Below are 56496 nucleotides of genomic sequence, written 5' to 3'. Positions count from 1 at the left end.
GAAGATCAGCCCGAACGGGGACAGGATACCGGCCACCGTGAGCAGCACCACCAGGCCGGCGGTGCCCGCCGCCACGGCCCGACCGACCCAACCGGCGGCCTCGGTGCCGACGTGGCGGTCCCTGGTCACCGCCCAGACCGCGGCACGCAGCGCGCGCCCGCCGTCGAGGGGCAGCCCCGGCAACGCGTTGAACACCGCCACCAGCAGGTTCGCCGCCGCCAACTGGAACGCCAACTGGTCGATCAACGTACGGTCCGGCAGCAGCACGGTGGCCACCACCGCGACCAGGCCCAGGACCAGCGACACCGCCGGACCGGCCAGCGACACCAGCAGATCGACCTTGGGGGTCGGGGCGTCCCGGTCCATCTCGGTGTAGCCGCCGAGCATCTCCAGGGTGATCCCGCGAACGCCGATGCCGTAGCGGCGGGCGGTCAACGCGTGCCCCAGCTCGTGCAGCAGCACCGAGCCGAGCAGGCAGACCACGAAGCCCAGACCGACCGCGTAGCGGGCCGGCTGCGGCACGTCCAACTGGGTGCGGACGAACTCGCCGTACAGCACGGTGACCAGGATCGCCAGGAACAGCACCGAGGTGTGGAGGTGCACCGGGAAGCCGAGCACCCGGCCGAGGCTGATCCCCGGCCGCCGGTCGGGGCGTTTCGCGGTGTCCTCCATCGGGTTGATGCTACGGAACACCGCACCGGCCGACGCGCACGGTTGACGCCGAGCCGCCGGCCGGGTTGTCACAGCGGTGCCATACCCTGCGTGCCATGACGGCGGAAACGGTGCACGGCACGACGATCGGTCCGGACGGCGCACCCGAGGTCGAACCACCCCGGCTGGCCACGTTGTCGCCGTCGCGGGCGGCCGATTTCAAGACCTGCCCGCTGCTGTACCGGTTCCGCAGCATCGACCGGCTACCCGAACGGACCACCGTCGACCAGGCCCGGGGCACCCTGGTCCACGCCGTCCTGGAACGGTTGTTCGACCTGCCGGCCGACCAGCGCACCCCGGCAGCGGCCGCCGCCCTGGTCGCCCCGCAGTGGCAACGGCTGCTGGACACCGACCCGACGCTGGCCGACGTCGTCACCACCGGGCCGGCGGAGCCGGCGCCCGACGAGCCGGCGCCCCGCCCGGAGCTGGACGAGTTCCTGACCGCCGCCCGGCACCTCCTCGACGGCTACTTCACCGTCGAGGATCCCCGCCGGCTGGAGCCGGCCGAGCGGGAGAGCCTGGTCAACGCGGTGGTCGACGGACAGCTGCTGATCCGCGGCTACATCGACCGGCTGGACGTCTCCCCCGGCGGGGACCTGCGGGTGGTCGACTACAAGACCGGTGGTGCCCCGCGTGAGGCGTTCGAGTCCCGGGCACTGTTCCAGCTGAAGTTCTACGCCCTGGTGCTGTGGCGGACCCGCGGCGTCGTCCCCCGGGTGCTCCGGCTGCTGTACCTGCGCGACGCCGAGATCTGCGACTACACGCCGGACGCCGAGGAGCTGCAGCGGTTCGAACGCACCGTCCTGGCACTGTGGCGGGCGATCCTGCAGGCCACCGAGAACCGGGACTTCCGCCCCAAACAGAGCCGACTCTGCGACTGGTGCAGCTACCAGACGTACTGCCCGGTGTACGGCGGGACCCCGCCGCCCTTTCCCGACCTGACGCAGGACCTGGCCTCCTCCTGAGGGAGGAGACCAGGTTCGCACCGTGGCGGGCGCGACGCCACCGCCATACCAGATACCGTCGCCGCATGGAGCCCACCGAGCCGGACCGGTCCACCGGACCGCACGGGTCACGACGGTGGTGGCGGTGGTGGTGGCGTAGGGCCCGGAGCGCCGGCCCGACCGGGCCGGTACCGTCGGTGCTGGCCCGCGACGGTCTGCTCGCCGCCGCGGTCATCCTGGTCGATCTGGCCCTGCACGGACTCGGCCAGCCCGGTCAGTCGAGGCCCGGGCCGGGCCTCGACTGGCCGGCCGTCGTCGGCTGGAGTCTGCTCGCGGCAGCGCCGATCGCGCTACGCCGGGTCGTCGTCTGGCCGGCCGTGCTGGCCAGCGCCGCGATGGTGGCCGTCCCGCTACTGACCGGCCACGAACCGGTGAGCATGGCGCTCGCGCTGGTGATCCTGACCTACACCGCAGCCTGCTGGCTGGCGCTGCGCCCGGCGGTCGTCGCCGCCGCCGTACTGTGGCTGCCGGTGCTGACCGTCAACGCGGTGCTGCCCCAGGGCACCGAACTGCCGGGGATCTCCCGGACGTACCTGCTGTTCGTCAACGGGCTGACCATGCTGGTCGCCTTCTTCATCGGGCGGACCGTGCACGCCCGCCGGTCGGCAACGCGGACGCTCGCCGAACGCGCCCGGGTGGCCGAGGAAAACCAGCGGGCCGCAGCGGACCAGGCAGTCGCCGACGAACGGCGGCGGATCGCCCGGGAGCTGCACGACGTCGTCGCCCACCACGTGAGCGTGATGGGGGTGCTGGCCACCGGTGCCCGACGGGTACTGCACCGCGACCCGGCCGCCGCCGACGAGGCGCTCGGCACCATCGCCGACACCAGCCGCAGCACGTTACGGGAGATGCGTCGGCTACTCGACGTCCTGCGCACCGACGCCGAACCGGCCGACGCCGAGCTCACTCCGCAGCCAGGGCTCGGCGGCATCGAATCCCTGGTCGAGCAGATCCGCGAGGCCGGTCTGCCGGTGACCCTGCGGATCGACGGGGTACCCGGGGAACTGGATCCCGGTGTGACGCTGACCCTCTACCGGATCGTCCAGGAGGCGCTCACCAACGCGCTCAAGCACGCCGGGGCGGCAACCGCCGAGGTGCGGCTCAGCTTCGGCGTCTACTGGCTGATCGTCGAGGTCTTCGACACCGGCCGCGGTCCCGGTCCGGACCGCGGCCGGGTCGGGCACGGTCTGGTCGGAATGCGGGAGCGGGTAGCCCTGTACGGTGGCACGCTGCGGACCGGCCCGCGCCCGGGCGGTGGCTTCCGCATCTACGCCAAGCTGCCGATGGAGCAGCTCGGGGCGGCTACCCGACAAGGAGCACCGTGAGCGAACCCGGCATCGCCACGCCGTCCACCACCCGTCCGGTCCGGATCCTGCTCGCCGACGACCAGCCGCTGCTGCGCACCGGATTCCGGATGGTCCTCGGCGCCGAGGACGACCTGGACATCGTCGGCGAGGCGGCGGACGGAGCGGAAGCCGTCGACCTGGCCCGCCGGCTCCTGCCCGACGTCGTGCTGATGGACATTCGCATGCCCCGGATGGACGGGGTGGCGGCGACCCGGGCGATCGTCGACGCCCGGCTGCCGGTCCGGGTCCTCATCCTCACCACTTTCGACCTCGACGAGTACGTGGTGGGGGCGCTACGCGCCGGTGCCAGCGGCTTCCTGGCCAAGGACGTGCCCGCCGAGGACCTGGTGGCCGCCATCCGGACAGTAGCGGTCGGTGAGTCCGTGGTGGCCCCCCGGATCCTGCGCCGGCTGTTGGACAAGTTCGCGCTCACCCTGCCCGATCCGGACGCGGCACCGCCGAAGGCGCTGGACGTGCTCACCGAACGGGAACGTGAAGTGCTCATCCAGATCGCCCGAGGCCTGTCCAACGCCGAGATCGCCACCGCCCTGTCGGTCAGCGAAACCACCATCAAGACCCACGTCGGACACGTACTGACCAAACTCAGGCTGCGGGACCGGGTCCAAGCCGTGGTGCTGGCCTACGAATCGGGCCTGGTCCGCCCTGGCGGATGAGTCGGGCCTGAGCCTGCCCTGGCGGATGAGTCGGGCCTGAGCCTGCCCTGGCGGATGAGTCGGGCACGCCGGGGTCATTCTCAGGTCGGACAAGCGCACCCGTCGTGGGCGGAGCGGTGAACCGTTCCCGGGCAGGACCCAGTCAGGGCGACCGGAACATACCGTTGGCGGCAGACAACAACGGTAGGAGTCTCCGACGTGACAACGACGACAGCGACCGGACCGGCTGCCCGGGCAGCCGACGTGTGGAAGGTGTACGGCACCGGCGAAGCCCAGGTGATCGCCCTGCACGGCGTCACCCTCGACCTGGAACCCGCCCGGTTCACCGCCATCATGGGGCCGTCCGGCTCCGGCAAGTCCACCCTGATGCACTGCCTCGCCGGGCTCGACACCGTCACCCGCGGCACCATCACCATCGGCGACACCACAGTCACCGGGCTAAACGACACCGGGCTGACCAGACTCCGCCGGGACAAACTCGGCTTCATCTTCCAGCAGTTCAACCTCCTGCCCACGCTCACCGCGGAGGAGAACATTCTGCTGCCCATGGCGATCGCCGGCCGCAAACCCGACCCGGCCTGGTTCGACACCGTCATCGACACCGTCGGCCTGCGTGACCGCCTGCACCACCGACCCACCCAGCTGTCCGGCGGCCAGCAGCAGCGGGTCGCCTGCGCCCGCGCTCTCGTCGCCCGCCCGGACGTTGTCTTCGCCGACGAGCCGACCGGCAACCTCGACTCCCGCGCCGGCGCCGACGTCCTCGGCTTCCTGCGCAACTCGGTACGCGACCACCAGCAGACCATCGTCATGGTCACCCACGACCCGGTCGCCGCCTCCTACTCCGACCGCGTCGTCTTCCTCGCCGACGGCCGGATCGTCGACGAGTTGCAGCAGCCCACCGCCGAGGCGGTCCTCGACCGGCTGAAGGGCCTCGACGTCGCGGCGATCGAGCAGGAGCAAGCCTGATGCTGCGCGCCACGTTGAAGAGTCTGCTCTCCCGCAAGCTGCGGCTGGTGCTGTCCGGGGTGGCGATCATCCTCGGGGTGCTGTTCGTTTCCAGCGCCACGGTGCTCACCGACAGTTTGAGTAGCCGCTTCGAACGGCTCTTCCAGACCGTCAACGCGGACGTCGCCGTACAGGTGCAGGCGGCCGATGCGGCTGGTCAGCAGGTGGAGCCGCCGCTGCTGACCGACGCTGACCTGGATCGCATCGCCGCCATCGACGGGGTGGCGTCGGTGACCGGTGACGCCAGTTCGACCGGGGTGATCCCGTTCCGGGCCCCCGACGGCAAGGCGGTGCCGAGCCAGGCACCGCAGCTGGGCATCGGCCTGACCGCCGCCGGCGGCGACGCGCTGCTCCAGGTCGCGCAGGGACGGACGCCCAGCGCCGACGACGAGGTCGCGGTGACCCGGTTGACCGCCGAGCAGGCCGGCGTCACGGTCGGCGACCGCCTCCGGGTGTACGTCTCCAGCGCCTACCAGGCGAGCGAGTACGACGTGGTGGGCCTGCTGGAGTACAGCGGGGGCAGGTCCACCCTCGGCGGCGAGACATTGGTCGCATTCACCGTGCCACAGGCACAGCAGTTGTTCTACGGCGAGACCGGGGTGTTCGGCGCAGCGCAGTTGACCGCCGACTCCGGCGTCACCGACGACGAGCTCAAGCGGCTGGTGGCCGACGGGCTGCCAGCCGGGTTCGAGGCGGTGACCGGCGCGGAGCTCGCCGACGAGCAGGCGTCTCAATTCACCCAACTGCTGACCTTCGTCAACTGGTTCTTCCTCGGGTTCGCGCTGATCGCACTGCTGGTCGGCATGTTCCTGATCTTCAACACGTTCAACATCCTGGTTGCGCAGCGGTCCCGCGAGCTGGCCCTGCTCCGGGCGCTGGGCGCCAGTTGGGCCCAGGTCACCTCGGCGGTTCTGATCGAGGCGCTGGTCGTCGGGGTGATCGCGGCCACCCTCGGCCTGGCCGCCGGCATCGGCGTCGCCGCCGGCCTGCAGTTCCTGGCCGTCGACGCGCTGTCGCTGCCCGCTGGCGGGCTGATCGTCTCACCGGTCGCGATCCTGGCGTCCTACCTGGTCGGTGTACTGATGACCATGGTCGCGGCGTTGATTCCGGCGATCCGCGCCTCGGCGGTCCCACCGGTGGCCGCGATGCGCGACGTGGTCCGCCCGGACCGGCCACTGACCGGGCTCACCATCACCGGCGGGGTGGTCACCGCGCTCGGCGCAGGACTGCTGGCCGTGGGTCTGATCGGTGTGTCCGGGCTGACCCCCGTCGCGCTCGGCGGTGGGGTGCTGCTGTCGATCATCGGCGTGGCGCTACTGTCGCCCGCCCTCACCCGTCCGGTGGCCGGCACCGTCGGTCGCCTGGTCAGCTGGGGTACGGCGACCGGTCTCGGCCGACGCAACACGCTGCGCAACCCGCGGCGTACCGCTGTCACCGCCGCTGCCCTGATGATCGGGGTGACCCTGGTCAGCACCATCGCGGTGATCGGGTCGTCGTTGAAGGCGACCACCACCGACCTGGTGGAGAACGGCCTCGGGGCCGAGATCATCATCTTGACCAACGGCCAGCAACTGCCGACCGGGCGGGAGGGTTTCGATCCCGCACGCCTCGACCAGGTAGCCGAGATCGACGGTGTGACCGGCACCGTCGCGTACCACATCGCGATACTGACCGCCGACGGCCGCCCCAACCAGCTCGTCTCCGCCACCGACCTGTCACAGGCCGGCCCGATGTTCGCTTTCGAGACCGTACAGGGCCGTCTCGACGCTGGCGACGGCGAGGCGGTGGTGGACGTGAACACCGCGGAATCCAACGGGTGGACGGTCGGCGACGACGTTGTCATCGACCTGCCCCGTGGCGGCGAACGGACCTACGAACTCGTCGGCGTCTACCGCACCGCGCTCACCGCCGGACTGATCCTGCCCGAGTCCCAGGTGCAGTACCTCGCCGGGCCACTGGCCTACCAGGGGTTCGTCGCCACCACTCCGGACGCCGACGTGCAGCGAATCGTCGCCGAGACCGAGGCGCTGATGGCCGACTACCCGCTGGTGACCGTCGGCGACCGCAGCAGCTTCGTCGAGCAGCAGAACCAGCTGGTCGACATCCTGCTCAGCATCTTCTACGTACTGCTGGCCCTCGCCGTGCTGGTGGCCTTCATCGGGATCGTCAACACGCTGGTACTGAGCATCTACGAACGCACCCGGGAACTCGGGCTGCTACGGGCGGTAGGGATGAGCCGACGCCAGGTCCGCCGGATGGTCCGCGTCGAGTCACTGCTGATGGCGGTCTTCGGATGTCTGCTCGGCGTGGCCCTGGGCGTGGCGCTCGGACTGGCCGCGTCGTTCGCGATGCGCAGCCAGGACGTGCTGTCTGTGGTCAGTGTGCCGGTCGGCCAACTCGTCGGGTTCGTCGTCGCCGCCGCGCTGGCCGGCGTGGTCGCCGCCTGGTGGCCGGCCTGGCGGGCGTCCCGGCTGAACGTCCTGCAGGCGATCTCGCACGAGTGACCGGCCAGGCCGGTTGACGGGCAGCCCGAACGGGGCTGCCCGTCAACCGGCCGCCACGGGCGAATCGGCCCGGTACGCGGCGAGCAGCGCGGTCAGATCGGCCACGGTCACGTCGCACAGACTCGCCCGTACCTGGACCCGGTCCGGCACCGGGAACGGCGCCTCGGCCGGCACCGCGAGCACCGCCGCCCCGGCAGCGTGCGCGCTAGCCACCCCGGCCGGGGAATCCTCGACCGCCACACAGTCCACCGCCGACACCCCGAGGGCGGCCGCAGCGGCCAGATACGGGGCCGGATCGGGTTTGGTCGCCGGCACCTCGTCCCCGCAGCACACCACGTCGAAGTTGCGCCGCCCGATGGTGTGCAGCGCCACGTCCGCCAGGGCGCGTTCGGTCGAGGTGACCAGCGCGGTGCGAATGCCGGCCGTCCGGACGGCCCGGACCAGCTCGAACGCTCCCGGCCGGGCCGGAACGCCGGCGCTGAACAGGGCGGTGACCCGACGGGTCAGCCAGGCAGCGCCGGTCGCCGGGTCCCGCCACGGCTGACCCAGGTCCTCATGCAGCAGCCCCATCGTGGTGGCCATGTCCGAACCCACCATCGCCATTCGCGCCTCGGCGGACAGTTGCCCGCCGTAGTGCACGGCCAGCTCCCGCAGGGCCACGTCCCAGAGCTTCTCGCTGTCGATCAACGTTCCGTCCATGTCGAACAGGACGGCGGCGGGTGGCGGGGTATTCAGCGGAACCTCCCTGGTCCGGGCACGACGGGTTGTCCCACGATCCTGCCTGATCACAGCGCTGTCGCCCAGCCGGCGACCGCGACGGCGCAGGTCGCCGGCCGGCGTGAGTCAGGTCAGGTCACACCCGGCCAGCGACCGGTCGTACCCGTTGAAGAAGGCTGCGATCCGCTGGTCGGCGGTGCCGTGCGAGCCCTCCTCGAACCAGGGCTGGTCGGGATCGTCCGCCACGCTCGCCAGACCGCGTTGGAACTCCTCCAGGTCACCGTCGTCGAGCTGCAGCGTGCCGTCGCGTACCGAGTCACCGAGATAGGCCCCGGCCAGACAGTCGGCGGCCAGCTCCCGCTGGATGCTGAACCGGTACTCCAGATCGAGCCGCACCTGGATGCCGTGCGCGTATTCATGGCCGATGAGGTAGAACAGGAACGAGTCGCCGACCGTCTGGAACACGTCGAATGCCCAGTTCGCGTCGTAGGCGATGAACTCGGACCCGCTGGTCAGGCAGTAGACCGCGTTGTTGCGCGGAATGAGCTGGTCGCCGCAGCTCAGTTCGCCGTCGCGTTGGTAGGCGATCGCCTGCCCGATCGGCTCGAACGCCGCACCGAACCCGGCGAACCGCTGCGACCAGTACTGGTCGACGAGAGCTTCGGCCCCCGCGATGTCCTGCTCGAACTCCTCGACCGTGTCGGTGCCGTCGAGTGACCCGTCGGCCGCCCCGGTGGCACCGCCCCCGGGCACCGCCGGCTGGTTGGGTTCACCCGGCCCGGCGTCGGGCAGCGGCACCGCGGCGCAGGCCGCCGCCGCGACGACGGCGGCACACAACGCCACCAGCTGAAACCGGCTGCGGACACGGTCGCCGGGCTGACGCATACCGGCCTCCTCGCTCAGTTGTCGGACGGCGACGCGTGGCCGTCTGCGGTCCATGCTGCCCCAGTTGCGCAATACGTACGGCGTCGGTATGCGGATCAGGCCGCGGGTGGAGCCGGCGCGGCCACCGGGCCGGGTCGTCGGCCGGCACGTAGGCTGACAGGGTGAGGCACGACAACTACCCCGCACCCAGACGTCGACGAGTAGTCGCAACGACCGCGCGCACGCTGCCAGGTCGCAATGACGGCAAGGAGGCCCGGTGACCGAGTTCGACGGTCTTCCGGTGCTGCGGTCACCGGTGGCAATCGCCGCGTTCGAAGGCTGGAACGACGCCGCGGACGCCTCCACCGCGGCCGTCGAGCACCTGCAGGAGGTCTGGCAGGCCCGGGAGATCGCCGCGCTGGACCCGGAGGACTTCTACGACTTCCAGGTCAGCCGGCCGACCATTACCGGCTCCAGCGGCGACGCGCGCCGTATCGAGTGGCCGACGACCCGGTTCATGGTGGCCAGCCCGGAAGGCACCGACCGGGACGTGGTGCTGATCCACGGGATCGAACCGAGCATGCGGTGGCGTACCTTCTGCGAACAGGTCCTGGAGCTGTGCCACAGCCTCGAGGTCAACCGGGTGGTGCTGCTCGGCGCTCTGCTCGCCGACGTGCCCTACACCCGGCCGTTGCCGATCAGCGGGACCGCGTCGGAGAAGGAGGCGGCGCAGCGGCTCCAGCTCGTCCCCACCCGGTACGACGGTCCCACCGGGATCGTCGGAGTGCTGCAGGACGCCTGCGCCCGCGCGGAGGTGGACGCGGTCTCGTTCTGGGTGCACGTGCCGCACTACGCCAACAACCCGCCCTGCCCGAAGGCGACACTGGCGCTGCTGCACCGGGTGGAGGACGTGCTCGACCTGCCGGTTCCGATGGCCGACATGGCCGAGGAGGCGGCCAAGTGGGAGGCCCGGGTACGGACCACCGCCGAGCAGGACGCCGAGCTGGGCGAGTACGTCCGCGAGTTGGAGGAACGGGTCGGCGACGCTGGTATCCAGCCGCTGACCGGTGACGAGATCGCTCAGGAGTTCGAGAAGTACCTGCGCCGCAGGGGCGGGTCGGCCGGCCCGACAGCCGGTTCGTGGTGACCGGCCGGACGGATACCCGACCCGGATCTATCGGCTAACTGACAGCTCCGTCAGTCGGGCGGCCCTTTACCGGAAAATGTCCGGATGCTAACCCCCACCCCTCTTATGCGTCTGGTGACCGGTTTCTGGAGCTTCAAGACCCTGGCCGCCGCCGTCGAGCTGAACCTGTTCACCAGGCTCGCCGGCGGCCGGACCATCACCGTCGGGCAACTGTGCGACGAGTACGGGTTGGCTGAGCGCCCGGCGGATACCCTGCTCGCCGCCTGCGCCTCGCTCGGACTGCTCACCAAGCAACCCGGCTCCAACAGCTACCGCAACGCGCCGATCGCCGAGGAGTTCCTGGTAGCCGACCGTCCCTACTACTTCGGCGGTCAGATTCGCTACTGCGACGAACGCACCTACCTACCGTGGCACCGCATCGGTGAGGCGTTGCGTACCGACCGGCCACTGACCTGGGATCCGGACACCCAGGAGTCGCTCTTCGCCGACGTGGACCCGCGGATCCGGAACTTGTTCCTGGAGGCGATGTACGCCGCGTCGATCTTCACGGCCCGCGCACTGGGCGACGCCTACGACTTCAGCGTCCATCACCGGCTACTCGACCTGGGCGGCGGGTCGGGCGCGTATCCCATCGAGTTGTGCCGGCGCTACCCGCATCTGCGGGCGAGTGTCTACGACCTGCCACACGTCGTGCCGGTCGCCGCGGAGAAGGCGGCCGCCGCCGGTCTGGCCGACCGGATCGACACCGTCGCCGGTGACTTCTTCGCCGACGAGAAGCTCCCGCAGGGACATGACACCATCCTGCTCAGCATGATCCTGCACGACTGGGACGAAGCAACCAACCGGGCGCTGCTGGCCCGCTGCCACGACGTGCTGCCGTCCGGCGGCACGATCGTCGTCTGCGAGTTGCTGCTCAACCCCGAACGCACCGGTCCACCCGAGGCCGCCCTGATGGGGATGAACATGCTGGTAGAGACGGAGGGCGGGCGCAACTACTCGGAGACCGAGTACGCCGACTGGCTGGCCGATGCCGGCTTCGGCTCCATCCGTACCGTCGTCTTCGACGCCCCCGGTGCGAACGGTGCGCTGATCGCCCGCAAGCGGTGACCGCCGCCGGGCGGTGACCCGGCGCGGGACGGCCGGGTCACCTGGCCTGTCACTGACAGTTCCAATGGTGCGGTTGTGCCGGTAGTCGGGCTGGACACGCCTTGTTTGTTGTCCTAGGATGCTAGGTATCTTTCATCGGGAGGGGCGGTCGGTTCGCAGATGCAGGTCAATCCTGGAGCCGCCGAGGTTCCACACCGCCAGATCGCCGACTTGATCCGGGAACGGATCCGGCGCGGTGAGTGGGCACCCGGCGAACGGTTACCCGCCATCCCCGCGCTCGCCGAGATGTACGGCGTGGCCAAGCAGACCGCGCAGCGTACCGTTGATCAGCTCCGCGTCGAAGGACTGCTGATCACCAAGCCGGGCTCCGGCACGTTCGTACGGGGCACGAGACGCCGGCTCAACCGACTCGCCCGCGGCCGGTACGGCGGACACCGTGGATACCACGCCGACCTGGCAGCGCGCTACCGCCAGCAACTGACCGAGGTCGGCCGGGCTCCGGCGGTGCCCGAGGTGGCCGACGCGTTCGGCGTCACCGACGGTACCGAGCTGATCGTCCGCCGCCACCTGGTCCGCACCGAGGACTCACCGGTCGAGGTGGGAGCATCCTGGTTCCGCGTGGCCGACGCCGCCGGCACCAGTCTGGAGCGGGCCGAGCCGTTCGGCCGGCCCACCTACCAGGAGGCCGAGGAGGTGACCGGTCGGCGGTACGTCTGGGCGCGCGACGTACTCAGCGCCCGCCAGCCCAGCCGGCAGGAGGCGCAGCTGCTCCGGATCCGTCCGGACACCCCGGTGCTGCATCTGCTGCACGTGGCCTACGACGGCGACCGGCGACCGATCGAGGTGGCTCAGGCGACCTGGCCCGGCCCGGTGACCACCTTGACCGAGGAGTACCGGGTCCCGGAACCCGTGCCTGATCCGGACCCGGATCCCGGTCTCGTACTCGGCTGACCGGGTGTTTCTTTCGCCTTACTTTGTTTTCCATTCAAACTATTGACATGGGAAATCGAGGCATGTGAATCTCTGGACGGGACTGTCGCGAGGGTCGCGCGGCATGGCGGGACCGGGCTACCCGCCATCCGATCCGGCGGGAACGCCTGTCCCGGCGAATCCGCCACCGCCGTCCAACCTCTGTCCGGGAGCAGACATGCCTTCCCTCACCGCCTCTTCATGGGCACCGCTGCGCCGGGTGCTCACCGTCGCGGCAGCCGCCGCACTGCTGTGCACCACCGCGCTCGCCGACGTGGCCACCGCACACGGATCGTCGATCGATCCGCCGTCGCGCAACTACGGGTGCTACGAGCGCTGGGCCAATGACTTCCAGAACCCCGCGATGGCCACCGAGGACCCGATGTGCTGGCGGGCCTGGCAGGCGGACTCCACCGCCATGTGGAACTGGAACAGCCTCTACATCGACGGGGTCAACGGCCAGCATCAGGCCCACATCCCCGACGGCCAACTGTGCAGCGCTGGCAACACCGGCGGGGTCCGGTACGCCGCACTGGACGAACCCGGCAACTGGCGAGCCGCCGACGTCGGCACGAATTTCACCGTCACCTACCACGACCAGGCGCTGCACGGCGCCGACTACCACCTGGTGTACGTGACCCGGCAGGGATTCAACCCGCTCACCCAGCGGCTGCGCTGGAGCGACCTGGAGCTGGTCCGGACCACCGACGGCGCGGACCCCGGTGAGGGCACCCGGACCAGCAACCCCAACCTCAACGGCGTGTCGGTCGACATCCCGGTCAGCGCACCCGGCCGGACCGGACGGCACCTCGTCTACCTGATCTGGAAGGCCAGCCACGCCGACCAGACCTACTACTTCTGCAGCGACGTGAACTTCGGCGGCACCGGCGCGACCCCGACGCCCATCACGCCGGCCCCGACCACCGCACCGCCCACGACCGCACCACCGACCACCGCACCACCGCCCACCCCGGCGCCGGGCGGCTGCACCGCGACCTTCTCCGTCGTCGCCAGCTGGCAGGGCGGCTTCCAGGCCGAGGTGCGGGTGACTGCCGGCGGAACGCCGATCAGCCGCTGGACGGTGAGCTGGACGAACCCCAGCGGGCAGCAGGTGACCCAGGCCTGGAACGCCACGATCAACAGCAACGGTTCGACCGTCACCGCCACCAACGTCGGCTACAACGGCAGCATCGGATCCGGGGCATCCACCAGCTTCGGTCTGATCGGTTCGGCCACCGGAACCCCTGTCGCACCGACCCTGACCTGCACACCGAACTAACCCGAGCACTGGTCGGGTCCGACGACGGCGCCGGACCCGACCAGTGCTCCGGCGCGGATGCGGTCGGCCGGGTCAGTCGCGCAGGCGCACCCCGAGCAGGGCATCGCAGGTCTCGGCCATCAACGCCGGGGCCTGCGGGTCCACCCCGGTACCGGCGAGCGCGTGGTCGGCCCACTCGTCGATCAGGGCCAACGCACCCGGGGTGTCGAGATCGTGGGCCAGCCGGCCCCGGACTCCGGCGAGCAGCTGCGCGCCGGACGGCCCGGCAGCGGACCGGGCGGCCTCGCGCCACCGGTGCCACCGTTGCTGACCGGTTTTGAGCGTGTCGTCGGTCCACTGGCGATCAGCCCGGTAGTGCCCGGAGATCAGCGCCAGCCGCAGAGCCATCGGCGGCACCCCGTCGCCCCGCAGCCGGGAGACGAAGACCAGGTTGCCCCGGGACTTGGACATCTTCTCCCCGTTGAGGCCGATCATGCCGGCGTGCGCGTAGTGGGCGGCGAACGGGCCGGTGCCGGTCAGCACCTCCGCGTGCGCGGCGGAACACTCGTGATGGGGGAACAGCAGGTCGTTGCCGCCGCCCTGGACGTCGATCCGGTCACCCAGCAGACCCAGTGCGATCACCGCGCACTCGATGTGCCAGCCCGGTCGGCCGGGGCCCAGCGCACCGCCGTCCCAGGCCGGTTCACCGTCGCGGGCGCCGCGCCACAGCAGCGGATCCAGCGGGTCACGTTTACCCGGACGCTGCGGATCACCACCCCGCTCGGCGGCGAAGACCAGCATCTGCTCCCGGGACAGGTTCGACTCGTAGCCGAACCGCGGCGCGGCGGCCACGTCGAAGTACACGTCTCCGGTGCCATCGGCAAGCCGATAGCCGGCGCCGCGGTCGAGCAGGACGCCGACCCGCTCGGCGATGGCCGGAATCGACTCCACCGCACCCACGTAGTGGTCCGGCGGGATGATGCGCAACGCCTCCATGTCCTCCCGGAACAACGCGGTCTCCCGCATCGCGAGTACCACCCAGTCCTCCCCGTCGCGGGCCGCCCGCTCCAGCAGCGGATCATCGACATCGGTGACGTTCTGCACGTACCGCACCCGGTGCCCCGCGTCCCGCCACATCCGCTGCACCAGATCGAACGCCAGCATGGTCGCGGCGTGCCCGAGATGGGTGGCGTCATACGGGGTGATCCCGCAGACGTACATCGTCGCCGGGTCGACCGGCCTGGTCGGTGCCACCGCCCGCCGAGCGGAGTCGAACAACGCCAACGGCACACCGGCACCGGGCAGCCGGGGCACCTCGTGACCGGTCCAGGAGTCCATGACGCCACCCTATCCAGCGATCTCGGCGGCACCGGGAAGTGGCAGCCGAATCACATCGGCGGCCAGGGGATCGCGCTACGTGTCGCCGGCGGCGGCGGAAAGCACCCGGCCTCGATCAGGGCGTCGACCCGCCCGGCCAACTGGGTGATCTCGGCCTGGGTGAGCAGCGACGCCAGCTGCCCGCCCAGCGTCGCGTCGACTGCCGCACGCAGCTGACGCAACGCCGAACCGGCCTCCGGCGGCAACGGGCGCCCGGACCAGCCCCACAAGACCGTACGCAGCTTGTCGTCGACGTGGAAGCACAGCCCGTGGTCGACGCCGTACACCTGGTTGTCCGGTCCGGCCAGCACGTGCCCGCCCTTGCGGTCGGCGTTGTTGACCACGATGTCGAACACCGCGAGCCGGGCCAGCCGCGCATCGTCGGCATGCGCCAGGGCGTACGGCTTGCCGTCGGTGTCCCGGGCCGCCGCCACCGGCAGCCAGTCGGTCGGCACCTGGTCGGCCGCGACGAAGTCGACCAGCGGCACCGACCCGTCCGGCTCGTCGATCCACAGCTGGCAGGCGCCCGGACCGATCGGGCCGTCACGCAACACCGTCGGCGGCACCAACGGCCACCCGAGCGCCTGCGCCACCAGATGGGCGGCGACCTCCCGGCCGGCCAAGGTGCCGTCCGGGAAGTCCCACAGTGGGCGTTCCCCGCGGACTGGTTTGTACACGCACCGGATCGCTGTCCCGTCGGCCTCGATGACGGCCCGCAACGTCGTGTTCGATGCGTCGATCAACTGGCCTTCGAGCCGCATCGCGCTGGTACGCAGCAGTCGCAGCACGGTGGCGTCCCGGTCCACCGCCGGCTGCCGGCCGGTTTCCGTCACCTCAGCGGTGGTAGCCGTTGTGCCGCGGGCAGAGGTGGCCGCGCGGGTCCAGCGGTTGACCACAGAGCGGACAGGGTGGACGGCCGGCGGCCACCACCCGGCGTGCCCGGTCGATGAAGCCGCGGGCCGCCGCCGGGGTCAGCCGGACCCGGAGCCGGTCCAGGCTGGCGTCGACCTCGTCGTCGGTGTCGTCGTCATCGTCGTCGAGCAGTCCGTCGTCGTCGCCGGCTTCGAGCCCGGCTTCCGGCTCGCCGGCGGCGATGGCCTCGATGACGACGGTGGTGGTGTCCACGTCGAAGGCCAGACCGAGCGTGCCGACCCGGAACTCCTCGTCGACCGGGGTTTCCAGCGGTTCGTTGTCCGACTGCCCGGTCGGTAGTTCCGGCACATCGACACCGAACCGCCGCTGCGCCTCGGCCAGCAACTCCTCGAGCTTCTCGGCCAGCAGCGACACCTGAACCTTCTCCAGGGCCACGCTGACCACGCGACCGCCACCCCGGGCCTGCAGGAAGAACATCCGCTCCCCCGGCGGCCCGACGGTCCCCGCGACGAACCGCTCCGGCGGCTCGAAGGCATGCACCTGGTGGGTCATGTCATCGACCCTATCGGGCGGCCGGGTCGATCCGGTAACGCACCGACCCGATTGGCCGGTACGCTCACTGCCGGTCACGTCCGCCGGCACCGGCGCCGCCACCGACGGCGGCGTCGGAATCGGCCGACCCACCCCGTCGCCTCGGCCGACGCCGCTTCGCCGGCACCAGCCCGGCCAAGTCACCGCCGGTGTCGTTGAGCCGCACCAGGAACGGCCGGGTCGTCGTGTACCGGATCACCGTCAACGAGGCCGGATCGGCCACGATCCGCTGGAACAGGTCCAGATGCAGGCCGAGCGCATCGGCCACGATGGCCTTGATCACATCGCCGTGGGTGCAGGCCAGCCAGAGAGCGTCGGGCCCGCGTTCGGTGTCGACCACGCCGTTCCAGTGCCGCACCGCGGCCACCGCGCGGGCCGCCACCGCCGCCAGCGCCTCCCCGCCGGGAAACACGGCAGCGCTCGGATGCTCCTGCACGACCCGCCACAGCGGCTGTTTCACCAGTGACCGCAGCGACTGGCCCTCCCACTCGCCGTACCCGCACTCGACCAACCTGTCGTCGATCGCCGGGGTCGCCCCGGGGACGGCCAGCTCCAGGGTCTGCCGGCATCGGACCAGCGGGCTGCTGACCACCTGGGCCCACGGCACCCCGGCCAGCCGGGCACCGACCGCCCGGGCCTGCGCCTGGCCGGTTTCGTCGAGCTCGACCGGCTGCCGGCCGGCCAGGCCGCCCTCAGCGTTGGCCGTCGTCCGACCATGTCGCAGGAGTACCAACGTCGCCACCGGACCAGCCTACGGGGGGCGGCCGCGTGCCGGCCGGAGACCCGACCCGGTCACAGCGGTCGGGTCGGGTCTCCGGTCCGGTCAGGTGGCCGAGATGGTTCCGGTGACCAGCAGCGCCATCACCAGGGAACCGAGCGCCACCCGGTAGAGCACGAAGGCGTACAGGGTGTGATGCGCGACATAGCGCAGCAACCAGGCGATCGCCGCGTAACCGACCACGAACGCGATGGCGGTCGCCACCACCATCTGGGCCGCCGTGGGCGCTCGGCCCTGCGGGTCGAACACGTCGGGCAGGCTGAACAGCCCGGACATCACCACCGCGGGGATGGCCAGCAGGAAGGAGAACCGCGCGGCCGCCTCCCGGGTGAGGTTCAGCAACAGTCCGGCGGTCAGCGTGCCACCGGACCGGGAAACGCCCGGAATGAGCGCCATCGCCTGGGCGAAACCCATGATCACGCCGTCGCGCAGGGTCAACCGCTCAAGGGTACGGGTCTGCCGGCCGAGGTACTCCGCGACGGCGAGGATCAGCGCGAACACGATCAGCACGGTCGCGGTGATCCACAGGTTACGCAGACCGTCACGGATCTGATCCTTGAACAGCAGGCCGATCACCCCGATCGGGATCGACCCGACGATGACGTACCAGCCCATCCGGTAGTCCGGCTCGCCGCGTACCGAGGGATTCCAGATGCCGACGACCCAGGTCCGGGTGATTCGCCAGATGTCCTTGGCGAAGTAGAGCAGCACCGCGGCCTCGGTGCCCAACTGGGTCACGGCGGTGAACGAGGCACCGGCGTCCGCCTCGAAGAACAGCGCCGAGGTGATCCGCAGATGTGCCGACGAGCTGATCGGCAGGAACTCGGTGAGCCCCTGCACCACGCCGAGCACGATGACCTCGATCCAGCTCACCGCCCCACCCCGGCCACGTCGAGCGCCCGCGCCACGGTCCGCAGCGTCGCCAACCGCGCCTCGGTGTCGGCGTCGAACAGGCTGACCGACAGGGTGGTCACCCCCGCGGCGGCGTACTCGCCGATTCGCTGCGCGATCCGGTCCGGTGGGCCCAGCAGCGCGGTCTGGTCGATGAACTCCAGCGGTACGGCCGCGGCGGCCTCCCGCAGCCGGCCGGCCAGGTAGTGGTCCTGCACCTCGTCGGCGGCGGCACCGAAGCCCATCCGGGTGGCCAGCCGGTGGTAGAAGTTCTGCGTCCGGCTGCCCATCCCGCCGACGTACAGCGCGGCGTACCCGCGCAGCAGGTCGGCGCAGGCGGCGACGTCGTCGCCAACCACCACCGGCACGGCCGGCACCACGTCGAAGCCGGCGAGGTCCTGACCGGTGCGGGCCCGGCCGGCAGCGATCAACGCCAGTTGGTCGGCGGCGGTGCGGGGCGAGAAGAAGACCGCCAGCCAGCCGTCGGCGATCTCGCCGGCCAGTTCGAGGTTGCGTGGGCCGACCGCGGCCAGGTACACGGGAATCCGCGGCCGGGGCGGGCGGAAGTTGAGCTTCAACGCCTTGCCCGGGCCGGCGGGCAGCGGCAAGGTGTAGTGCGTGCCCGGGTACTCGACCCGCTGGCGTCCGACCGCGAGCCGGACGATCTCCACGTACTCGCGGGTCCTGGCCAACGGCTGACCGAACCGTACGCCGTGCCAGCCCTCGGAGACCTGCGGACCGGAGACCCCCAGGCCGAGCCGGAACCGGCCACCGGACAACGTGTCGATGGTGGCGGCGGTCATCGCGGTCGCCGCCGGGGTGCGGGCCGGGATCTGCATCACCGCCGAACCCACGTCGATCCGGCTGGTCTGGCCGGCCAGCCAGGCGAGCAGACTCGGCGAGTCGGACCCGTACGCCTCGGCGGCCCAGACCACCGTGTAGCCGAGCCGCTCCGCCTCCTGGACGAGCGCCAGTTGGTCGGCGGGTGAGCCGGCGCCCGTGAGGTAGCCGAGATTGAGTCCGAGTCGCACTCCCAGTCATCCCCCATCCCCCGCCAGGCGGGGCGTCGACGGCGCTGCCGGGCAGCGGCCGTGGCCAAGCCGCACCAGGGTACGCAATCGTCCGCCACCATTGGACGACCGGCCGGGTGACTCGCCGACCGGCCGGTCGTCGGTCGGCGGCGGACGCCAGCGGGAGTGAGGATGTCCGTACCGCCAGGATCTGCTTAAGGTGCATCCATGCAGCAGCGACCGCTCGGCCGCAGCGGGCTGGCGGTCTCCCGGCTCGCGCTCGGCACCATGACCTGGGGCCGGGACACCGACGCCGACGACGCCGCGGCGCAATTGAAGAGTTACCTGGATGCCGGGGGTAATCTGATCGACACCGCCGACGTGTACGGCGACGGCGACGCCGAGGCGGTCATCGGTTCGCTGCTGGACAGCATGGTGCCCCGCGAGGATCTGGTCATCGCGACCAAGGCCGGGCTGCGGCCGGGCGGACCACGGCGGCGGGACACGTCCCGTTGGCATCTGCTGCGTACCCTCGACGCCTCGCTGCGGCGGCTCGGCACCGACTACATCGACCTGTGGCAGGTACACGGGTACGACCCGGACACCCCGATGGAGGAGACCCTCGGCGCGTTGGACACGGCGGTGACCAGCGGGCGGGTCCGGTATGTCGGGGTGTCGAATTTCAGCGGCTGGCAGACCGCCCGGGCAGCGGCCTGGCAGGCCGCGGTGCCCGGCCGGGCCGCCGTGGTCGCCGCGCAGGTCGAGTACTCGTTGCTGCAACGTGGAATCGAACGGGAGGTGCTGCCCGCCTGCGCCGCGCTGGGGCTGGGCGTACTGCCCTGGTCACCGCTCGGCCGCGGGGTGCTCACCGGCAAGTACCGGCACGGCCGCCCGGTCGACTCCCGGGCCGCGTCACCGCATCTGGAACTGTTCGTCGCGACCTACCTGGAGCCGCGCTGCTCCAGCATCGTCGAGGCGGTCTCGACGGCCGCCGCCGGCCTGGGGGTGGCACCGCTGGAGGTCGCGCTGGCCTGGGTCCGCGACCGTCCCGGCGTCACCGCGCCGATCCTCGGGGCACGCACCGCCGGGCAGCTGGTCGGGGCGCTGCAGGTCGAACGGATGACGCTGCCCACGGAGATCACCCGGGCGCTCGACGACGTATCGGCACCGGCGGTCGGCTACCCGGAACGCGACGGGTGACACGGCCCCCGGAGGTGGCCGGCGGGTGACACGGCCTGGGGGCCGACGGCAGGATGGTGGTCATGGACTACGAATACGCGCCGTTGCGGTTGCCGCCGAACGTCGATCGGTTGACCGCGGCCGCGCAGTTGGCGATCCAGGCCGAGTTCTCCGGCTGGGAACTTGCCCGGGTGCGGCTGTTCCGTGACGGGACACGCCAGGTGATGCTCCGGCGCAGGATCGCCCGGCAGCCGCAGCCCGGGCTCAGCACGTAGACGGTGCGCTCAGCGCGGGGTGCCGCTGGCCGGTGAGTCGTCGCCGTCGTCGTCCGGCAGGTAGGCGTGCTCGTCGAGTCGGCCGACGATCTCGTCGCCGGGAACCGACCGGAACGGTCCGTCGACATCGCCGTCGCTGAACGCCTCCGGGTCGAGCGGGGTGGTGACCTCGTGCACCATGACCACGCCGTCGAGCGGTTCCAGCTCCGGGATGTCCAGCGCGCCGAGTGAGCCGTCGCCGGCCTGCAGCAGCTCGAGCACCGCCTCTCCGACGCCACCGATTGGCTCGGCCTCCTCGGCGGACGGGCTGCCCTGGCGGCGGGCCGCGTCGGCGATGCGCACCAGCGCGGCGACCGACGGCACCCGGTAGTCACGACGCTGGCGTACCGAGACGACCTGCGGGTGCGGGTCCGCCGGCTCGTCGCCGTCGACGCCGCCGGCACCGACGCCGAACCGTTCGTCCGCCTCCTGCGGATCGATCGACTCGACGTCCCAGGGTGTCACCTCACCGAAAGCGTCCAGCAACTGCTCGTCGTAGGCGTACGACGCGTTGTTGAGCGTCACGTACGCCTGCCAGACGGCGTCGTCGTCGATCCGGCCGTCGGCGGCCTTGACCGTGGCCAGATGTGCCCGGGCAGCCTGGAACACCTGCTCCAGCGCGGCGTCGAGGTCGGTGTGCTGGTCGGTCATGCGGATGGGATTCCCTTCACCGTCGGTGGGGCTCAGGCGGTCAGCTCTGGCGCAGGAAGCGGTCGAGCACATGCACGCCGAACTGTAGCCCCTCGACCGGGACCCGCTCGTCGATGCCATGGAACAGCGCAGAGAAGTTCAACTCCGCCGGCAGCCGCAGTGGGGTAAACCCGAAGCATCGGATGCCGAGTTGGCGGAACGCCTTGGCGTCGGTGCCGCCGGAGAGCATGTACGGCACGGTCCGGGCACCCGGGTCAGCGTGGCGCAGCGCGGCGGCCATCGCGTCGACCAGCGCACCGTCGAAGGTCGTCTCGATCGCCGGCTGCCGCTCGACGTGTTCGATCTCCACGTCCGGGCCGATCAGCTGGCGGAGCTCGGCCAGAAACTGGGTCTCCTGGCCGGGCAGCACCCGGCAGTCGATGGTGGCACTGGCTCGACCGGGGATGACGTTCTCCTTGTATCCGGCGTCCAGCCGGGTCGGATTGGCGGTGTTACGGACCGTGGCACCGATGATGTTCGCGATCGGCCCCAGCTTGGCGATCGTCGACTCCGGGTCGTCCGGGTCGAACTCGATGCCGAGCAGGTCGGAGACCTCGGCCAGGAAGTCCCGCACGGTCGGGGTGACGACGATCGGGAAACGGTGTCGGCCAAGCCTCGCCACCGCCTCGCACAACGCCGTCACCGCGTTGTCGTCGTGCATCATCGAGCCGTGTCCGGGACGGCCCCGGGTGTGCAGCCGCAGCCAGTTGATGCCCTTCTCCGCCGTCTCGATCAGATACAGCCGCAGGTCGTCACTCACCGTGTAGGAGAAGCCGCCGACCTCGCCGATCGCCTCGGTGCAACCGTCGAACAGCCCGGGGTGCCGCTGCACCAGGTGGTGGGCGCCGTACCGGCCGCCGGCCTCCTCGTCGGCGGTGAAGGCCAGCACGATGTCGCGCGGTGGCCGGGTCCCGCTGCGCTGCCAGTCACGGACCACGGCGAGCACCATCGCGTCGAAGTCCTTCATGTCAATCGCCCCACGACCCCACAGGTAGCCGTCGCGCAACTCGCCGGCGAACGGCGGGACCGACCATTCGGAGGCGTCGGCCGGGACCACGTCGAGGTGGCCGTGCACGAGCAGCGCCCCGCGGGACGGGTCGGTACCGGAGATGCGGGCAACCAGGCTGGCCCGGCCGGGTGCGGACTCGACGATGGTGCTGGTGACGCCGACCTCGGCGAGCTGGTCGGCGACGTACTCCGCGGCGACCCGTTCACCGACGCTGGTCAGCGGGTCACCGGTGTTGGTGGTGTCGATCCGCAGCAGGTCGCGGCAGATCCGCACGACCTCTTCGGTCGGCGCCGGCGGCGGGGAGGGTGCAGTCATGCGGTTCTTCTTACCAGCCGTCCGGCCGCTGCCCCAGCCCTGCCGCGACACGCCCCACGGTTTCGGACGACGGCGTGGTGGGTACCGCCGCGTTCGCCGGGCCGGAACCCGCACGGTTGCCGGCCACCGCGGCCGGGTGACGACGTCTGCGGCCCGCCACCGAAGGAGACGATCGTGTCGGTAGGCCTTCCCCCCATCCCCGAACTCGGCGACGACCACCTGCCGCACGACCCGGGTGGACCACGGCTCACCACGCTGCTCGTCGAGGAGCACCGCCGCGTCGAGCAGCTCTGCGAGCAGCTCGACGCGGCGGCCGACCCGGACCGACGGCGCCAGATCGCGGACGTGCTGGTCGCCGTGGTGAGCCGGCATCTGTCGGCCGAGGAGCAGTACCTGTACCCGGCCGTCCGGGCCGCCCTGCCCGACGGAGGCGCGCTGGCCGACCGGGGCATCGCGACGGACCGCCCGCTGCGGGACGTGCTCAGCTCATCCGACGCGGCGGTGGTCGGGACACCGGCCAGGATCGCCGCCGCCTGGCGGCGCCACCGTACGGTCGTCGAGCAGGAGCTGCTGCCGGGGCTACGGGCGGCGGCGACCGACGAGGAGCTCGTCCGGCTGGGCAACCGCGCGGAGACAGCCGAGGAGGCCGCCCCGACCCGGCCGCATCCCGACGCCCCACTGCGGCCGCCGTGGAACCGGGTGGTGGACCCGGCGCTGGGGGTGCTGGACAAGACCTGGGATCTGCTGTCCGGCCGTACTACCTATCCCGAGGATCTGACGGCGACGCCGGTCGATCGCGACGGCTAGTCCGGAATATCCGTTCAGTTCTGTTTCATATTGATGTCGGAGAACGTTTCCCGCATCGAAGGTCTTCCCGTCGATCCCGTTCTGGTCCTACCGTCACGTTATGAACCTGGAGCTGCGGCACCTGCGGGTGGTCTGCGCCATCGCGGAGACGGGAAGCGTCACCAAAGCGGCCTCCATGTTGGGGTTGGCGCAGCCCGCGCTCACCGCGCAACTGCAACGGATCGAACGGACCCTCGGTGGGCCGCTGTTCGAGCGCGACCGGCGGGGCGCCCGGCCGACCGCGCTGGGCGAACTGGTCCTGGCCCGGGCCCGGGTGCTGCTGCCGGCGATGAAAGGGCTGCAGGACGAAGCGGCCCGGCTGGCCGGCACGGGCAGCGTGATGAGCAGGTTCCGGCTCGGCGGGGTCAACAGCCCGATCCTGGGTGGCCTGGTGCACCGGCTCGCCGCCGACCAGCCGCAGGCGCAGATCAGCACCTACGCCTCCTGGTACGTCGACGAGCTCGCCCAGATGGTGCTCAGCGGCCGACTCGACTACGCACTCACCGGGGTGTGCGGCGACGCCACCCCGTCGGCTGAGTTCGGACTGGCGTGGCGGGCGGTCGCCGTCGATGCGATCTTCGTCCTGTTGCCGGAGTCCCACCCGCTGGCGCACCGCCAGGAGATCGAGCTCGGCATGCTCGCCGACGAGCAGTGGGTCGCCGCGCCCGGCGACGGATGCTTCGGCGACTGCTTCGCCGCCGCCTGCGCCCGGTCCGGGTTCACTCCCCGCAAGATGTACGAGACCGACATCCGCGGCTGCGTCGATCTGGTCGAGTCCGGCGAGGCGATCGCCCTGTGCCAGGCGACGTTCCGGCCGATCAGTGGGCTGGTGACCCGACCGCTGGCCGGCGCGCCGCTGCGGTGGCGGCTGCTGCTGGGCTGGCACCCGGACGCGACCGCCGCTGCCCTCGCCGACCGGGTTTTCACCCACGCCACCACGGCGTACACCGACTCGCTGGCACGCAACCCGCAGTATCTCGGTTGGCTCGCCGACAACCCCGGCTTCGGGGCGCAGAGCCTGGCCGGGATCCCGGTCGCGGACGGCTGACCGGGCTGACCGGCACCCGCCTCGACCGGCCCCGCTCCGCCCCGACCGATCGCTGTGACGGTATGAGCCAGCTGGTATCTGCCTACTGACATAGACCGCCATTAAATTGACGGCAACTCGACGTCACTTCGAACACCGACATCCGGGTCCCGACGGCACACCACGACCGGCGGACCGTGCGGGCCTCGATCCGTCGGCATCGGAAACGTCGGGGTGCCACGTGCCTCCGGCCGGCTCCGCCAGGCGATCCCTGGCCGCCCACCGGAGTCACTTCCCGTTCAATCGTCAGGGGAGCAGATGAGACGAGTACTGATCGCGGCCACCGCGGCCGCTGTACTGCCACTGGGCGCGGCCGGTCTGGCCGCGATGCCCGCCATGGCAGCACCCAGCGCCGGTCCGGCCACCGGTCCGGCCGCCGACGCGGCCGCACCCGAGATGCTTGCCGCAATGCAGCGCGACCTGGGCCTGACCGCGGACCAGGCGCGGACCCGGATCGCCAAGGAGGCCAGCGCCAACAAGAAGGAAGCGATGCTGCGCGCCACGCTTGGCACCGACTTCGGTGGGGCGTGGCTGTCCCCCGACGGCGGCACGCTGACCGTGGCGGTCACCGACCCGGCCCAGGCCGCCGCGGTGACCGCAGCCGGCGCGAAGGCCAAGCTGGTCGACCGCAGCGCGGCCGAACTCGACCGGGTCAAGGCCAAGCTCGACCGCACTGCGGCGAAGGCGCCGGCGACCGCCGTCGCGGGATGGTACGTCGACGTGGCCACCAACACCGTGGTGGTGCTGGCCCGCGGCGATGCCTCGGTCGCCGAGAGCTTCGTCGCCGGCAGCGGTGCCGCAGCGGACGCGGTACGGGTCGTGCCTACCGATGAGACCCCGACCACCCTGTACGACGTCCGGGGCGGCGACGCCTACTACATGGGCGGCCGCTGCTCGGTCGGCTTCTCGGTGACCGGCGGGTTCGTCACCGCCGGGCACTGCGGCAGTGTGGGCACCGCCACCCAGGGCTACAACCAGGTGTCCCAGGGCACCTTCCGCGGGTCGTCGTTCCCCGGCAACGACTACGCCTGGGTGCAGACCAATTCGAACTGGACGCCGCAGCCGTGGGTGAACAACTACAGCGGCGGCAACGTCACGGTCGCCGGCTCGGCCGAGGCCGCGGTCGGCGCGTCGGTCTGCCGGTCCGGATCCACCACCGGCTGGCGCTGCGGCACCATCCAGGCCAAGAACTCGACGGTGAACTACCCGCAGGGTCGGGTGTCCGGCCTGACCCGGACCAGCGCCTGCGCCGAGCCCGGTGACTCCGGTGGGTCGTGGCTCTCCGGCCAGCAGGCCCAGGGTGTCACCTCCGGCGGTTCGGGCAACTGCTCCGTCGGCGGCACCACCTACTTCCAGCCGGTCAACGAGATCCTCTCGGTGTACGGCCTGACGCTGCGCACCAGCGGTGGTGGCAACCCGCCGCCGACCACCCCGCCGCCGGGCGGCGGTACCTGCAGCGGGTACCAGAACACCTACACCGGGTCGCTCTCCTCCGGCGGCACCCAGATCCAGCCCAACGGCAGCTACTTCACCGCCGGCTCCGGCACCCACCGGGCCTGCCTGGACGGCCCGACCAGCCGTGACTTCGACGTCTACCTGCAGCGGTGGATCGGCAGCGGGTGGGTGAGCGTGGCCAGCGGCACCAGCCCTGGCCCGGACGAGACGCTGACCTACAGCGGCTCCGCCGGCTACTACCGGTACGTGGTCCACGCGTACAGCGGTTCGGGCAGCTACTCGCTCGGCATCACCCGACCGTAGCCGTTCGGCTCCCGGCCGGGCCGGTCGGGCAGGGAGACCGAACCGGCAGCACCACGCCCCGACGGCGGGTACCGTTCCCGGTACCCGCCGTCGGACGTGTCGTGTCGTCCTCCGGCGGTGCAGGTGGTGACCGGTCAGCCGGCCGTGTCCGCGTCGACCCGCAGCGGATCGTGCCCCAGGTCCAGCAGCGCCCGCCGCCACCGGTCGTCCGCCGCGCCCGCCGGCGGGCGGCGGGCGAGCAGGTCCCGGATCTCCTCGACGACCCGTGCCATCACCTGCCGGTCCGGTTCGGTCAGATCCACCCGCCGTTTGCCCAGCACCGCGAGCACGGCACCACCGGGCTGCGGCAGGTCGACGCCGGAGCCGACGAACGCCCGTTCGCCGGACGCCTCGGTCAGCAGCCAGTCACGCAGCTGTTCCGAGCTGACGTTCACGTACGCGTGGAACTCGTTCCACAACTGGTCAGTGCCGGTGTCGGTACGACGGTGCGCCGCCATCGACAACCTCCTCACTACGACGGTCAGTCGGGGGGCTCGGTGCTGCTCACCGGATCGTCGGAGTCGGCCCGGGTCTGCGTGCCGGCCGGTTCCGGGCGCACATCGGTGTCCGCCAGGACGGCGCCGGGTCCGGTCCCGGTGTCGAGCGGGCTGTTGCGGGCCAGCACCTCGTCGGTCTTCGCGGACTTCTCACGCTGTTCCTCAGGTTGACTCATCGTCGTCTCCTCCGTTCGTCCGCCGGGCGGCTGGTGACCCGGCCTCGGTCGGATCGGCACCCGCCCGGCGGGTTCACCAGCCGGTGCCGGCCGGCGCCGGATCACGGTCGGCCGCGCTGTCGACGTCGAACCGCAGACCACCGTCGCGCGCGTCGACGGTGACCCGTTGCCCCGCCGACAACGTGCCGTCGAGCAGCAACCGGGACAGTTGGTTGTCGACCTCCCGCTGGATCGTGCGACGCATCGGCCGCGCGCCGAACTCCGGCTGGTATCCGGCTTCGGCTATCCAGTCGGCCGCCGCGTCGGTGACCTCCACCGCGATGTCCTGGGCGTGCAGCCGTCGGCGGGTCTCCTCCAGCAGCAGGTCGGTGATCTGGCGCAGCTGCTGCGGGGCCAGTTGCCGGAAGATGATGATCTCGTCGATCCGGTTGAGGAACTCCGGACGGAAGTCCTCCTGTAGCCGGCGCAGCAGGCGCTCGCGCAGGTCGTCGTCAGGGCTGTCGCCGTCCGCCCCACCGAAGCCGACACTGCGGCCGCCGCCGGTGATCAGCTCCGAGCCGAGGTTGCTCGTCATGATCAGAACCACGTTGCGGAAGTTGACCGTCCGGCCCTGACTGTCGGTGAGCCGGCCGTCGTCGATCAGCTGCAGCAGGACGTTGAACACGTCGGCGTGCGCCTTCTCGATCTCATCGAGCAGCACCACCGCGTACGGTCGTCGGCGAATTGCCTCGGTCAGCTGGCCCGCCTCCTCGTAGCCGACGTACCCGGGCGGTGCCCCGACCAGCCGACTGACCGTGTGCCGTTCCTGGAATTCGCTCATGTCGAGTCGGACCATCCGGTCGGCGTCACCGAACAGGGCCGCCGCGAGGGCCCGGGCCAGCTCCGTCTTGCCGACGCCGGTGGGTCCGAGGAACAGGAAACTGCCGACCGGCCGGTCCGGATCCCCCAGCCCGGCCCGCGAGCGCCGGACCGCCTCGGCGACCGCGGTGACCGCGTCGTCCTGGCCGACCACCCGTTGGTGCAGTTCGCCCTCCAGCCGTAGCAGCCGGTCCCGTTCCTCCTCGGTGAGCTGACTGACCGGGATGCCGGTGGCCCGGGAGACCACCTCGGCGATCTCTTCGATGCTGACCTGGGGCACCCCGGCGTTGTCCGGGCTACGGGCCGTCTCGATCCGCTGTTGCACCTGCGTCAGCTGGTCCCGCAGACCGGACGCCCGTTCGTACTGTTCGTCGGCGACCGCCTGGGCCTTGTCGCGGAGCAACTGCTCGAGCTGGCGTTCCAGGTCGCGCACGTCGGCGGCCGGCGTGCGGGTGCGCAGCCGGACCCGGGCCCCTGCCTGGTCGATCAGGTCGATCGCCTTGTCCGGCAGGAACCGGTCGCTGATGTAGCGGTCGGCGAGTTCCGCCGCCGACAGCAACGCGTCGTCGGTGAACCGCACCTGGTGATGCGCCTCGTAGCGGTCCCGCAGACCGTGCAGGATCGCGATGGTGTCCGCCACGGTCGGCTCGGGCACCAGGATCGGCTGGAACCGCCGGGCCAACGCGGCATCCTTCTCGATGTTGCGCCGGTACTCGTCCAAAGTAGTCGCGCCGACCACCCGCAGCTGGCCTCGGGACAACGCAGGTTTCAGCATGTTGCTGGCGTCCATCGACCCTTCGGTGCCGCCGCCGCCCGCCCCGACCAGGGTGTGCAGCTCGTCAAGGAAGACGACGAGGTCGTCGCCGTGGCTACGGATCTCGTCGATGACCTTCTTCAGCCGTTCCTCGAAGTCGCCGCGGTACCGGGTACCGGCGACCAGCCCGGCGAGGTCCAGCTGCACCACCCGCTTGCCGATCAGCGTCTGTGGTACGTCCCCGTCGACGATGCGCTGCGCCAGTCCTTCCACGATCGCGGTCTTGCCGACCCCGGCCTCCCCGATCAGCACCGGGTTGTTCTTGGTCCGCCGGGACAGGATCTCCACCGCCTGCTCGATCTCCTCGCCCCGGCCGACGACCGGGTCGATCGCGCCCTGGGCGGCGAGCTCGGTCAGGTCCTGCCCGTACTGGTCGAGGGTCGGGGTCCCGCGGGACGTCCGCGGCTTGGCCGCACCGCCGCGCTCCGCGCTGGCGTTCTGCAGCGACCTGGGTTCGACGTGGCCGGCCGCGAGCATCCGCCCGGCGGCCGACTCCGGATTGACCGCCAGCGCCATCAGCACGTGCTCGGGTCCGATGTAGGTCGCGCCGGTGGCCCGGGAGAGCTGGTGCGCGTCCAGCAGGGCACGTTTCGCCGCCGGGGTAAGCGAGAGGTTGGCCGGCACCTCGCCCCGGCCGGCCGCCGGTCCGCCCAGCTCGGCGAGCAGCCCGTTCGGGTCGGCCCCGGCCCGGCGGACCAGCTCCCGCAGCGGTTGACGCTGCAACGCCGCCCAGAGCAGGTGATCGGTGTCCAGGTCGCTGGTGCCGGCCTGGGCCGCCCGGCGGGCGGCGGCGGTGAGCAGGTCACGGGCGTCGCCGCTCATCAGCCGGGTGATGTCGACCCGGTGCACCGGCAACCGGGGCTCGCCGCCGGTGAGGAACCGGGCCAGCAGGTCCTCCCAGGGATCGGTGCCGAGCCCTCCCGGGCCGTACGGTCCGTCACTCATCTGCGCGCCCCCTCGCCGTTTCGCCCCGCCGGCTGAATGAACCGGACTGCGGCTACCCGGGCCGCCCCGGGCCAAACGTCCCGGTCGACGAGCGACGTCCGGAACCACCCCGCACGCCGTCGAGGTACCGGCGCGTGGGTCGGGACAGTCGCGGTCGGCCGGGTCCACGGCCGCGCATGCTGGCAGGCTTGGCCGGATGCGGACCCTGCTGATCGTGGACGGCGCGAACGTGGTCGGCTCCCGACCCGACGGCTGGTGGCGCGACCGGATGGCGGCAGCCGCCCGGCTGCGCGATCAACTGGTCGGCGTCGCCGACCGGGGACTGCCCGAGCTGACCGGCCCGCTGGAGATGGTCCTGGTGGTCGAGGGGGCGGCCCGCGGCCTGCCGCCGGCCGAGGGGGTACGGATCGGCGCGGCTCCCGGGTCGGGAGACGATCTGATCGTCGAGATCGCCGCCGAGGGCGGACCGGACCGGCGAGTGGTGGTCGTCACGGCCGACCGCCGGTTGCGGGACCGGGTCACCGAAGTGGGCGCGCAGATCCACGGGCCCCGATGGCTGACCAGACAGCTGACCGATCCGGTGTCCGACTTCTGACCGGTATTCAGTCTGAATACCTGATCCGCCACCGGCAATCGCCCAGCTCACACCAGGTGAACGCCGGCGGCTGGACGGTCGTTGGGGACCAGCCCAGCTACGGGACCGGACAGCCGGGCAGCAATCACCCACCAGCGGTAAGCTCTAATAGAGCCTTCCAGCCCCTTGAGGAGGTTTCGCCCGTGGCGAGTGTCGCCGAGGTCAAGTCCGCCATCGAAGCCGCGATCATGCAGGTGTCGGAGGGCCAGGCTGCCGTCCAGGCCGCCAGCGAGAAGATCGCCGAGGCGCAGCAGAGCCTGGCGGCGGCCTTCGAGGGCAGCGGTCACGAGGCGGTCGGAGCGGCCCAGGCCGCCCTGTTCCAGGCCAGCTCCGAGCTCGAGGAGTGCCTCGCCGCCACGCTCGCCGCCGTCGAACAGGCGCAGACGTACTCCGCGACGCTGTAGTCACCGATGTCCCTCGCTGAAAATCTCGCCGCCCGGGTCCGGGCGGCCACCGACGACCTGCCGGTGGGCCAGCTCGCGGTCGCGGTGCAGCGGCTGCGCGCCGCGACCGAGCTGCTCATCTGGGTCCGCCAGGAGTCGGCGGACCCGCTGGCGGTGCCGCAGCTCACCGGCGCGACCGAACACGCGGAGCAGGCCGGCCACGCGATGCGGGTGGCTGCGCAGTCAGTGGACGACTACCTGGCGGCGATCGGCTTCGGCGCCGGCCCGGCGCCGGGCGGCGACGGCGGGTGGCGGGCCGCGCTGGACGGCGACCGGGAGCCGACGGCGGCACCGGGCGGCACCGGGCGGGCGGGCGCGACCGCCGCGCCCGAGCTCGGCAACTGGTGGGCTGCCCGGGTCGCGGAGTTGACCGACCAGGAGTCCGGGGTCGGGCCAGGTCCGGGCGCCGCGATCGCCCCGCCCGGACCGGACGCCGCCACCGACACCGCCGAGCTGCTGCGCAGGGTCGCGACGGCGGTCCGCCGGGAGGACCGGGGCGGACTGCACCGCGACCTCGCCGCGGTGGCCGCGCCGACCGGGCTGAATCTCGCCGCGGTCACCCCACCGCTGCTGCACCGCCTCGCCGGGGACCTGCTGGACCACGAGCCGCAGGCCGAGGACCTGCGTCAGCTCGACTCCGCCACCACCCGACGGGTACGCGAGCTGCTCCCCGGCATGCCGGATCCGGTGCTGCAGACCCTGCTCGCCCGGATCTGCCGGGTGCCGGCCGACGAGCGGCGCGACGACGGGCACCGGGCCGACGGTGACCCGGTGGGGCAGTCCCCGGCTCCGCCGCACCCGGCCGACTCGGCGGTCGTCGGCGCGGTACTCACCGGCGTACTGCTGCGGCTGCTCGACCGCGAGCCGCAGACGCTACGCCCGGAGCAGCCCCGACCACTGCGGGGGCGCGATGCCTGACGCGCGGGCCGAGCTGGTAGCCGCGGTCCGCCGGGCGCTCGGTCATGCCCGGGCGGCGGCCCGCAGCCGACTCGACGACGTCGAACAGGACCTCGCCGCGGCGGAACAGCAGCTCAAACGGGTACGCCGGGCAGCCGAGCAGGTGCCGCACCGAGCCGCGGTGCACCGCGACCGCCGGCTCGCCGACCTCACCGAGCAGTACCGCGACCAGATAGCGGTGACCACCCGGCGAGCCGTCGCGGCGGTGGACCAGGCGGCACCGGGCGCCGCCGCCGCCGACTGGGCCCGGTGGCATCCTGCTCCGGCGACCCGCGCCGAAGCGCCAGGAGCTGCCCGGATCGGCCTGACCGGGCTGGCCGGAGGTCCTGCCGTACCCGCGCTCGTCGCGGTCCTGGACCACGGCCACGTGGCGCTGGACGGCGCCGACCGAGCGGGGTGTGACGCCGTGCTGTCCGCGCTGCTGCTGCGGATCCTCGGCCGTACCGCGCCCGGCACCGTCCGGCTGACCGGCTACGACCCGGAACAGCTCGGTGGCGGCCTCGCCGGTTTCGCCCCGCTGGCCGGACCCGGCCTGCTCACCTTCGCCGGCCCCGGTGGGCTGAGCCGGCACCTGGACGAACTGGTCGACCACATCCGCCGGATCAACGAGACGGTGCTGGCCGGAGAGTTCCGATCGCTGAGCGAACTGGCCACGGCCACCGGCCGACGGCCCGAGCCGTGGCGGATCGCCGTCCTGCTCGGCGGGCCCGGCGAGGAGCTGTCCCGGCACGAACGGGCTCAGCTGGACCGGATCACCCGCGCCGGCGCCGCTTGCGGCGTCCATCTGATCGTCCGCAGTGTCGGGCTCAGCGCCGCGCCCACGGTGACCACCGTGTCGGTCTCCGGCGGCACGGCCCGAGTCAGCGGCTATCCGCAGCTACCCGTGCGGATCGACCCGCCACCGCCGGACGAGCTGGTCACCCGTACCTGCCGGGAGATCGCCGCCGCGGTCGCCGCCGGCCCGGTCCCGGCGGTATTCAGCGATCTGCTGCCCGAACAGGAATGGACCGAGGACGCCACCGCCGGGCTGACCGCGCCGGTCGGCGACAGCCCACAGGGTCGGCCTGTTACGGTGACGCTGAGCGACTATCCGCCGCACGCGCTGATCGGTGGGCCATCCGGCACCGGTAAGACCAACCTGATCTACGCCTGGATCGGCGCTCTGGCCGCCCGCTACTCCCCGACCGAGCTGGAGTTCTACCTGCTTGACTTCAAGGAGGGGGTGTCCTTTGCCCGGTTCGCGCCGGGCCGACGGGACCCCAGCTTCCTGCCGCATGTCCGGTTGGTCGGGGTGAACGTCAACACCGACCGGGAGTTCGGCCTGGCGATGCTGCACTTCCTCGGTGCGCAACTGCGGCAGCGGGCCGACGCCGCCAAACGCCACGAGGTGACGAAGCTGGCGGAGCTGCGCGCCGAGGACCCGCAGGGCAGGTGGCCGCGCATCGTGGCGGTGATCGACGAGTTCCAGGTGCTGCTCGCCGGCAACGACGCGCTGTCCACTGAGGCCGCGACCTTGCTGGAGGACCTGGCCCGGCGGGGCCGGTCACAGGGCATCCATCTGATCCTGGCGTCCCAGGACGTCTCCGGTATCCAGGCGCTGTGGGGGCGTACCGCACTGATCGCCCAGTTCGCACTACGGATCGCGCTGCCGAAGGCGCGCCGCGTCCTGCCGGAGACCAACACCGCAGCGGAGTCACTGCCCCGCCATCACGCCGTGGTCAACGCCGAGTCCGGGGCGATGGAGGCCAACCAGGTCGTCCGGGTTCCGCCGGCCAGCGACCGGGACACCTGGCAGGAGCTGCAACACCGGCTGTGGCGACGGCGGTCCGCCGACCTGCCCACGCCGCGGCTGTTCGACGGCGACGTGGTGCCCCGGCTGGCCGAGGCACCGGACTACCAGGCGCTGGTCGCCGACAGCGACGGACCGCGCGTACCGGTGGCGTTGCTCGGCGAGACGATCGACGTGCTGGCCCGCTCCGCCCGGCTCGGCCTGGCCCGAGCGCCCGGACGCAATCTCGCGGTACTGGGGACCCGGGTGGACGAGGCGTGCGCCCTGCTCGACGCCGCTGCCCGGTCGCTGGCCCGGCAGTACCCGCCCGGGGCGGCGCGGTTCGATATCGCCTGTCTCGACCCGGACGCGGATGCGGCCGCCCACCGGCTACACGCGGCGTTGCCGGCCGGTACCGGCCTGTATGACCTGGACACCGTCGGTGGGCTGCTCGCGGACACCGCCGACCGGCTCTCCGGTGACGTGCTGGACGGCCCGGTCCGCCCGCACTTCCTGATGCTGTACGCGGTCGACGCCGCCGCAGGACGGCTGGCGGCGAAGTTCGCTGGCCGCTCCGGCCTGGACCGGCTCCGCCGGGTGCTGCACCTCGGGCCGGAGCGGCACACCCACGTGCTGGGCTGGTGGCGCGGGGTGGCCCGGATGCGCGACGACCTTGGCGGGGTCGGCTCACGGACCGACCAGATTGGCGCCTGGGTGGCGTTGGACGTGCACGGCTCCGACCTCGGACCGCCGCTGTACCCCCGGGCCGGCGGGCCGGCCTGGTATCCCCGGCCGTGGCGGGCGCTGTTCTTCGACCGGACGGTGCACCGCAGCGCTGAGGTCATCATCCCGTACGGGCTGACCTGATGGACGCCTCCTACCCCGAGCTGATGCGCCGACTCGCCGAACTCGCCGCCGCGCTGCAGAACCGCCGGGACGAAGCCCAGCAGTGGTACGCGCAACGGTGCGACGGTGCCCAGGCCGCGGTGGCCGAGGTGGAGGCCGACCTGGCGGAGCTGCACCAGCTCCACGAGCAGGCGAGCCGCGAGTTGGCGGACGTCGACCGGGCGGCCGCCGGCATCTGGACCGAGGTCGGCGACCGGTTCGGTCCGCTGGCCGGGCGGCTCGGTGGCCTTCCGGCACCGCTGCCGCCGCCCCCCGGTACCGCCGTCGACGACGATCCGGGCCACTGGCTCGCGGCCGCCCGTGCCCTGGTCGAGCGGTCCAACGACGTGGGTCCCCTGCCCCGAGCGACGTATCCGGTGCTGGCGCTGTTCGGCACCGCCGGTGCCGCCGCCGCGTTCGGGCTGTCCACCGCCGCGCGGTGGGCAGGCCAGCGCTACGGCGGCGACCTGGCGGTCGGGATGCCAGTGATCGCGCTCGTCGTCACCCTGGTCGGTCCGCTGCTCGGGCTGGTTCCGGCGAAGGCGCTGGCCGACCGCCGGCACGCGGTGCTCGATCTGCGTACCGTGTCGATCGTCCTGGTCGCCGGCCTGGCGGCGACCGCCGCCCTGCTGACCGGGCTGGGCTGACCCGCCCGGCCGTGGATCAGCCGGCGGAACGACGCCCGGCTCCGGTGGATCAGCCGGCGATCACGACCGCTTCGCGCAGTAGACGGCGGGCCAGCACGAGTTGGTCGGCCGGTGTGTCCACCCCCGGCAGGTCACCGACCCGGACACCGGCGGTGTCCAGCACCGCCCGCAGGGCCGGAACGCACCCAGCCGGAAAACTCACCGTACGGTCGAAGATCTGCAGGGTGACCCGGTCGTCCGACTGCGAGGTGAGCCGCCAGCGCAACCCGGGTCGGCGGCGGATGACGTCGTCGACGGTCAGCGTCCGGATCCGGTCCGCCTGCTGCAGTGGGGGCAGCGGGGCCGGGCGGACCGCCGACCAGGCCCGGCGGCGCATCCGCTCCGCGACCTGGTCCGGCTCGACGGAGGCCAACCAGTCACGCAGCACCGCCACTGTCGCGGTCAGCTCGGAGGTGATCCCGGCCGGGCCGCCCGGGTCGGCGCCGAACGGCAGCGACGTGCGCAGCCGGGGCTCGGTGACGGCGAGCTCGAGCAGCGCCTCGACCAGCGAGTAGCGGGTGAACGCGCGGACCCCGACGGTGAGGTGGATCGAGCTCTCTTGCTGCGCGGTGGCGCTATGCAGCCAGCCTCGGGGCAGGTAGAGGGCGTCACCGGGGCTGAGTACGACGTCCAGCGCCGGTGCGGCCTCGGACCGGGCCGCCACCTCGTCGGCCCGGCCCGACCAGGTCTGCTGGGGCAGCGGATCGATCAGTACCGGTTCGTGCACCCGCCACCGCTTGCTGCCCTCGGTCTGCAGGACGAACACGTCGTGGGTGTCGTAGTGGGTGGCGAATCCACGGCTGCCGGCCGGTGTGAGGTAGGCGTTCGCCTGCAACGGCTGGCCCAGCGTGGTGGACAACTCGCCGACGAACGAGATGATCGGTGGCCAGAGCCGGTGCAGGCCCTGCAGGACCAGGGTGGCGCCGTCCGCGTACAGGCCCAACACCCGCTCGTCGAGCACCTGGTCGTCGATCTCGGCACCGGCGCCGGCGCCGGCGGTGTAAGTCGGTTCCGCGAACACCTCGCCGTCGCGGGCCACCCGGAGGAACGGGGTACGCAGGCCGTGCTGGCTCAGCAGCCGGTCGGCTGCGGGGCGGTCGAGCAGGTCGGTGAATCCGGCGGGGCCGGCCAGGTCGGCGGCGCGGGACAGTAGCGGTTCACGCCCCCAGTAGACATCCGCGAAGGTCGCCGGATCCACGGCAACGCACCGGGCCAACGCCGCCGGGCGGCGGGACGCGTCCGCACCGCCCGGCGAGCCCGGTGACGTGGCGATCTGCGGCCGGTCGGAAAGTCCGGGACCGCCGGTGCCGGCACCGCGTGACGCGGTGGGCAGCTGGGTCAACGCCGGTTCGCCCCACCGTCGGCGCCACCGTCACGGCCGGCCGGATTCGCCCCACCGTCGGCCAGGCCCTCCTGCGCCTTCGGACCGGCACCACCGTCGGCGCCACCGTCACGCCCAGCCGGATTCGCCCCACCATCAGCGGGGCCGTGGCCCGCTGCTGGCCCGGTGCTACGGATGTCGTCGTCGTCGAGTGTCATGGCTGCCCCCCTGCGGGTCGGTCGACACGCGCCGGTTTCCCGCCGGCACGGTCCTGCCTGCGAGTGGTACCCGGGGCGGATCGTCACTAACCTCGCATGCATGCGGACCGGCTGAGGATCACAGCTCCTGGTACGGCGCGCAGCTGTCCCGTACGACCAGCTCGGTGGCGAGCTCAACCCGCGGCGTCTCCAGCGGTTCCCCCTGCGCCAGACGCAGCACCGTCCGCGCCGCCAGCAGCCCCATCTCGGCCAGCGGCTGGCGCACCGTGGTCAGCGGCGGCGACGACCACTGCACCTCGGGTAGGTCGTCGAAGCCGACCACGCTGACGTCGTCCGGGACGCGCAGGCCGCGTTGCCGCAGGGCTTCGTAGGCGCCGAGGGCCATCTGATCGCTGGACGCGAAGATCGCACTGGGTGGCTCGTCGAGGTCGAACAACGCGGCCGCGCCAGCGAAGCCGGACTCATGGTAGAAGTCGCCGGGGGCAACGTACTCGGGGCGCAGCGGGATTTCGGCCGCCTCCAGCGCGGCCCGGTACCCGTCGAGCCGGGCCCGGCTGCACAGCAGCCGGGGCGGACCGGCGATGAAGCCGATCCTGCGGTGTCCCAGGGAGATGAGGTGTTCCGTCGCCCGCAGTCCGCCGGCCCAGTTGGTCGCCCCGATGGTGGGGATGTCCAGGCTCGGAACGCCGGCCGGGTCGACCAGCACCATCGGTACGTTGAGCCGCCGCAACTCGGTGTGCAACGGCGGAGCAAGTTCGCTGGTGACCAGGATGACACCGTCGGTGGCCCGGGTACGCAGGTTCTGCAGCCACTGCCGGGTCGACGCGGACCGGCGGTGGATGGCGGAGACGACGGTACCGACCCCGGCGGCGTGCGCGACATCCTCCACGCCGCGGATTATCTCCACGGCCCACGGGCTGTCCAGGTCGTTGAAGACCAGGTCGATCAGGCTGGCACCGGCGCGGGACCGGGTCGCCCGCCGTCGGTAGCCGTGCCGACGTAGCAGCTCCTCGACCCGTTCACGGGTCTGCGGGGCGACGTCGTTGCGACCGTTGAGCACCCGTGACACGGTCGGCACGGAGACACCGGCCTCCTGGGCGATCGCGGTGATCGTGATCCTGCGTCCTTCATCGACCGTCACGGCAGCAGCTCCTTCGTCGAGGCTTCAGCGTACGGCCGAACCTTCCGCCAGCCGGTCCGGCTCCGTACGCCGAGTCCGGGCCTATCTTGCCGCAGTTGGAAAACGCTTGGCATCGACCCGGCCGGCAGTGTGTCGCCGAGGCCGGCGACCGGGTCGACCACGCCACCGGCCGGAACTTTCCGGCACGTACGGGCGGCGGTAGCCCAATCGGCAGCCGGACGGGGCACTTCCGGCCCCACGATCCGGGAGCATACCCGGGCACTGCCAGCAAACTGTGGGCCGGCGGATCTCGACGGAGCCGCAAGTTTCCGGAAACATGTCGGAAAACAGGCGCGACGGTCCGGCGACGCCGGGACCGGACTGGTGCGGCGACGATCGACAGGAGACTGCCGGTGAGCGGCAAGGACCATGCCCTGGACGAGGCCCCCGACCGGTCGGCGCCGTGGCGCGATCCCACCCTACCGGTGGAGGAACGGGTGTTCGACCTGCTCAGTCGGATGTCGCTGACGGAGAAGATCGCGCAGCTGTACAGCTACTGGCGGGGCGCCAATGCCTCGATCGACGACATGGCACCGCTGCAGCATGACCTGGTCGACGAGTCGGTCGACTGGGCCGACCTGCTGCACACCGGCCTGGGGCAGTTGACCCGACCGTTCGGCACCGCAGCGGTGACTCCGACCGACGGCGCCCGCGCGCTGCTCCGGCTGCAGGCCGAGATCGTCGCCGGCAACCGATTCGGTATTCCCGCGCTGATCCACGAAGAGTGCCTGACCGGGTTCATGACGTGGGGCGCCACCGTGTACCCGACCCCACTGGCCTGGGGTGCCAGCTTCGACCCCGACCTGGTGGCGCAGATGGCCGGACGGATCGGGCAGGACATGCGGTCGGTCGGGGTGCACCAGGGACTCGCCCCGGTGCTCGACGTGGCCAGAGACCCCCGCTGGGGTCGCACCGAGGAGACCATCGGCGAGGATCCGTACCTGGTCGCCACGATCGGCACCGCATACGTACGCGGGCTGGAATCGGCCGGGGTGGTCGCCACCCTCAAGCACTTCGCCGGTTACTCGGCCTCCCGGGCGGGGCGCAACTTCGGACCGGTGTCGGTCGGCCCGCGAGAGTTCGCCGACGTCCTGCTCCCACCGTTCGAGATGGCCGTCCGCGACGGTGGCGCCCGGTCGGTGATGCACTCGTACGCGGAGGTGGACGGCGTCCCGGCGGCGGCAGACGGCGGTCTGCTCACCGATCTGCTCCGTGGCCGCTGGGGGTTCACCGGCACCGTGGTCGCGGACTACTTCGGCGTGTCGTTCCTGGAACTGCTGCACGGGGTGGCCGACGGTCCCATCACCGCCGCCGCCCTGGCGCTCAACGCCGGGGTCGACGTCGAACTGCCGGCGGTACGGTGCTACGGTCCCCCGCTCGTCGAGGCGGTCCGGCAGGGCGCCGTACCGGAGTCGGTGGTCGACCGGGCCGTCACCCGCGTCCTGCGGCAGAAGTGTGAGCTGGGGTTGCTCGACCCGGGCTGGGATCCGGTGCCACCGGCACTGGCCGGCGCGGACCGCACGAGCGAGGCGGGCGGACCGTCCGCTGGGCCTGGGATCGACCTGGACCCGCCGGCGAACCGGGACCTTGCCCGGCGGCTGGCCGAGGAATCGGTGGTGCTGCTGGCCAACGACGCCGTCCTCCCATTGCCCGAGCGGGGCCGCATCGCGGTGGTCGGACCGCTGGCCGACTCGGTCACCGGGCTGTTGGGCTGCTACACGTTCCCCAGCCACGTCGGTACCGTTGCGGCCGACGCCGGGGACCAACTCCCGATGGGGACCGTCCTGGCCGCGCTGCGGGCCGAACTGCCCGCGGCGGCCATCGAGCACGTCGTCACCGGCCCGGTGGACGGGCAGGACACTCCGGGCATCGTGGTGGCCGCGGACGCCGCAGCGCGGGCCGACGTCTGTGTCGCGGTGGTCGGGGACCGAGCCGGGCTGTTCGGCGCCGGGACCTCCGGCGAGGGCTGCGACGCCACCGACCTGGAACTGCCCGGACGGCAGGATGAGTTGATCGAGGCGTTGGTCGCCACCGGCACTCCGGTGGTGCTGGTACTGCTGACCGGACGTCCGTACGCGCTCGGCCGGTACGCCGACCGGCTGGCTGGGGTGGTGCAGGCGTTCTTCCCCGGCGCCGAGGGGGGCGGTGCGGTCGCCGGTGTGCTCAGCGGCCGGGTCTGCCCGTCCGGCAGGTTGCCGATCGGGGTTCCCCGGCTGGCCGGCGGCCAGCCGACCAGCTACCTCAGCCCGCTGCTGGGACACCGGACCGAGGTGAGCAACGTGGATCCCGGTCCGCTGTACCCGTTCGGCCACGGCTTGTCGTACACCTCGTTCGAGTGGTCGACGCCGCTGGTCGACGGGGTCGAGCACGGCCGGGGTGCGACCCCGGCGCAGATCGGCACCGACGGCACGCTGCGGATCCGGCTGCGGGTACGCAACACCGGTCACCGGGCGGGCAGCGAGATCGTCCAGCTTTACCTGCACGACCCGGTGGCGCAGGTCACCCGACCGGTGATCCGGCTGGTCGGGTACGCCCGGGTGCCGTTGCAGGCTGGCCAGGCGCGCTGGGTCGAGTTCGACTTCCCCGCCGACCTGTCGTGTTTCACCGGGCGGGACGGGCGGCGGGTCGTCGAGCCCGGCGACCTGGAGTTGCGGCTGGCCGCGTCGAGCGTTGACGTCCGCCACCGGGTCGCGGTCCGGCTGGTCGGCCCCCAGCGGCAGGTCGACCACCGACGCCGGCTGGCCACCGAGGTGACCGTGCGGTGACGGGGGCCGCGGCCCGCGATGGCGCGGGCAGCGGCGTCAGTCGCCCAACAGGTCGCGCAGTTCGACCGGTACGGTGGCCAGCACGTCGTCCCACTCGCCGGAGCTGACGTGCCGTCGCAGCACCCGGCTGACCGTCCGGATCACCTGTTCGGCCCCGCCCTCGACGTCGAACGGGAAGTCCCGTCGTACCCGGGCGACGAACTCGGCACGGTCCAGCTTCGCCGGCGCCGAGGTGGCGTCCCAGCCCTCGTAGTACAGCCCGCGGACCAGCAGCGGCAGTTGCGCCGCGAGCTGCACCGCCTCGGCCAGGGGTAGCCGGTCGCGCAATGTGTGCAGTACGGCGGCGAGCGCCGAGTAGGACTGCTGGCGGCGCTGGGCCGGCCAACCGAGTTCGTGCTCGATCTCGCTGAGCAACCGGTTGGTCTTGTCCACCGTGGCGTCAATGGCAGTCAACTGGGCAGTCGTCATCTCGTGCTCCCTCGTCGGTTCGTGGTGCCGGTGACCCGGGGGGTGCTCGTGGTCCGGGCGGCCATGGTCAGGCCGCCCGCCGTTCACGGGACTGCTTGCAGGTGACGCAGGTGGTGGCCGAGGGATAGATCTCCAGCCGCTCCACCGGAATGGCCGCGGCGCAGCCCTCGCAACGCCCGTAGTCGCCGGCGGCGAGTCGGGCCAAGGCATGCTCGAACTGGGTGCGACGCTCCAGGATGGTACGGATCAACGACTGGGCCGCGTCCCGCTCGGCGGTCTTCGTGCCGCTGTCGGCCTGGTCGTCGCCGGCGGTGTCGCCCCCTTCGACCAGCCGCAGCACCTGGCTCTGCGTCATCGCCTGCTCGTACTCAGCCGTCAGTTCCTGGTACCGGCTGGTCAGCGCGGTACGGATCCGATCACTGTCGATGGTTCCCGGTACGCCGAGACCCGGTCGCCGGTTCACGTCATGCGTCAGCATGCGCCCATCCCCCTTCAAATCGAGTACGGCGAGCCACGACCGGCTCGGACTCCGGCGCCGGGTCGCCGCGAAGATCCGCCACTTACCCGTCGCCGACGGCCGGCAAACCCCGGCCGCCCCCTGGCCAGCCACGCGCCTTCGGGTCTCGCCGGCGCCGACCGGTGGTCGCCGGCGGGGTTGTCGCCACAGGGTGGTCAGCCGGTGGTGTCGATGGTGATCCGGACATCGTCGGCGAGCCGGTAGCCGACGCCGTACACGGTGGTGATCAGGGGCGAGTTGCCCACCTTGCCGCGGAGCCGGCGGATGTGCACGTCCACGGTACGCACCCCGGTGTGCTCGTAGCCCCACACCGCGGCGAGCAGCTGCAGCCGGGTGAAGACCCGGCGAGGGTTCTCCACCAGGTGCAGCAGCAGATCGAACTCGAGTCGGGTCAACAGCAGCGGCTCGCCGTCCAACAGAACGGTCCGCGAGGCAACCATGACGTGCAGTGCCGGCACGGCGACCGTGGCGGTCCGCCTTGACCGGGTAGCGGGCTCGGTGAACATTTCGCCGGCCGCCGCCGGACCCGGCTCGTCGCGGCCGGCGACGATCTGGTCGAGCACCGCGCCGGGCTGTGCACGGGCCGCGTCGACCGCCGGCATCTCCACCGTCGCCTCACCTCGTTCCACCAGCTCCCGGGCGGCCTCCAACAACTGGCGGGCGGACGACGACAGCGCCTCCTCGCCGGCGGTGAGCGGAATCGACACGGTGACGGTCACGGTCGCCATCGCCGGGCCGGTCCCCCGCCGAGGCGCGGCGGGCGGACGGGCCGCACCAGACGGTGGCAAACCGGACCAGCCGGCGCGCGGCGAGGCAGGGCTGACCGACATGGTCCTCCTAGACAGTTCCGGCCGGGAGCGTGCATCCCCGGCCGCCGGCTGGTGTCCGTACGCAACGGCAGCCGGGTGGGACGCGGCAGCCGGCACGGACACAGGGGACGACCCGGTGTGCCGGCGGCTGCGCACGAACCGATGCTGCCGTTCACACGCTCCCGGGTCAATACCGGACTGCGTTGCAGGAATGTGATGATTGACAAGCGCACCGTAATCGATTGCTCGCTCTGGATACCCGACCTCGGTGCTATTGGCGAACCGGCAGGATGATCACATGCGCGCCATCGTCGCCGGGTTCGCCGCGATCTGGTCGGTCACCCTGATCGGGTACCTGATCGGCCGCTTCGAGCTGCTCGGCCCGGACGGCACCGCCGTCCTGGCCCGGCTGGCATTCTTCATCGCGACACCGGCGCTGTTGTTCACCACCCTGGCCGACACGTCCCCGACCGAGGTGTTCACCCCCGCGTTCCTCGCCTACCTGGCGAGCACCGTGATAGTGGCGGCCGGCTACCTGGCACTCGCCGGTTGGCTGTGGCACCGGCCGGCCGGCGACGTCACCATCGGCGCGCTCGGTGCGTCCTATGTGAACGCAGCCAACCTCGGCATCCCGGTAGCGGCGTACGTGCTCGACGACGTCTCGGTCGTCGCGCCGGTGCTGCTGTTCCAGGTACTCGTCGCGGCACCGGTGGCCTTCGCCGTCCTGGACCTCACCGCCGGCGACCGCCGCCCGTCCGTCCGTCGGCTGCTGTCCCTGCCGGCCCGCAACCCGATCATGATCGCCTCGGCGGCGGGTCTGGCGTTGGCGGTCAGCCGGTGGCAGCCACCCGCCGAGCTGCTGCGGCCCTTCGAGCTGCTCGGTGCGGCCGCCGTACCGCTTGCTCTGCTGGCCCTCGGAATGTCCCTGCCCGGAAGCCGGCCGCTGGCGGCCGACCCGCAGGCCCGGGAACGCTACACCGCTGTCGCCCTCAAGGTGCTCGGCCAGCCGGCGGTGGCCTATCTGATCGCCCGACACGGTCTCGGCCTCAGCGGGACCGCGTTGCTCGCCGCGGTGGTCACCGCCGCGCTACCGACGGCGCAGAACGTCTTCATCTTCGCCACCCGGTACCAGCGCGGTCAACGCCTCGCCCGGGACTCGGTGGTGCTCTCCACGGTCGCCACCGCCGTCACCCTGCTGCTGATCGCCGCCGTACTCGGCTGACGTCCCCCAGCGGGCGCGGACCTGGCCGGCGTACCCCGACGACTGACGCTCACCGGCGGCGAGTGCCGCCGTGAACACGACAGGATCATCCGGGTCGCCGGTGAGTGCCGCTCGCGCTGTCGCGTCCGGCGTCAGGAACACGAGGGCGGCGGGACAACCGCCGGCGGAATGGTCCCGCCAGGCCGCCGCCTCGACCTCCGCCGGCCCGCCGTCGGCCAGAACCACCAACGTGGCCGCGCCGGCCGCCAGATCCGGGTTGCTCATTGACCGGGCCGCGCCGCTGATGTACCGGCGGCCGTCCACCGCCACCGGCCCGGTCACCCCCGGCAGCGCGCAACTGGCCGCGACCGCGCGTGGCAGGGCGATCCCGGCCGTCGAGTCCCACGCCACCAGCTGACCGCTGTCCGCGTCGACCGCGGTGACCAGCAGCCGGGGCGCGCTGGGCCAGCGGTGGTCCCGCAACAGGTCCGCCGTGGCGCAGACAGCGGCGTCCGACGGGTCGGCGGCGAGTGCCAGCCGACCGAGCTGCACCCGGGCCTGCGACGACGTGGCACCGCTGGCGTGCAGGCTCCGGCGGGTCTCGTCAACCAGTTCGTAGTCGGTCTGCCGGGCCGCCACCGGCCAGGTCCCGGCCCGCCGCACGGTCCGCACGGCGGCGGCAGGGCCAGCGTCGCCATAGACCAGCGCCGCCACCAAGGCACCGGTCGACGTCCCCACCACCAGATCCGGGGTGCGCAGTCCGGCGCTGGCCCGGTCGAGTCCCACGAGCATCCCCAACTGCCAGCCGGCCCAGCCGTCCCCGCCAGCACCGAACACCACCGCTCGTCCCGTCACCGCCACCTCCGACGCGTCGACCTCGACGACGGGACCGCCGTTGTGTCCAACCACTCCAGTCCTGCCGGCGGCACCGCCATCGAGCGCAACGCGCCGAAGCTGAACGTCCGGCGACTCATGAATGAACATCCGACCAACTACTCAGGGTTGGTCAGGCGCGGTGGGCGGTCGGACCGCGGTCCGACCGCCCACCGGCCGCGCCGGTGCGGTGTCACCAGCTGAGGTACCAGGGCTGGGTCTGCACGTTCAGCTCCGGGAACCGGACCAGCTTGGCGCTCGCCGTCCGCCAGTCCTTGAGGTCCAGCACGTCCAGGCCCTTCTGGATGTCGCTGGAGTAGATGTAGCCGTTGTAGTAGTACGTCGACCACGGTCCGCCGGTGACCATCCGGGTGTCCGAGACCGGTCCCCGCTCCCAGTAGGCGATCTCCTGCGGCCTGGCCGAGTTGGTGAAGTCCCAGACCGAGATCCCGCCCTGGTACCAGGCCTGGACCATGATGTCGCGGCCCAGCACCGGGATCAGTGAACCGTTGTGCGCCACGCAGTTCTCGGTCGACCCGTTGGTCCGGGGGATCTTGAAGTAGCTGCGGAAGACCAGCGTCCGCGCGTCACCCGTACCGGTGATGTCGTAGATCGCGTTCGCCCCCCGCTCGGGGCCGATGGTCGGGTTGCAGGTCGCCGCCCCACCGCCGCCGAGTTCGTCGGTGAAGACCACCTTGGTGCCCGAGTTGTTGAACGTCGCCGAGTGCCAGAAGGCGAAGTTGGTGGTGTCTCGGACCTGGTGGACGACCCGGGGCGCTTCCCGGTCGGAGATGTCCAGCAGCACGCCGTCGCCCATGCAGGCGCCGGCCGCGAGATCCTTCTGCGGGTACGCGGTGATGTCGTGGCAGCCGCTGGTGGTGGAACTGCCGTTGCCGCCCGGGTTGCCGCCGTCCGGGAAGATCGCCGGAGTCGCCACGACGGCCGCGTCGGTCGGCTTCTTCACCGGCACCTTGACGATCGAGATCAGGTCGTGCGGTGGCTGGCAGTCCGGGAAGTTCGTCGACGGGCTGTACGACGAGACGTAGAGGTAGACGAAGTTGCGGCTCTTCGCCGGCACCAGGGTGTGGGTGTGCGAGCCGCAGTTCGTCTCGACGGACTTGACATACCGGGGGTTCCTCTTGTCCCGAATGTCGAAGATCTTGATGCCCTCCCAGGACTCCTTCACCGACGCGGACTGGGAGGTGCTGGCGCAGGAGTCGTCACTGCGCGACGAGTCTGTCGACAGGAACAGCAGGTCACCGTGGACCGACACGTCGTTCTGCCCACCCGGGCAGACCACCTGCGACACCAGCCGCGGCCGCCGTGGGTTGGCGATGTCGTAGATCACGAAGCCGTTGTAGTTGCCGACGAAGGCGTACCTGCCTTGGAAGGCGAGGTCCGAGTTCAACGAGGACTCGGTGTCGAACGGCGCGGGCTTGGGCAGGCTGGCGATCTGACGCAGGTTCCGACTGCTGTCGATCTCGTCAACGCCGAGTCCGGGGTCGTCGGTGCCCGCCGCCGACGCCTGGGCCAGGCACAACTCGACCGCCAGCGCTTCGGTGGCGTCGGTGCAGTCGACGTCGAACGGGGTCCCTGCATGACTCGGTGTCGCCAACGCGGTGCTGCCGAACAGGACGGCGATCGCCGCCACTGCCACGGTCCGCAGCTGCCGCGGCCCTCGTGGGGAACGTCTGATCATGTGCGGCACCCTTCGAAAGGGATTGATGATGCTGCGACGATACCGCCGAGTTCCCGACATCGATGTGACAGTAATCACATCGATACATGGAGTTAGCCGGATACCATCGCGACCGTCCACCTCGGGAGGCCCGATGTCCCGACTGTCACTCGGCCGGCACCGGCGGCTACTGGCACTCGCCCTGATCCCGGCCGTGGTCGTCGTCGCGGTGGTCCTGCTGCGGACCACCGGGACGACCTCGGCCACGACCGCCACCGGCGACGCAGCGACCGAGTCGGCGGGAACGTCCACCGGCACCGACGGGACCGCCAACGCACCGCCGGTAATCCTTCCCGGCCGGCCCGGCGAGCCGGCCGAGCTGCGTCCCGGCACGGACGTGACCATCGATCCACCGCAGTACAACGCGCTGGACACCTGGTACGTCCAGATGATGATCCCGCACCACACCCAGGCCGTGCAGATGGCAGCGCTCGCCGCCGACCGCAGTGCCGACCCAGGGGTACGGGCGTTCGCCGACCGCATCCAGGCAGGGCAGGCCGCCGAGATCGCCGTACTCCGGCAGTGGCTGCAGGACCGGCGGTTGCCGGCCGGTGAACACGACCACGGCACGATGCCCGGGATGCAGACCGAGCAGGCCGTCCGGGAACTGGCGGCCGCCCGGGGAGCCGAGTTCGACCGGCTCTTCGTGGCGATGATGACCGACCACCACCAAGGCGCCGTCGAAATGTCCGACCGGGTGCTCACCGGCGGCAGCGACGTGACCATCGAGGAACTCGCCACCTCGATCGCGGCCGAGCAGGCAGTCGAGATCAACCGGATGCGGGACCTGCTGGACAGCTGAACCGGTGCCCACCGGGTCCCGCGCCACCCGGTGGCGCGGGACCGGCCGCAGTGCAGCGAGCTAGCGGCCGGCCAGCGCGTCCAACCCATCCGACCGGCGGCCGCGCTCGTCGGCGGCCGCTACCTCCCCGAGCTGGCGCAACAGAGCCGTACCGTGGCGCAGCCCCGCTATGCCCACGCCGAGACCGACCAGCTCCACGATCAACAACGGGACGCCGGCCAACGACGTCGGACCGGAGGTACGGATCAGGCCGGCGAGCAGAAACAGCCCGCCCATCGCCGTACTGATCAGGTTGAACCGGACCAGCGAGGAGCGGACCGGACCGGGCGGCTCGTCCCAGAGATCGACCAGACCCACCGCCACGGTCAAGGCCATCGCGGCCAGCCCGGCGACCAACGTCCAGTAGCCGACCTCACCGAACAGGTCGGGTGCCCCGGCCACCACCGAGATGTCGAACAGGGCCGCACAGACGAAGAGTCCGAACGGCAGGGTCACCAGCATCGGCTGGATCGGCTGGCCGGGCACACGGAGTCGCGCCTGCATCGCCCTCACGCCCTTCCACTGTTCACACCGGTCGCACCGCCGGTGCTACCCGAGTATCTCCCGCCGCGAACCCACCCGCCATCACCGCTGCTGGCTGTCCACCCGCAGCACCGACGCCACCAGCCGCTCGGCGACCTGCGGCAACGGCATCGCGGTCGCCTCGGCCGCTTCGCGCAGCACCGCGAGCGCCTCCCCGGCCGGGCACCGCCGCTGGGTCATCACAATGCCGATCGCCGGGCCGATCACGTCGCCGTACTCCGGCCGACCGCCGTCGGGCCCGCCCGGCGTCGTGTCGCGACGCCGGTCCCGGACCGCTGCGAGGAGCAGTCCGGCGTGCTCGGCGAGGAGCAGTGCGGTCAACTGCTCGCCGGCACCGAGCGTTCCGTCCCGGTCCGCGTACAGGTTGATCGCACCGATCGCCTCGTCGTCGACGTCCACCGGCGCGCAGAGCACGGAACGGATCCCCCGGTCGACCGCCGCCCGGCTCCACTGCTGCCAGCGCGGCGAGTCGGCACGCGGAGCGGCCAGCACGATCTCGCGGTCCCGGATCGCGGTCATCGCCGGCCCGTCAGAGGCGTACTGAAGCTCATCCAGATCCTTGACCAGTGGATCGGACGCCGCCACCGAGGCAGGCCGGCCGGCCCGGAGAAAACAGACGCTCGCGTACGTCACCCCGGGCAGCGCGGATCGGGTGGTGCGGGCGAGCTGCTCCACCGCCTGGTCGAAATCGGTGCACCGGATCATGCCGGCGGTCAACTCCCGCAGCAGGGCGGCGGTCTCCAGTACGGCCAGCCGGCTGTCCGCCGGATCGGCCCGGGTCAACGTGATCGCACCCTGGCCGCGCTCAGCGGCGGCCGCTGCCACTGAGCCGGCGGCCAACGGACGAGATCAGCCGGTCCAGTTCGGAGCCGAACGGGTTGTCGTGCACCAGGTAGGTCCAGGTCGCGCTGGGCCGTACCAGTTGGGCCTCGTCGGGCTGCCAGTCCTCGTCGAACTCGGTCTGTTCGAAAGTTGCGACGGTGCGGGCCTCGATCTCCGGAACCAGCTGGTTGAAGGCGGGCACGGCCGCCCGGTGGAACTCGTCGAGTGGATCGAGACGGCCGAGTGCCCGCAAATGCACACCCTCACGCACCTCGGACAGTTCGGCGAGGTGTTCGGTCCAGAGCCGGTCCAGGTGGTAGAGGGCGATCGAACGGGCGGCCCGCGACAGCAGGTCCTCGTCCATCTCGGCGCACCGCTGTGGAAACCGGTCCATCAGCATCAGCGCGGCGACCTCGGTGGTCAGCAGCCGCTCACGCCGCTCAGCGAGCGCCTTACGCTGCTGTTCGATCACCACGCTGTAGCGCCAGGTGTTGCGGTGGATCTCGTAGTCGACACCCTCGGCGATCCGCTGGGCGTGTTCGATGGCGAAGTCCACCTGCTCGTCCTGGACGATGCCGTCGGGCGTCATCCGGGGCGAGGGTGGGATCGCGTCCGGGGCGTGCCGGACGACCAGGTCGTCCTCCAGGCTGACGAAGAACACCGAACCACCCGGGTCGCCCTGGCGGCCGGCCCGGCCGCGCAACTGGTTGTCCACCCGCCGACTGTCGTGCCGACCGCTGCCGATCACGTACAGCCCACCCAGCTCGGCGACCTGGTCCCGGTCGGACTGGTCGCTGCCGCCGAGGCGGATGTCCACGCCGCGCCCGGCCATCTGGGTGGAGACCGTCACCGCCCCCAGCGCACCGGCTTCGGCGATGATCGCGGCTTCCTCGTCGTCGTTCTTGGCGTTCAGCACCACGCAGGGCACCCCGGCCTCGCCCAGCGACGCCGCCAGGCTCTCCGACTCCTTGACGTCGAGGGTGCCGATCAGCACCGGACGCCCGGTGGCGTGGGCCGAGCTGATCTCGGCGACCAGCGCCTCGTCCTTCTCGGCGCGGGTGGCATAGATCCGGTCCGGCTCGTCGGTCCGTACGCACGGGGTGTGTGGCGGGATCACCGCCACCTCCAGCTTGAAGAACTCGCGGAGCTGGTCGCCGACGAGGACCGCCGTCGCGGTCATCCCGCACAGAGTGCGGTACGCCGCGACGAACGCCTGCACGGTGATGGTGCCGAGCACCTCACCCTCGGCCGTGGCGTTCAGGCCCTCCTTGGCCTCGACCGCCGCCTGCAGCCCGTCCGGCCATCGGCGGCGCTGCGCCACCCGGCCGCGCATCTCGTCCACCAGCTCCACGGCGCCGTCGCGGACGATGTAGTCGACATCGCGGTGCAGCAACGCGTGGGCGTGCAGGGCGACGTGGATCGCGGACAGCTGCCCGACGTTGTCGTCGGCGTACAGGTCGACGCCGTCCAGCTTGGCCTCGACCGCGGCCAGCCCGGTGGAGGTGAACGCGACGCTGCGGCCGTCGTCGGCGACCTCGTAGTCCCGGCCGGCGCGCAGCCCGCGTACCAGCGCGGCGGCGGTGTGCACCGGGTCCTGCTCACCGACGACCGCGCCGGCCAGCACCATCGGCACCCGGGCCTCGTCGATGAGGATCGAGTCGGCCTCATCGACGATCGCCGTGGACAGCGGTGGCTGGACCCGGTCGGCGATGTCGGTGACCAGCTGGTCACGCAGGAAGTCGAAGCCGGCCTCGCTCACCGACACGTAGGTGACGTCCCGCTGGTACGCGGTCCGCCGCTGCTCGGGGCTGCTGCTCTCGGTGACCCAGCCGACGGTCAGCCCGAGCAACTCGTAGACCGGCGCCATCCACTCGGCGTCGCGGCGGGCGAGGTAGTCGTTGACCGTCAGCACGTGCACCGGGCCGTTGCCCCGCCGCACGTGCCCGTAGGCGGCGATCGTGGCGGTCAGGGTCTTGCCCTCACCGGTGGCCATCTCCGCGACCTTGCCGGCCAGCAAGGACATCGCGCCGAGCAGTTGCTCGTCGAACGGCCGCTCGCCGATCGCCCGCCGGGCGGCCTCCCGACCGACCGCGCAGAGGTCGACGAACTCGTTGGCCCGGCCGGCCTCGGCGGTCAACTCGGCGTCGTCGAGTGCCCGCAGGTCGTCCTCCCGGCCGGCGATGTCGGGGAGCAGTTTCGCCAACGGAGCGAGGTCGACCGTGCTGCCCGGCCGCTGGAGGAAACGCCGGAACCGACTCTTCAGACGCTGCGACACACCCATGACCGTCAACGCTACGCGACGCGTCCGGCTCGCGGTGCCCCACCCGCCCCACGACGCTCAGCCGTGGCGGCCGAACCCCGATCGGACGACGCATACCGCCGGCCGGTCGGGGTAGCCAGCAGCTGATCGAGCGTCGTCACGGGGGTGGATCATGGGGTACGCGCGAACGGCCGTCGCTCCCACGGTTGCGGACTGGACCGCCCGTCGCACCGGGACGGCGGGCCGGTGGACGCCCTGGGAACTGGCCATGGCCAAGGCCAGGACCGGCCGGCGGGTGAGCGTCGTACTGCCGGCCCGCAACGAGGAGGCCACCGTCGGCGCCATCGTCGAGTCGATCGTCGGGAACCTGGTGGACCGGGTGCCGCTGGTCGACGACGTGGTGGTGGTCGACTCCCGGTCCGACGACGGCACGGCGGCCGTGGCCGCCGCCGCCGGCGCCCGGGTCGTCGGCCAGGACGAGATGACCCGGGGGCTGCCGCGACTGGAGGGCAAGGGTGACGCGCTCTGGGCCGGGCTGGCCGCCACCGACGGGGACCTGATCGCCTTCGTCGACGCCGACCTGCGGGAGTTCCAGCCAGCCTTCGTGACCGGGCTGCTCGGCCCGCTGCTCACCGAAGAGTCGGTCAGCTTCGTCAAGGGCTTCTACCACCGGCCGCTGGTGCGGTCGAGTGACGTCGAGGCGGACGCCGGTGGCCGGGTCACGGAGATCATGGCCCGACCGCTGTTCAACCTCTTCTGGCCGGACCTGTCGGGATTCGTCCAGCCGTTGGCCGGCGAGTACGCCGGCCGACGTGATGTGCTGGAACAGATCCCGTTCGTCTCCGGCTACGGGGTGGAGACCGCGATGCTGATCGACCTGCTCGACGTCTGCGGGCTGGACTCCCTGGCCCAGGTCGACCTCGGCGAGCGGCGGCACCGGCACCAGAGCACCGAGGCATTGGGACGGATGTCCGCCCAGATCCTGTTGACCGCCTGGTCGCGGCTTCACCGAAAGGGCTGGGTGATCTCGGAGCGTCCGCCCGGCGGCCTGCTCACCCAGTTCCGGCGTGGCGAGGCCGAGGCACTGAGCAACCTGGAACGCGAGATCGTCGTCAGCGACGTGTCCGTCCAGGAACGGCCCCCGTTGGGCCAGCACCGGCGGGCGCTGGCGACCGCAGCAACCGGCTGACGCCGCGACCCCGGGCCGTACCGTCGTCGACCGGCTACTTGCTTCCCGCACTCGGCTTGGTGGCGTGGAACACGATCAGACCGACCACCAACCCGACCAGCGCGATGGCACCGGAGTTCGACGTGTCCTCCCCGGCCCCGGAGATGCCGAAGGCGAACGTGCCCGCGCCCGCGACGATTGCCGCCACCAGGCGGTTTCCACGTTGCTTCACGATCGGCACGCTATCGGCGTCGGTGCCGCCACCGGCGCCAGCCGGCACCGGTTCCCCCGATCGAGGTAGCGGGCGGGACGGCTCAGGCCACGGCGAACAGCGGTGCCAGGCCGGCCACGGTCAGGCTGCGTCGCACGTAGGGCTGGGGCCGGACGAACCGTAGCCGGACCGACGCCCGGCGGGCGGCCTCGTGACTGGCCAGCAACGCGGCGATGCCGGCGGCGTCAACGAAGCCGACGCCGTCCAGGTCGACCAGGACCTCGGCGTCGGTGCCAGCGTCCCGGACCGCGTCGATCAGTCCGGCGCGGACTCGTTCGGCTGCCTCCCGGTCGAGTTCGCCGGTCAGGCCGATCTCAGTCCGGCCGTCGACGCGCCGTACGGAGACAGTCAGCGCGGCGTCGGTCGGCTCCGGCTGGGCGATCCCGGACTCCCACCGGGGCGGGGCGTCGGTCAGCATCGCCTGGCGCAGCCAGGTCAGGGTCCGGGACAGCAGCCGGGAGACATGCATCTGGGAGATGCCGAATTCGGCGGCGATGTCCGACTGGGTGTAGTTGCCGTAGAAGCGCATGGCGAGGATCCTGCGTTCCCGGGCCGGCAGCCGGTAGAGCAGCCCGCTGACCGTGAGCCGGTCGTCGACGGACTCCAGGTCGGCGTCGAGCGCGCCGAACATGTCGCCCAGCTCGGCGGGTCCGTCGTCACCGACCGGCCCGTTCAGTGACGCGGGTGTGTAGCCGGCGGCGGATTCCAGGGCCGCAAGGATGTCCTCTTCGGAGGTGTCCAGCCGCTCGGCGAGTTCGGCGACGGTCGGTGAGCGGGACAGCTCGCTGGTCAGCACCGCGGTCGCCTGGCTCACCTCGATGGTGAGATCCTGCAGCCGGCGGGGCACGTGCACGCCCCAGGTCCGGTCCCGGAAGTGGCGTTTGATCTCTCCGGTGATGGTCACCGCCGCGTAGGCGGTGAATGAGCCGCGGTCCGGGTCGTAGCGATCCACCGCCTTGACCAGCCCGAGCCGGGCGACCTGCTCGAGATCCTCCAGCGGCTCGCCACGACCGCGGTAGCGCCGGGCCAGCCGACCGGCGAACGGCAGGGCCAGTTGGACAAGCTCCTCCCGCAGGTCGCGGCGCCGGCTCTCGGCCTGGTCGGCGAATCGGGCCGCATAGGACAGAGCTGCTCCGTCGAGGTCCTCCAGCGCGTGTTCCGAACGAGTTATCGTACGCTTTTGTCCGGACATTTCGCCCCTCCCCGGTGATCCGGCCCTGAGCTCCGCATTCCGGCACATTGTTCAGGTGGTCAGTCCGCCCCAGCACCGGACGGGACACCCTCACTAAGCCGGACCCTACTGGCAGTGACGACGCCACCCGATCCGAATGCCATGAAAATTCCACGCCGAGGACGGCGTCCGACGCACCGGCGGTGCGCTCACCTGGTGACCGGATCGGAATACCGCAGCACGGCGCCGACCCCGCCGGCCAGATCCGCGTCACCGGGCCCGACCAGCACCAGATCGGCGTCGGTGGCCGCCAGCGCGCGCAGCAGCGCCGCGTCGGCGCGGACCTCGCAGGGCTCGTCCACCGCCATGACGGCCAGGTCGGCCGGATCCAGGGCGATCTGGGTCGGCTCCGGCCCGATCCAGACCCGCTGGGTCGAGGAGGGATCGTCGACCAGCAGCAGCGTGTCGACCTGAGCCCGCTGCAGCGCGTCGACCACGGCGGGCAGACCATCGCCCCGACCCTGTTGCGCGCCGTAGCGGTCAAGTGCCCGGTCGGTGTGCTCGGCGGCTACCGCGGCGATGGCCTGGATGGTGGCCTCGGTCAACGGCTCGGGATCGGCACCCACCGCCCGCGACCCGGCATCGGTCTGCACCGTACGTGACTGCCAGCGCCTCGGTAGTTGGCCGACCAGAAGCTGGCGTGCGTCCGGGTCGCCGGCGACCACCAGCACCTCGGCTCCGATCTGGTCGGCCAGCGCCGCCGTCGCCGCGGCGCTGGCACCGGCGTTGCGCCGCCACGACACCTCGGCCGCCCGTTGGAACCGCGCCTGGGACCAGGCCCCCGGTTTGACCTTGCGGATCGGGTGGGCGGCCGGACCGTCGACTCCGGCCTGCCGGGGCAACCCGCCGGCGCTGACCGCGTCGATCTCGGCCCCGGTCCGACTGACCAGTACCCGCAGCCAGCTGATCTCCTCACCCCGCTGGGCGACCAGCGGCATCGCGTGCGGCAGCGGGCCGACCGTGGCGAGGTCACGCGGGGGCGGTGCCGGCAAGTAGTTGTGCAGCACCACGTCGCCGCTGGCGGCGCTGAGCGCGAGGCCGTACTCACCGGTACGGGGCACATGCCGGGTCACCGCCGCGCCGAGCGCCGCGACCGTCGCCGGATCGGCGCCCTGCTGGTCCAGCTGATCACGCAGCGCCCGCCAACGCAGTTCGAGCGCGTCCACCGCGTCCTCGGTGTCGTGTGAGGCGTCCAGGTAAACCGACGCCCACGGTCCGGGCCGGGCGTAGATCGGCCGCAGGAAGGACAGATCCATGACGTACCCCCTCCTCTCTCCGCCGGCATACCCGGACAGCTCGACTAATCACCTCAAATCAACCACCACCTCCCCCATGAACCCATTCATTCACGGTATTCACTCCACCACCTCGATACAATGTGTGAACAAACGCAAACATCGGGTGGTGATGGATGGATCCCGAACTTTTCCCCGAGCGAGCCGTCCACCGGCCCGGGCCGATCATCACCGGGCACGTGGTCCGACTGGTCGGCGGCTACTCCCGGCCGATCAAAGTCGGTCAGCCCGTCCTGATCGGGGTCCTTGCGGCGGCCGGGGTGATCCGAGCGCTCGGGGCGGCACTCGCCTCGGTCCGCCTGGCCGGAAGCGGCTCCACCGCCGCTCGCCGCAAGTGGAAGGAGCTGCGCAACGGGCCTGAGTTCCTGGTGACCCCCCTGCACATCCGGGACACCGCAGGGGTGCTATGCGAGATGGAGATCCACGGACATGTGCCGCAGAGCGCCCTCGACCCAGCCGACCACGTGCAGGTGACGGTACGCCGGCAGAAGGACCCCGAGCTGCCGCCCCGGGTGGAACGCATCGTCAACCTCACCACCGGCCAGTTCCTCACCCCCCGGACTCCGACCGTCTGGTCGCACCTCGGTCCGGCGCTGCTGTTCCAGGCGATCCTCGGGCTCTTCTTCCTGGTCGCACTCGCCGGACTGGTCGTCGTTCTGGCCTGACCCTTCCGGCCACTACCCGGAGATCACTTCGGTTCCGTCCTCCGTCTGACGGAGGAACCCCGACAGCGAGGTACTTCGTGAGACGGAGACAACCGCCCCCCGACGGGGTGAGGGTGACCAGCGTCGGGTGAGGGATCATGGGACGATGACGCGCCAAGGGTGCCGACAGGCCCGGTCGTGACCGACTTACTGATCTCCGTGGCCTTCGCTGTCGCCTCGGCTGGCGCGTACGCCCTCGGTGCCGTGGTCCAGGAACGGCTCGCCGTCCGACTCGGGGCCCAGACCCCCTGGCGGGCGATCGTCCGGGCGCTGCTACGGGCCCGGCGCTGGTGGCTGTCGGTGGCGCTGAACGCCGCCGGCGCGCTGCTACACGTGGCGGCACTCGCGTACGGCCCGCTGTCGGTGGTGCAGCCGCTCGGCGTCCTGACGCTCGTGCTGGCCCTGCCGATCGGCGCCGCGTTCACCGCCCGGCGGGTCGCCGCCCGGCAGTGGGTCGGTGCCGCGGCGACCGTGCTCGGTCTGCTCCTGCTGCTCACCCTCACAGTGCCGGGCAGCGGCGACGGGATGACCGCAGCGGACGGCACCGTCCTGATCGTGGCCAGCGCCGTGGTGCTCACCGCGATGATCGCCGGCACCGCGGCGCTGCGGCGCCCGGTGGCCCGGAGCCTGCTGTACGCCACCGGTGCCGGCGTCGCGTTCGCCGTCGCATCCGCGCTGACCCACGCGGTGACCCGCGAGTACGCCGAGCGTGGAGCGGCGGCCCTGATCGGCCCGACCGTGCCGGCCGTCGCCGCGATGGCCATCGCCGGGGTGCTGCTGTCACAGCTCGCCTACCGCGGCGGTGGCCTCGGCGCGCCGCTGGCCACGGTCACCCTGGCCAACCCGGTCGCGTCGGCGGTGATCGGGGTGGCCCTGTTCGGGGAACGCTTCGCCGACGGACCACTCGCGATGGTGCTGCTGGTGTGCGCCTGCGTAACCGCCGGGATCGGAATCCTGCTGCTGGCGCCGCCGGCGGCGGTGACCGACACCACCGACCCGGTGGACCCGGTCCCCGACCGGCCGCGTCCGCTGGCGCTCTGCCGCCGCTGACCGCCGGCCGGCCGGGCATCAGAGGCACCGGCGACCCGGGTCGAGTGTCTTCGGTCACGTCCGGTATCTACGGGATGCGGATCCGGTCCGGATGTCGTTTCCTTGAGTACGGCGGCACCACGCACTGCAGCGCGGCAGCCCGCCCGCCACCGGCCGTCGGCCACCTCTGCTCACCCGCGCCGCGGCCATCGGCCACCGCTCGACCTCGTCGCGCAGCACCAGATCACCGCCGCAGCGCCCTCTCATCGCCTGTCCTGCCGGCGCCGGCGCACCCGCACCTGTTCGAATGAATGGAGAAAATCGCGATGCCCCTGCGGGTCGGCGACCAGTTCGCCAACGCACTGGTCACTCAGGACGGCCTGTGCCGTCCGGTCCCGACGTCCCGACCGCACCCCCCGCTGCCGGCCGGCGGTGACGCCGCCGACGGACGCCGCCGGATTCTGATGCTGTCCTGGGAGTACCCGCCGGTGCTGGTGGGCGGACTGGGCCGGCACG

The 56496-nt window shown here is 71.7% G+C and carries 52 protein-coding genes and 2 pseudogenes (1 of these 54 only partly in view); 26 read left to right on the top strand and 28 right to left on the bottom strand.

Annotation, left to right across the window (positions count from 1 at the left end; all coding sequences use genetic code 11):
* Window positions 1-672: the 5' portion of a site-2 protease family protein gene (locus ACFHWT_RS15355; RefSeq protein WP_416595276.1), read on the bottom strand. Its footprint begins 489 nt before the window's first position; only the first 672 of its 1161 coding nucleotides appear in the window; its start codon is at window positions 670-672; its stop codon lies off the left edge, out of view.
* 95 nt (window positions 673-767) lie between these two features.
* Here ACFHWT_RS15355 and ACFHWT_RS15350 point away from each other — a divergent pair, with 95 nt between their 5' ends.
* From ACFHWT_RS15350 to ACFHWT_RS15330, 5 genes are all read left to right on the top strand, one after another.
* Window positions 768-1676, top strand: a complete 909-nt coding sequence (locus tag ACFHWT_RS15350) for a PD-(D/E)XK nuclease family protein (RefSeq protein WP_416595275.1) — start codon at window positions 768-770, stop codon at window positions 1674-1676.
* 65 nt (window positions 1677-1741) lie between these two features.
* Window positions 1742-3040: a sensor histidine kinase gene (locus ACFHWT_RS15345; protein WP_416595274.1), complete on the top strand. Its 1299-nt coding sequence runs from the start codon at window positions 1742-1744 to the stop codon at window positions 3038-3040.
* A complete protein-coding gene (locus tag ACFHWT_RS15340) occupies window positions 3037-3735 on the top strand; it encodes a response regulator (protein WP_416595273.1) in 699 nt (232 codons plus the stop codon). The genes ACFHWT_RS15345 and ACFHWT_RS15340 overlap by 4 nt, the downstream gene beginning before the upstream one ends.
* Before the next feature lie 198 nt (window positions 3736-3933).
* Window positions 3934-4701: an ABC transporter ATP-binding protein gene (locus ACFHWT_RS15335; protein ID WP_123601506.1), complete on the top strand. Its 768-nt coding sequence runs from the start codon at window positions 3934-3936 to the stop codon at window positions 4699-4701.
* Window positions 4701-7244 (top strand): ABC transporter permease, encoded by a 2544-nt coding sequence (locus ACFHWT_RS15330; RefSeq protein ID WP_416595272.1) that lies wholly within the window; start codon window positions 4701-4703, stop codon window positions 7242-7244. The genes ACFHWT_RS15335 and ACFHWT_RS15330 overlap by 1 nt, the downstream gene beginning before the upstream one ends.
* Window positions 7245-7286: 42 nt before the next feature.
* Here ACFHWT_RS15330 and ACFHWT_RS15325 read toward each other — a convergent pair whose 3' ends face one another.
* Window positions 7287-7979, bottom strand: coding sequence for an HAD family hydrolase (locus ACFHWT_RS15325; protein ID WP_416595319.1), 693 nt, complete (start codon window positions 7977-7979; stop codon window positions 7287-7289).
* Between the two features lie 108 nt (window positions 7980-8087).
* On the bottom strand, window positions 8088-8846 hold the full coding sequence (locus ACFHWT_RS15320) for a neutral zinc metallopeptidase (protein WP_416595271.1): 759 nt from the start codon (window positions 8844-8846) through the stop codon (window positions 8088-8090).
* A 256-nt stretch (window positions 8847-9102) separates the two neighbouring features.
* On the opposite strand from ACFHWT_RS15320, the gene ACFHWT_RS15315 reads away from it, so the two are divergent.
* The 4 genes from ACFHWT_RS15315 (at window position 9103) to ACFHWT_RS15300 (ending at window position 13327) form a co-directional block, all read left to right on the top strand.
* Entirely contained in the window at window positions 9103-9972 is an 870-nt protein-coding gene (locus tag ACFHWT_RS15315; protein ID WP_123601502.1) for a PAC2 family protein, read from the top strand.
* An 84-nt stretch (window positions 9973-10056) separates the two neighbouring features.
* Window positions 10057-11079, top strand: a complete 1023-nt coding sequence (locus tag ACFHWT_RS15310) for a methyltransferase (protein ID WP_416595270.1) — start codon at window positions 10057-10059, stop codon at window positions 11077-11079.
* A gap of 159 nt (window positions 11080-11238) precedes the next feature.
* Complete coding sequence (locus tag ACFHWT_RS15305; RefSeq protein WP_416595269.1) at window positions 11239-12030, top strand: GntR family transcriptional regulator; 792 nt, start codon at window positions 11239-11241, stop codon at window positions 12028-12030.
* A gap of 196 nt (window positions 12031-12226) precedes the next feature.
* On the top strand, window positions 12227-13327 hold the full coding sequence (locus ACFHWT_RS15300) for a lytic polysaccharide monooxygenase auxiliary activity family 9 protein (protein ID WP_416595268.1): 1101 nt from the start codon (window positions 12227-12229) through the stop codon (window positions 13325-13327).
* A 72-nt stretch (window positions 13328-13399) separates the two neighbouring features.
* Here ACFHWT_RS15300 and mshC read toward each other — a convergent pair whose 3' ends face one another.
* From mshC to ACFHWT_RS15270, 6 genes are all read right to left on the bottom strand, one after another.
* Window positions 13400-14644, bottom strand: coding sequence for a cysteine--1-D-myo-inosityl 2-amino-2-deoxy-alpha-D-glucopyranoside ligase (gene mshC / locus ACFHWT_RS15295; RefSeq protein ID WP_416595267.1), 1245 nt, complete (start codon window positions 14642-14644; stop codon window positions 13400-13402).
* 50 nt (window positions 14645-14694) lie between these two features.
* Window positions 14695-15444, bottom strand: coding sequence for an SCO1664 family protein (locus tag ACFHWT_RS15290; protein WP_416595318.1), 750 nt, complete (start codon window positions 15442-15444; stop codon window positions 14695-14697).
* A gap of 73 nt (window positions 15445-15517) precedes the next feature.
* Window positions 15518-16108 carry a DUF3090 domain-containing protein gene (locus tag ACFHWT_RS15285; protein ID WP_416595266.1) on the bottom strand — a complete coding sequence of 197 codons (591 nt, stop codon included), beginning with the start codon at window positions 16106-16108 and terminating at the stop codon, window positions 15518-15520.
* A gap of 64 nt (window positions 16109-16172) precedes the next feature.
* A complete protein-coding gene (locus ACFHWT_RS15280; protein ID WP_416595265.1) occupies window positions 16173-16889 on the bottom strand; it encodes an MSMEG_4193 family putative phosphomutase in 717 nt (238 codons plus the stop codon).
* A gap of 81 nt (window positions 16890-16970) precedes the next feature.
* Window positions 16971-17798 carry an undecaprenyl-diphosphate phosphatase gene (locus ACFHWT_RS15275; RefSeq protein ID WP_416595264.1) on the bottom strand — a complete coding sequence of 276 codons (828 nt, stop codon included), beginning with the start codon at window positions 17796-17798 and terminating at the stop codon, window positions 16971-16973.
* Window positions 17795-18847, bottom strand: a complete 1053-nt coding sequence (locus tag ACFHWT_RS15270; protein ID WP_416595263.1) for an LLM class F420-dependent oxidoreductase — start codon at window positions 18845-18847, stop codon at window positions 17795-17797. Before ACFHWT_RS15270 ends, ACFHWT_RS15275 begins: the two co-directional genes overlap by 4 nt.
* A 207-nt stretch (window positions 18848-19054) precedes the next feature.
* On the opposite strand from ACFHWT_RS15270, the gene ACFHWT_RS15265 reads away from it, so the two are divergent.
* Both ACFHWT_RS15265 and ACFHWT_RS15260 read left to right on the top strand, forming a co-directional pair.
* Window positions 19055-20026, top strand: a complete 972-nt coding sequence (locus tag ACFHWT_RS15265; RefSeq protein WP_278169003.1) for an aldo/keto reductase — start codon at window positions 19055-19057, stop codon at window positions 20024-20026.
* A 62-nt stretch (window positions 20027-20088) separates the two neighbouring features.
* On the top strand, window positions 20089-20280 hold the full coding sequence (locus ACFHWT_RS15260) for a DUF5703 family protein (protein ID WP_416595262.1): 192 nt from the start codon (window positions 20089-20091) through the stop codon (window positions 20278-20280).
* A 9-nt stretch (window positions 20281-20289) separates the two neighbouring features.
* Here ACFHWT_RS15260 and ACFHWT_RS15255 read toward each other — a convergent pair whose 3' ends face one another.
* Both ACFHWT_RS15255 and ACFHWT_RS15250 read right to left on the bottom strand, forming a co-directional pair.
* Complete coding sequence (locus ACFHWT_RS15255) at window positions 20290-20970, bottom strand: hypothetical protein (protein ID WP_416595261.1); 681 nt, start codon at window positions 20968-20970, stop codon at window positions 20290-20292.
* Between the two features lie 40 nt (window positions 20971-21010).
* Window positions 21011-22333: a M20/M25/M40 family metallo-hydrolase gene (locus ACFHWT_RS15250; protein WP_416595260.1), complete on the bottom strand. Its 1323-nt coding sequence runs from the start codon at window positions 22331-22333 to the stop codon at window positions 21011-21013.
* 174 nt (window positions 22334-22507) lie between these two features.
* On the opposite strand from ACFHWT_RS15250, the gene ACFHWT_RS15245 reads away from it, so the two are divergent.
* The 3 genes from ACFHWT_RS15245 (at window position 22508) to ACFHWT_RS15235 (ending at window position 26024) form a co-directional block, all read left to right on the top strand.
* A complete protein-coding gene (locus ACFHWT_RS15245; protein ID WP_416595259.1) occupies window positions 22508-23140 on the top strand; it encodes a hemerythrin domain-containing protein in 633 nt (210 codons plus the stop codon).
* Window positions 23141-23240: 100 nt separating this feature from the next.
* On the top strand, window positions 23241-24227 hold the full coding sequence (locus ACFHWT_RS15240; protein WP_416595258.1) for a LysR family transcriptional regulator: 987 nt from the start codon (window positions 23241-23243) through the stop codon (window positions 24225-24227).
* A 297-nt stretch (window positions 24228-24524) separates the two neighbouring features.
* Window positions 24525-26024: a S1 family peptidase gene (locus ACFHWT_RS15235; protein ID WP_416595257.1), complete on the top strand. Its 1500-nt coding sequence runs from the start codon at window positions 24525-24527 to the stop codon at window positions 26022-26024.
* Window positions 26025-26158: 134 nt separating this feature from the next.
* Here ACFHWT_RS15235 and ACFHWT_RS15230 read toward each other — a convergent pair whose 3' ends face one another.
* From ACFHWT_RS15230 to ACFHWT_RS15220, 3 genes are all read right to left on the bottom strand, one after another.
* Window positions 26159-26521: a DUF3140 domain-containing protein gene (locus ACFHWT_RS15230; protein ID WP_416595256.1), complete on the bottom strand. Its 363-nt coding sequence runs from the start codon at window positions 26519-26521 to the stop codon at window positions 26159-26161.
* A 23-nt stretch (window positions 26522-26544) separates the two neighbouring features.
* Complete coding sequence (locus tag ACFHWT_RS15225) at window positions 26545-26736, bottom strand: hypothetical protein (RefSeq protein WP_278168993.1); 192 nt, start codon at window positions 26734-26736, stop codon at window positions 26545-26547.
* Between the two features lie 73 nt (window positions 26737-26809).
* Complete coding sequence (locus ACFHWT_RS15220) at window positions 26810-29353, bottom strand: ATP-dependent Clp protease ATP-binding subunit (RefSeq protein ID WP_416595255.1); 2544 nt, start codon at window positions 29351-29353, stop codon at window positions 26810-26812.
* A 196-nt stretch (window positions 29354-29549) separates the two neighbouring features.
* On the opposite strand from ACFHWT_RS15220, the gene ACFHWT_RS15215 reads away from it, so the two are divergent.
* The 5 genes from ACFHWT_RS15215 (at window position 29550) to ACFHWT_RS15195 (ending at window position 34687) form a co-directional block, all read left to right on the top strand.
* Window positions 29550-29948 carry a hypothetical protein gene (locus tag ACFHWT_RS15215; protein ID WP_416595254.1) on the top strand — a complete coding sequence of 133 codons (399 nt, stop codon included), beginning with the start codon at window positions 29550-29552 and terminating at the stop codon, window positions 29946-29948.
* 182 nt (window positions 29949-30130) lie between these two features.
* Entirely contained in the window at window positions 30131-30391 is a 261-nt protein-coding gene (locus ACFHWT_RS15210) for a hypothetical protein (RefSeq protein WP_278168988.1), read from the top strand.
* A gap of 6 nt (window positions 30392-30397) precedes the next feature.
* Complete coding sequence (locus ACFHWT_RS15205; protein ID WP_416595253.1) at window positions 30398-31348, top strand: hypothetical protein; 951 nt, start codon at window positions 30398-30400, stop codon at window positions 31346-31348.
* On the top strand, window positions 31341-34022 hold the full coding sequence (locus ACFHWT_RS15200; RefSeq protein ID WP_416595252.1) for an FtsK/SpoIIIE domain-containing protein: 2682 nt from the start codon (window positions 31341-31343) through the stop codon (window positions 34020-34022). The genes ACFHWT_RS15205 and ACFHWT_RS15200 overlap by 8 nt, the downstream gene beginning before the upstream one ends.
* Window positions 34022-34687: a hypothetical protein gene (locus ACFHWT_RS15195; protein WP_416595250.1), complete on the top strand. Its 666-nt coding sequence runs from the start codon at window positions 34022-34024 to the stop codon at window positions 34685-34687. The genes ACFHWT_RS15200 and ACFHWT_RS15195 overlap by 1 nt, the downstream gene beginning before the upstream one ends.
* A gap of 49 nt (window positions 34688-34736) precedes the next feature.
* On the opposite strand, the gene ACFHWT_RS15190 is transcribed toward ACFHWT_RS15195, so the two are convergent.
* The 3 genes from ACFHWT_RS15190 to ACFHWT_RS15180 form a co-directional block, all read right to left on the bottom strand.
* Window positions 34737-36059: a cupin domain-containing protein gene (locus tag ACFHWT_RS15190; protein ID WP_416595317.1), complete on the bottom strand. Its 1323-nt coding sequence runs from the start codon at window positions 36057-36059 to the stop codon at window positions 34737-34739.
* A gap of 5 nt (window positions 36060-36064) precedes the next feature.
* The gene (locus ACFHWT_RS15185) at window positions 36065-36265 is read right to left on the bottom strand and encodes a hypothetical protein (protein WP_416595249.1); all 201 of its coding nucleotides are present in this window, start codon (window positions 36263-36265) and stop codon (window positions 36065-36067) included.
* Between the two features lie 118 nt (window positions 36266-36383).
* Complete coding sequence (locus ACFHWT_RS15180; protein WP_416595248.1) at window positions 36384-37406, bottom strand: LacI family DNA-binding transcriptional regulator; 1023 nt, start codon at window positions 37404-37406, stop codon at window positions 36384-36386.
* 392 nt (window positions 37407-37798) lie between these two features.
* Here ACFHWT_RS15180 and ACFHWT_RS15175 point away from each other — a divergent pair, with 392 nt between their 5' ends.
* Window positions 37799-40210, top strand: coding sequence for a beta-glucosidase family protein (locus ACFHWT_RS15175; protein ID WP_416595247.1), 2412 nt, complete (start codon window positions 37799-37801; stop codon window positions 40208-40210).
* A 36-nt stretch (window positions 40211-40246) separates the two neighbouring features.
* Here the strand turns inward: ACFHWT_RS15175 and ACFHWT_RS15170 are convergent, their stop codons facing one another.
* From ACFHWT_RS15170 to ACFHWT_RS15160, 3 genes are all read right to left on the bottom strand, one after another.
* Window positions 40247-40678 (bottom strand): DUF2267 domain-containing protein, encoded by a 432-nt coding sequence (locus tag ACFHWT_RS15170; RefSeq protein ID WP_416595246.1) that lies wholly within the window; start codon window positions 40676-40678, stop codon window positions 40247-40249.
* Window positions 40679-40745: 67 nt separating this feature from the next.
* Entirely contained in the window at window positions 40746-41156 is a 411-nt protein-coding gene (locus tag ACFHWT_RS15165) for a TraR/DksA family transcriptional regulator (RefSeq protein WP_416595245.1), read from the bottom strand.
* A 194-nt stretch (window positions 41157-41350) separates the two neighbouring features.
* Window positions 41351-42025 carry a winged helix-turn-helix domain-containing protein gene (locus tag ACFHWT_RS15160; RefSeq protein WP_416595244.1) on the bottom strand — a complete coding sequence of 225 codons (675 nt, stop codon included), beginning with the start codon at window positions 42023-42025 and terminating at the stop codon, window positions 41351-41353.
* 277 nt (window positions 42026-42302) lie between these two features.
* Between ACFHWT_RS15160 and ACFHWT_RS15155 the strand changes: the two genes are divergently transcribed.
* Entirely contained in the window at window positions 42303-43226 is a 924-nt protein-coding gene (locus ACFHWT_RS15155; RefSeq protein WP_416595243.1) for an AEC family transporter, read from the top strand.
* Between the two features lie 261 nt (window positions 43227-43487).
* On the opposite strand, the pseudogene ACFHWT_RS15150 reads toward ACFHWT_RS15155, so the two are convergent.
* Both ACFHWT_RS15150 and ACFHWT_RS15145 read right to left on the bottom strand, forming a co-directional pair.
* Window positions 43488-44189: pseudogene (locus ACFHWT_RS15150) on the bottom strand (patatin-like phospholipase family protein); the annotation flags it as partial.
* A gap of 82 nt (window positions 44190-44271) precedes the next feature.
* Window positions 44272-45777 (bottom strand): LVIVD repeat-containing protein, encoded by a 1506-nt coding sequence (locus ACFHWT_RS15145; RefSeq protein ID WP_416595242.1) that lies wholly within the window; start codon window positions 45775-45777, stop codon window positions 44272-44274.
* A 133-nt stretch (window positions 45778-45910) separates the two neighbouring features.
* Between ACFHWT_RS15145 and ACFHWT_RS15140 the strand changes: the two genes are divergently transcribed.
* Complete coding sequence (locus ACFHWT_RS15140) at window positions 45911-46618, top strand: DUF305 domain-containing protein (protein WP_416595241.1); 708 nt, start codon at window positions 45911-45913, stop codon at window positions 46616-46618.
* A 60-nt stretch (window positions 46619-46678) separates the two neighbouring features.
* Here ACFHWT_RS15140 and ACFHWT_RS15135 read toward each other — a convergent pair whose 3' ends face one another.
* The 3 genes from ACFHWT_RS15135 to secA2 form a co-directional block, all read right to left on the bottom strand.
* The gene (locus ACFHWT_RS15135) at window positions 46679-47161 is read right to left on the bottom strand and encodes a DUF2231 domain-containing protein (RefSeq protein WP_416595316.1); all 483 of its coding nucleotides are present in this window, start codon (window positions 47159-47161) and stop codon (window positions 46679-46681) included.
* A gap of 81 nt (window positions 47162-47242) precedes the next feature.
* The gene (locus tag ACFHWT_RS15130) at window positions 47243-48040 is read right to left on the bottom strand and encodes a GAF and ANTAR domain-containing protein (protein WP_416595240.1); all 798 of its coding nucleotides are present in this window, start codon (window positions 48038-48040) and stop codon (window positions 47243-47245) included.
* Window positions 48006-50303 (bottom strand): accessory Sec system translocase SecA2, encoded by a 2298-nt coding sequence (gene secA2, locus ACFHWT_RS15125; protein WP_416595239.1) that lies wholly within the window; start codon window positions 50301-50303, stop codon window positions 48006-48008. Before secA2 ends, ACFHWT_RS15130 begins: the two co-directional genes overlap by 35 nt.
* Window positions 50304-50454: 151 nt before the next feature.
* On the opposite strand from secA2, the gene ACFHWT_RS15120 reads away from it, so the two are divergent.
* On the top strand, window positions 50455-51471 hold the full coding sequence (locus tag ACFHWT_RS15120; protein ID WP_416595238.1) for a glucosyl-3-phosphoglycerate synthase: 1017 nt from the start codon (window positions 50455-50457) through the stop codon (window positions 51469-51471).
* Window positions 51472-51505: 34 nt separating this feature from the next.
* On the opposite strand, the gene ACFHWT_RS15115 is transcribed toward ACFHWT_RS15120, so the two are convergent.
* From ACFHWT_RS15115 to ACFHWT_RS15105, 3 genes are all read right to left on the bottom strand, one after another.
* A complete protein-coding gene (locus ACFHWT_RS15115) occupies window positions 51506-51682 on the bottom strand; it encodes a hypothetical protein (protein ID WP_416595237.1) in 177 nt (58 codons plus the stop codon).
* Window positions 51683-51764: 82 nt separating this feature from the next.
* Window positions 51765-52913 (bottom strand): SigB/SigF/SigG family RNA polymerase sigma factor, encoded by a 1149-nt coding sequence (locus tag ACFHWT_RS15110; RefSeq protein ID WP_416595236.1) that lies wholly within the window; start codon window positions 52911-52913, stop codon window positions 51765-51767.
* 188 nt (window positions 52914-53101) lie between these two features.
* A complete protein-coding gene (locus ACFHWT_RS15105) occupies window positions 53102-54208 on the bottom strand; it encodes a Vms1/Ankzf1 family peptidyl-tRNA hydrolase (protein ID WP_416595235.1) in 1107 nt (368 codons plus the stop codon).
* A 155-nt stretch (window positions 54209-54363) separates the two neighbouring features.
* On the opposite strand from ACFHWT_RS15105, the gene ACFHWT_RS15100 reads away from it, so the two are divergent.
* From ACFHWT_RS15100 to ACFHWT_RS15090, 3 genes and pseudogenes are all read left to right on the top strand, one after another.
* Window positions 54364-54912, top strand: coding sequence for a hypothetical protein (locus tag ACFHWT_RS15100; RefSeq protein ID WP_416595234.1), 549 nt, complete (start codon window positions 54364-54366; stop codon window positions 54910-54912).
* A gap of 177 nt (window positions 54913-55089) precedes the next feature.
* Window positions 55090-56001, top strand: a complete 912-nt coding sequence (locus ACFHWT_RS15095; protein ID WP_416595233.1) for a DMT family transporter — start codon at window positions 55090-55092, stop codon at window positions 55999-56001.
* A 305-nt stretch (window positions 56002-56306) separates the two neighbouring features.
* Window positions 56307-56496: pseudogene (locus ACFHWT_RS15090) on the top strand (glycosyltransferase family 1 protein); the annotation flags it as partial.

Source organism: Micromonospora sp. LOL_021 (assembly GCF_048060215.1).
GTDB lineage: Bacteria > Actinomycetota > Actinomycetes > Mycobacteriales > Micromonosporaceae > Micromonospora_E.
Note: the sequence above shows the minus strand (reverse complement) of the source record. Positions and strands in the feature narration are given on the sequence as shown.

Excerpts from the sequence above, each read along its gene's own strand:
- ACFHWT_RS15350 (WP_416595275.1), top strand. The coding sequence starts at position 768 with ATGACGGCGGAAACGGTGCACGGCACGACGATCGGTCCGGACGGCGCA.
- ACFHWT_RS15255 (WP_416595261.1), bottom strand. The coding sequence starts at position 20,970 with ATGACCGACCAGCACACCGACCTCGACGCCGCGCTGGAGCAGGTGTTC.
- ACFHWT_RS15320 (WP_416595271.1), bottom strand. The coding sequence starts at position 8,846 with ATGCGTCAGCCCGGCGACCGTGTCCGCAGCCGGTTTCAGCTGGTGGCG.
- ACFHWT_RS15135 (WP_416595316.1), bottom strand. The coding sequence starts at position 47,161 with ATGCAGGCGCGACTCCGTGTGCCCGGCCAGCCGATCCAGCCGATGCTG.
- ACFHWT_RS15300 (WP_416595268.1), top strand. The coding sequence starts at position 12,227 with ATGCCTTCCCTCACCGCCTCTTCATGGGCACCGCTGCGCCGGGTGCTC.
- ACFHWT_RS15205 (WP_416595253.1), top strand. The coding sequence starts at position 30,398 with ATGTCCCTCGCTGAAAATCTCGCCGCCCGGGTCCGGGCGGCCACCGAC.
- ACFHWT_RS15140 (WP_416595241.1), top strand. The coding sequence starts at position 45,911 with ATGTCCCGACTGTCACTCGGCCGGCACCGGCGGCTACTGGCACTCGCC.
- ACFHWT_RS15105 (WP_416595235.1), bottom strand. The coding sequence starts at position 54,208 with ATGGATCTGTCCTTCCTGCGGCCGATCTACGCCCGGCCCGGACCGTGG.
- ACFHWT_RS15260 (WP_416595262.1), top strand. The coding sequence starts at position 20,089 with ATGGACTACGAATACGCGCCGTTGCGGTTGCCGCCGAACGTCGATCGG.
- ACFHWT_RS15305 (WP_416595269.1), top strand. The coding sequence starts at position 11,239 with ATGCAGGTCAATCCTGGAGCCGCCGAGGTTCCACACCGCCAGATCGCC.
- ACFHWT_RS15170 (WP_416595246.1), bottom strand. The coding sequence starts at position 40,678 with ATGACGACTGCCCAGTTGACTGCCATTGACGCCACGGTGGACAAGACC.
- ACFHWT_RS15345 (WP_416595274.1), top strand. The coding sequence starts at position 1,742 with ATGGAGCCCACCGAGCCGGACCGGTCCACCGGACCGCACGGGTCACGA.
- ACFHWT_RS15145 (WP_416595242.1), bottom strand. The coding sequence starts at position 45,777 with ATGATCAGACGTTCCCCACGAGGGCCGCGGCAGCTGCGGACCGTGGCA.
- ACFHWT_RS15220 (WP_416595255.1), bottom strand. The coding sequence starts at position 29,353 with ATGAGTGACGGACCGTACGGCCCGGGAGGGCTCGGCACCGATCCCTGG.
- ACFHWT_RS15160 (WP_416595244.1), bottom strand. The coding sequence starts at position 42,025 with ATGTCGGTCAGCCCTGCCTCGCCGCGCGCCGGCTGGTCCGGTTTGCCA.
- ACFHWT_RS15110 (WP_416595236.1), bottom strand. The coding sequence starts at position 52,913 with ATGTCCGGACAAAAGCGTACGATAACTCGTTCGGAACACGCGCTGGAG.
- mshC (WP_416595267.1), bottom strand. The coding sequence starts at position 14,644 with ATGGACTCCTGGACCGGTCACGAGGTGCCCCGGCTGCCCGGTGCCGGT.
- ACFHWT_RS15215 (WP_416595254.1), top strand. The coding sequence starts at position 29,550 with ATGCGGACCCTGCTGATCGTGGACGGCGCGAACGTGGTCGGCTCCCGA.
- ACFHWT_RS15310 (WP_416595270.1), top strand. The coding sequence starts at position 10,057 with ATGCTAACCCCCACCCCTCTTATGCGTCTGGTGACCGGTTTCTGGAGC.
- ACFHWT_RS15290 (WP_416595318.1), bottom strand. The coding sequence starts at position 15,444 with ATGCGGCTCGAAGGCCAGTTGATCGACGCATCGAACACGACGTTGCGG.
- ACFHWT_RS15285 (WP_416595266.1), bottom strand. The coding sequence starts at position 16,108 with ATGACCCACCAGGTGCATGCCTTCGAGCCGCCGGAGCGGTTCGTCGCG.
- ACFHWT_RS15250 (WP_416595260.1), bottom strand. The coding sequence starts at position 22,333 with ATGACTGCACCCTCCCCGCCGCCGGCGCCGACCGAAGAGGTCGTGCGG.
- ACFHWT_RS15200 (WP_416595252.1), top strand. The coding sequence starts at position 31,341 with ATGCCTGACGCGCGGGCCGAGCTGGTAGCCGCGGTCCGCCGGGCGCTC.
- ACFHWT_RS15185 (WP_416595249.1), bottom strand. The coding sequence starts at position 36,265 with ATGACACTCGACGACGACGACATCCGTAGCACCGGGCCAGCAGCGGGC.
- ACFHWT_RS15165 (WP_416595245.1), bottom strand. The coding sequence starts at position 41,156 with ATGCTGACGCATGACGTGAACCGGCGACCGGGTCTCGGCGTACCGGGA.
- secA2 (WP_416595239.1), bottom strand. The coding sequence starts at position 50,303 with ATGGGTGTGTCGCAGCGTCTGAAGAGTCGGTTCCGGCGTTTCCTCCAG.
- ACFHWT_RS15330 (WP_416595272.1), top strand. The coding sequence starts at position 4,701 with ATGCTGCGCGCCACGTTGAAGAGTCTGCTCTCCCGCAAGCTGCGGCTG.
- ACFHWT_RS15265 (WP_278169003.1), top strand. The coding sequence starts at position 19,055 with ATGCAGCAGCGACCGCTCGGCCGCAGCGGGCTGGCGGTCTCCCGGCTC.
- ACFHWT_RS15100 (WP_416595234.1), top strand. The coding sequence starts at position 54,364 with ATGGATCCCGAACTTTTCCCCGAGCGAGCCGTCCACCGGCCCGGGCCG.
- ACFHWT_RS15230 (WP_416595256.1), bottom strand. The coding sequence starts at position 26,521 with ATGGCGGCGCACCGTCGTACCGACACCGGCACTGACCAGTTGTGGAAC.
- ACFHWT_RS15225 (WP_278168993.1), bottom strand. The coding sequence starts at position 26,736 with ATGAGTCAACCTGAGGAACAGCGTGAGAAGTCCGCGAAGACCGACGAG.
- ACFHWT_RS15240 (WP_416595258.1), top strand. The coding sequence starts at position 23,241 with ATGAACCTGGAGCTGCGGCACCTGCGGGTGGTCTGCGCCATCGCGGAG.
- ACFHWT_RS15235 (WP_416595257.1), top strand. The coding sequence starts at position 24,525 with ATGAGACGAGTACTGATCGCGGCCACCGCGGCCGCTGTACTGCCACTG.
- ACFHWT_RS15195 (WP_416595250.1), top strand. The coding sequence starts at position 34,022 with ATGGACGCCTCCTACCCCGAGCTGATGCGCCGACTCGCCGAACTCGCC.
- ACFHWT_RS15120 (WP_416595238.1), top strand. The coding sequence starts at position 50,455 with ATGGGGTACGCGCGAACGGCCGTCGCTCCCACGGTTGCGGACTGGACC.
- ACFHWT_RS15155 (WP_416595243.1), top strand. The coding sequence starts at position 42,303 with ATGCGCGCCATCGTCGCCGGGTTCGCCGCGATCTGGTCGGTCACCCTG.